43 protein-coding genes and 1 pseudogene are annotated in these 50,389 nt (G+C 73.5%); 19 read left to right on the forward strand and 25 right to left on the reverse strand.

What is annotated here, in order from left to right; genetic code table 11:
* Positions 1 to 41 precede the first annotated feature (41 nt).
* Complete coding sequence (locus PSU4_RS20255) at positions 42 to 779, forward strand: class I SAM-dependent methyltransferase (RefSeq protein ID WP_147110707.1); 738 nt, start codon at positions 42 to 44, stop codon at positions 777 to 779.
* Positions 776 to 2,347, forward strand: a complete 1,572-nt coding sequence (locus tag PSU4_RS20260; RefSeq protein WP_147110710.1) for a 1,4-alpha-glucan branching protein domain-containing protein — start codon at positions 776 to 778, stop codon at positions 2,345 to 2,347. The genes PSU4_RS20255 and PSU4_RS20260 overlap by 4 nt, the downstream gene beginning before the upstream one ends.
* On the opposite strand, the gene PSU4_RS20265 is transcribed toward PSU4_RS20260, so the two are convergent.
* The 9 genes from PSU4_RS20265 to PSU4_RS32840 form a co-directional block, all read right to left on the reverse strand.
* Complete coding sequence (locus PSU4_RS20265; RefSeq protein WP_147110713.1) at positions 2,304 to 2,759, reverse strand: cupin domain-containing protein; 456 nt, start codon at positions 2,757 to 2,759, stop codon at positions 2,304 to 2,306. The two genes, PSU4_RS20260 and PSU4_RS20265, sit on opposite strands and share 44 nt — an antisense overlap.
* Positions 2,756 to 3,514 (reverse strand): alpha/beta hydrolase, encoded by a 759-nt coding sequence (locus tag PSU4_RS20270; RefSeq protein ID WP_147110716.1) that lies wholly within the window; start codon positions 3,512 to 3,514, stop codon positions 2,756 to 2,758. Before PSU4_RS20270 ends, PSU4_RS20265 begins: the two co-directional genes overlap by 4 nt.
* Positions 3,511 to 4,341 carry an ABC transporter ATP-binding protein gene (locus PSU4_RS20275; RefSeq protein ID WP_147110719.1) on the reverse strand — a complete coding sequence of 277 codons (831 nt, stop codon included), beginning with the start codon at positions 4,339 to 4,341 and terminating at the stop codon, positions 3,511 to 3,513. Before PSU4_RS20275 ends, PSU4_RS20270 begins: the two co-directional genes overlap by 4 nt.
* Positions 4,334 to 5,167, reverse strand: a complete 834-nt coding sequence (locus PSU4_RS20280) for an ABC transporter ATP-binding protein (protein WP_147110723.1) — start codon at positions 5,165 to 5,167, stop codon at positions 4,334 to 4,336. Before PSU4_RS20280 ends, PSU4_RS20275 begins: the two co-directional genes overlap by 8 nt.
* Positions 5,157 to 5,999, reverse strand: coding sequence for an ABC transporter permease (locus PSU4_RS20285; protein WP_147110725.1), 843 nt, complete (start codon positions 5,997 to 5,999; stop codon positions 5,157 to 5,159). The genes PSU4_RS20280 and PSU4_RS20285 overlap by 11 nt, the downstream gene beginning before the upstream one ends.
* The gene (locus PSU4_RS20290; protein WP_246115238.1) at positions 5,999 to 7,036 is read right to left on the reverse strand and encodes an ABC transporter permease; all 1,038 of its coding nucleotides are present in this window, start codon (positions 7,034 to 7,036) and stop codon (positions 5,999 to 6,001) included. The genes PSU4_RS20285 and PSU4_RS20290 overlap by 1 nt, the downstream gene beginning before the upstream one ends.
* Positions 7,033 to 8,565, reverse strand: a complete 1,533-nt coding sequence (locus tag PSU4_RS20295; protein WP_147110728.1) for an ABC transporter substrate-binding protein — start codon at positions 8,563 to 8,565, stop codon at positions 7,033 to 7,035. Before PSU4_RS20295 ends, PSU4_RS20290 begins: the two co-directional genes overlap by 4 nt.
* Positions 8,566 to 8,591: 26 nt before the next feature.
* Complete coding sequence (locus PSU4_RS20300) at positions 8,592 to 9,944, reverse strand: NtaA/DmoA family FMN-dependent monooxygenase (RefSeq protein ID WP_147110731.1); 1,353 nt, start codon at positions 9,942 to 9,944, stop codon at positions 8,592 to 8,594.
* Positions 9,945 to 10,081: 137 nt separating this feature from the next.
* Entirely contained in the window at positions 10,082 to 10,207 is a 126-nt protein-coding gene (locus PSU4_RS32840) for a hypothetical protein (RefSeq protein ID WP_281290717.1), read from the reverse strand.
* A gap of 96 nt (positions 10,208 to 10,303) precedes the next feature.
* Here PSU4_RS32840 and PSU4_RS20305 point away from each other — a divergent pair, with 96 nt between their 5' ends.
* Positions 10,304 to 11,161, forward strand: coding sequence for a LysR family transcriptional regulator (locus tag PSU4_RS20305; protein ID WP_147110734.1), 858 nt, complete (start codon positions 10,304 to 10,306; stop codon positions 11,159 to 11,161).
* A 22-nt stretch (positions 11,162 to 11,183) separates the two neighbouring features.
* On the forward strand, positions 11,184 to 12,467 hold the full coding sequence (locus PSU4_RS20310) for a glycosyltransferase family 4 protein (RefSeq protein ID WP_147110737.1): 1,284 nt from the start codon (positions 11,184 to 11,186) through the stop codon (positions 12,465 to 12,467).
* Between the two features lie 22 nt (positions 12,468 to 12,489).
* Here the strand turns inward: PSU4_RS20310 and PSU4_RS20315 are convergent, their stop codons facing one another.
* From PSU4_RS20315 to PSU4_RS20345, 7 genes are all read right to left on the reverse strand, one after another.
* Positions 12,490 to 13,236, reverse strand: a complete 747-nt coding sequence (locus PSU4_RS20315; protein WP_147110740.1) for an acyltransferase — start codon at positions 13,234 to 13,236, stop codon at positions 12,490 to 12,492.
* 129 nt (positions 13,237 to 13,365) lie between these two features.
* Positions 13,366 to 13,986, reverse strand: a complete 621-nt coding sequence (locus PSU4_RS20320; RefSeq protein ID WP_186817085.1) for a response regulator transcription factor — start codon at positions 13,984 to 13,986, stop codon at positions 13,366 to 13,368.
* Positions 13,987 to 14,133: 147 nt separating this feature from the next.
* Positions 14,134 to 14,811 carry a response regulator gene (locus PSU4_RS20325; protein WP_147110746.1) on the reverse strand — a complete coding sequence of 226 codons (678 nt, stop codon included), beginning with the start codon at positions 14,809 to 14,811 and terminating at the stop codon, positions 14,134 to 14,136.
* Positions 14,784 to 15,911, reverse strand: coding sequence for a MacS family sensor histidine kinase (macS, locus tag PSU4_RS20330; RefSeq protein WP_147110749.1), 1,128 nt, complete (start codon positions 15,909 to 15,911; stop codon positions 14,784 to 14,786). The genes PSU4_RS20325 and macS overlap by 28 nt, the downstream gene beginning before the upstream one ends.
* Positions 15,912 to 15,956: 45 nt before the next feature.
* Positions 15,957 to 16,913: a class I SAM-dependent methyltransferase gene (locus tag PSU4_RS20335; protein ID WP_147110752.1), complete on the reverse strand. Its 957-nt coding sequence runs from the start codon at positions 16,911 to 16,913 to the stop codon at positions 15,957 to 15,959.
* 68 nt (positions 16,914 to 16,981) lie between these two features.
* Positions 16,982 to 17,761: an enoyl-CoA hydratase/isomerase family protein gene (locus PSU4_RS20340; protein ID WP_147110755.1), complete on the reverse strand. Its 780-nt coding sequence runs from the start codon at positions 17,759 to 17,761 to the stop codon at positions 16,982 to 16,984.
* Positions 17,762 to 17,807: 46 nt separating this feature from the next.
* Positions 17,808 to 18,665: an ABC transporter ATP-binding protein gene (locus PSU4_RS20345; protein ID WP_373866082.1), complete on the reverse strand. Its 858-nt coding sequence runs from the start codon at positions 18,663 to 18,665 to the stop codon at positions 17,808 to 17,810.
* A 19-nt stretch (positions 18,666 to 18,684) separates the two neighbouring features.
* Between PSU4_RS20345 and glgX the strand changes: the two genes are divergently transcribed.
* On the forward strand, positions 18,685 to 20,688 hold the full coding sequence (glgX, locus tag PSU4_RS20350; protein WP_147110758.1) for a glycogen debranching protein GlgX: 2,004 nt from the start codon (positions 18,685 to 18,687) through the stop codon (positions 20,686 to 20,688).
* Between the two features lie 109 nt (positions 20,689 to 20,797).
* A complete protein-coding gene (locus PSU4_RS20355) occupies positions 20,798 to 21,034 on the forward strand; it encodes an FmdB family zinc ribbon protein (RefSeq protein WP_147110761.1) in 237 nt (78 codons plus the stop codon).
* 52 nt (positions 21,035 to 21,086) lie between these two features.
* On the opposite strand, the gene glgP is transcribed toward PSU4_RS20355, so the two are convergent.
* The gene (gene glgP / locus PSU4_RS20360) at positions 21,087 to 23,627 is read right to left on the reverse strand and encodes an alpha-glucan family phosphorylase (RefSeq protein ID WP_147110764.1); all 2,541 of its coding nucleotides are present in this window, start codon (positions 23,625 to 23,627) and stop codon (positions 21,087 to 21,089) included.
* Positions 23,628 to 23,991: 364 nt separating this feature from the next.
* Between glgP and PSU4_RS20365 the strand changes: the two genes are divergently transcribed.
* From PSU4_RS20365 to glgB, 6 genes are all read left to right on the forward strand, one after another.
* The gene (locus tag PSU4_RS20365) at positions 23,992 to 25,962 is read left to right on the forward strand and encodes an alpha-1,4-glucan--maltose-1-phosphate maltosyltransferase (RefSeq protein ID WP_147110767.1); all 1,971 of its coding nucleotides are present in this window, start codon (positions 23,992 to 23,994) and stop codon (positions 25,960 to 25,962) included.
* A 215-nt stretch (positions 25,963 to 26,177) separates the two neighbouring features.
* Positions 26,178 to 27,953: a maltose alpha-D-glucosyltransferase gene (gene treS, locus PSU4_RS20370; protein ID WP_147110822.1), complete on the forward strand. Its 1,776-nt coding sequence runs from the start codon at positions 26,178 to 26,180 to the stop codon at positions 27,951 to 27,953.
* The gene (locus PSU4_RS20375; RefSeq protein WP_147110770.1) at positions 27,950 to 29,356 is read left to right on the forward strand and encodes a maltokinase N-terminal cap-like domain-containing protein; all 1,407 of its coding nucleotides are present in this window, start codon (positions 27,950 to 27,952) and stop codon (positions 29,354 to 29,356) included. Before treS ends, PSU4_RS20375 begins: the two co-directional genes overlap by 4 nt.
* A 146-nt stretch (positions 29,357 to 29,502) precedes the next feature.
* The gene (locus PSU4_RS20380; protein WP_147110772.1) at positions 29,503 to 30,156 is read left to right on the forward strand and encodes an RNA polymerase sigma factor; all 654 of its coding nucleotides are present in this window, start codon (positions 29,503 to 29,505) and stop codon (positions 30,154 to 30,156) included.
* Positions 30,149 to 31,228 (forward strand): hypothetical protein, encoded by a 1,080-nt coding sequence (locus PSU4_RS20385; protein ID WP_147110774.1) that lies wholly within the window; start codon positions 30,149 to 30,151, stop codon positions 31,226 to 31,228. Before PSU4_RS20380 ends, PSU4_RS20385 begins: the two co-directional genes overlap by 8 nt.
* A gap of 183 nt (positions 31,229 to 31,411) precedes the next feature.
* Positions 31,412 to 33,922, forward strand: a complete 2,511-nt coding sequence (glgB, locus tag PSU4_RS20390; RefSeq protein ID WP_373866083.1) for a 1,4-alpha-glucan branching protein GlgB — start codon at positions 31,412 to 31,414, stop codon at positions 33,920 to 33,922.
* Between the two features lie 218 nt (positions 33,923 to 34,140).
* Here the strand turns inward: glgB and PSU4_RS32510 are convergent.
* Positions 34,141 to 34,923: pseudogene (locus PSU4_RS32510) on the reverse strand (glycosyltransferase family 87 protein); the annotation flags it as partial.
* 340 nt (positions 34,924 to 35,263) lie between these two features.
* Here PSU4_RS32510 and PSU4_RS20400 point away from each other — a divergent pair.
* Positions 35,264 to 36,676: a neutral zinc metallopeptidase gene (locus PSU4_RS20400; protein ID WP_147110780.1), complete on the forward strand. Its 1,413-nt coding sequence runs from the start codon at positions 35,264 to 35,266 to the stop codon at positions 36,674 to 36,676.
* A gap of 89 nt (positions 36,677 to 36,765) precedes the next feature.
* Here the strand turns inward: PSU4_RS20400 and PSU4_RS20405 are convergent, their stop codons facing one another.
* Positions 36,766 to 37,734: a thioredoxin family protein gene (locus tag PSU4_RS20405; protein ID WP_246115239.1), complete on the reverse strand. Its 969-nt coding sequence runs from the start codon at positions 37,732 to 37,734 to the stop codon at positions 36,766 to 36,768.
* A 251-nt stretch (positions 37,735 to 37,985) separates the two neighbouring features.
* Here PSU4_RS20405 and PSU4_RS20410 point away from each other — a divergent pair, with 251 nt between their 5' ends.
* The gene (locus PSU4_RS20410; RefSeq protein ID WP_147110783.1) at positions 37,986 to 38,294 is read left to right on the forward strand and encodes a hypothetical protein; all 309 of its coding nucleotides are present in this window, start codon (positions 37,986 to 37,988) and stop codon (positions 38,292 to 38,294) included.
* Between the two features lie 40 nt (positions 38,295 to 38,334).
* Here PSU4_RS20410 and PSU4_RS20415 read toward each other — a convergent pair whose 3' ends face one another.
* Positions 38,335 to 38,637 (reverse strand): thiamine-binding protein, encoded by a 303-nt coding sequence (locus PSU4_RS20415; RefSeq protein WP_147110786.1) that lies wholly within the window; start codon positions 38,635 to 38,637, stop codon positions 38,335 to 38,337.
* A 140-nt stretch (positions 38,638 to 38,777) separates the two neighbouring features.
* Here PSU4_RS20415 and PSU4_RS20420 point away from each other — a divergent pair, with 140 nt between their 5' ends.
* Both PSU4_RS20420 and PSU4_RS20425 read left to right on the forward strand, forming a co-directional pair.
* Positions 38,778 to 39,281 carry a MarR family winged helix-turn-helix transcriptional regulator gene (locus tag PSU4_RS20420; RefSeq protein WP_147110789.1) on the forward strand — a complete coding sequence of 168 codons (504 nt, stop codon included), beginning with the start codon at positions 38,778 to 38,780 and terminating at the stop codon, positions 39,279 to 39,281.
* Between the two features lie 377 nt (positions 39,282 to 39,658).
* Positions 39,659 to 40,828 (forward strand): helix-turn-helix domain-containing protein, encoded by a 1,170-nt coding sequence (locus PSU4_RS20425; protein WP_147110791.1) that lies wholly within the window; start codon positions 39,659 to 39,661, stop codon positions 40,826 to 40,828.
* A gap of 28 nt (positions 40,829 to 40,856) precedes the next feature.
* Here PSU4_RS20425 and meaB read toward each other — a convergent pair whose 3' ends face one another.
* Complete coding sequence (meaB, locus tag PSU4_RS20430; RefSeq protein ID WP_246115240.1) at positions 40,857 to 41,771, reverse strand: methylmalonyl Co-A mutase-associated GTPase MeaB; 915 nt, start codon at positions 41,769 to 41,771, stop codon at positions 40,857 to 40,859.
* A gap of 118 nt (positions 41,772 to 41,889) precedes the next feature.
* Positions 41,890 to 43,080, reverse strand: coding sequence for an acetyl-CoA C-acetyltransferase (locus tag PSU4_RS20435; RefSeq protein WP_147110797.1), 1,191 nt, complete (start codon positions 43,078 to 43,080; stop codon positions 41,890 to 41,892).
* A 253-nt stretch (positions 43,081 to 43,333) separates the two neighbouring features.
* Here PSU4_RS20435 and mce point away from each other — a divergent pair, with 253 nt between their 5' ends.
* From mce to PSU4_RS20450, 3 genes are all read left to right on the forward strand, one after another.
* A complete protein-coding gene (gene mce, locus PSU4_RS20440) occupies positions 43,334 to 43,789 on the forward strand; it encodes a methylmalonyl-CoA epimerase (RefSeq protein WP_147110800.1) in 456 nt (151 codons plus the stop codon).
* A 260-nt stretch (positions 43,790 to 44,049) separates the two neighbouring features.
* On the forward strand, positions 44,050 to 45,381 hold the full coding sequence (gene ccrA, locus PSU4_RS20445) for a crotonyl-CoA carboxylase/reductase (protein WP_147110801.1): 1,332 nt from the start codon (positions 44,050 to 44,052) through the stop codon (positions 45,379 to 45,381).
* Positions 45,382 to 45,439: 58 nt separating this feature from the next.
* Positions 45,440 to 46,354: a DivIVA domain-containing protein gene (locus tag PSU4_RS20450; protein WP_147110804.1), complete on the forward strand. Its 915-nt coding sequence runs from the start codon at positions 45,440 to 45,442 to the stop codon at positions 46,352 to 46,354.
* Positions 46,355 to 46,557: 203 nt separating this feature from the next.
* Here PSU4_RS20450 and PSU4_RS20455 read toward each other — a convergent pair whose 3' ends face one another.
* The 3 genes from PSU4_RS20455 to PSU4_RS20465 form a co-directional block, all read right to left on the reverse strand.
* Entirely contained in the window at positions 46,558 to 46,875 is a 318-nt protein-coding gene (locus tag PSU4_RS20455) for an Rv1322 family protein (protein WP_147110807.1), read from the reverse strand.
* Positions 46,876 to 46,909: 34 nt separating this feature from the next.
* Positions 46,910 to 48,694, reverse strand: coding sequence for a 3-hydroxyacyl-CoA dehydrogenase family protein (locus tag PSU4_RS20460; RefSeq protein WP_147110810.1), 1,785 nt, complete (start codon positions 48,692 to 48,694; stop codon positions 46,910 to 46,912).
* Positions 48,695 to 48,797: 103 nt separating this feature from the next.
* Positions 48,798 to 50,270, reverse strand: coding sequence for an aldehyde dehydrogenase family protein (locus PSU4_RS20465; RefSeq protein WP_147110813.1), 1,473 nt, complete (start codon positions 50,268 to 50,270; stop codon positions 48,798 to 48,800).
* Between the last annotated feature and the right edge of the window lie 119 nt (positions 50,271 to 50,389).

Genomic DNA, 50,389 nt, shown 5'->3' on the forward strand with positions numbered 1-50,389 from the left:
GGGTTCTGGGGTCCACTCCGCGCGCGGGATACGGTCGGCGGATGAGCGCGCCCGGTTTGCCGTTGACCGGCGAGCGCACCGTGCCGGACGTCGCGAGCGAGAACTACTGGTTCCGCCGCCACGAGGCCGTCTATTCGGCGCTGGCGCCGCGATGCCGGGGGCTCGTCGTCGATGCGGGGTGCGGGGAGGGGTACGGCGCCGATCTACTCGCAACGACGGCCGATCGGGTGCTGGCCCTCGACTACGACGGGCCCGCGCTGCGCCACATCGCGGGCCGGTACCCGCGTATTGCTCCCGCGCGTGCGAACCTCGTTGCCCTGCCCGTCGCGTCGGGGTCGGCGGACGTGGTGGTCTCGTTGCAGGTGATCGAGCACCTGTGGGAGCAGGAGAGGTTCGTCGCCGAGTGTGCCCGGGTGCTGCGTCCGGGCGGTGCGTTCCTGGTCTCGACGCCGAACCGGCTCACCTTCTCCCCCGGTCGTGGCGTCCCGCTCAACCCGTTCCACAGTCGCGAGTTCGCCCCCGCAGAGCTCGCCGATCTGCTGCGCGGCAACGGGTTCGGCGACGTTGAGATGCTCGGTCTGCACCACGGACCGCGGCTCGCCGAGCTCGACGCCCGGCACGGGGGCTCGATCGTCGACGCCCAGGTCGCGGTGGCGGTCGCGGGCACCGAGATGCCCGATCGGCTGGCCGCGGACGTCGCGGCTGTGGAAAGCAGCGACTTCGTCCTCACCACGGACGACCTCGAGACCTGCCTCGACCTCGTCGCGATCGCGGGATGACCGAACCGGTCGGCACCTTCTGCCTGGTCCTGCACTCGCATCTGCCCTGGCTCGCTCATCACGGGCGCTGGCCGGTCGGGGAGGAGTGGCTGTACCAGTCGTGGGCGCACTCCTATCTGCCCGTGGTGGACGTGGTGGGGCGGCTGGCCGCGGAGGGCCGTCGCGACCTGCTGACGCTCGGCGTCACCCCGGTGCTCGCGGCGCAGCTCGACGACCCGCATTGTCTGCGCGGCATGCACGACTGGCTCGGGGGCTGGCTGCAGCGTGCCCACGAGGCGGCCCCGCGGCTGCCCGACCTGGCGCTGCGCGAGCACCGTGCGGCGACGGCGGCACTGAGCGGGTTCGAGGCGCGCTGGCGCCACGGCGCCTCCCCCGTGCTGCGGGACCTGGCCGGCTCGGGAGTCGTCGAGCTGCTCGGCGGTCCGGCGACGCACTCCTTCGGTCCGCTGCTCGACGACCGGGTCCGTGCCTTCGCCCTCGACGCGGGCCTCACCGACCACTCCCGGCGCCTCGGGGCGCGGCCCGCGGGGATCTGGGCGCCCGAGTGCGGCTACGCCCCCGGCATGGAGACGGGCTACGCGGCGGCGGGCGTCGAGCGGTTCGTCGTCGACGGCCCGGCGCTGCACGGCGACACCGCGCTGCTGCGGCCCGTCGGCGAGTCGGGTGTGCTCGTGGCCGGGCGCGACCTCGACGTCACCTACCGCGTGTGGTCGCCGCGCGCCGGCTACCCGGGGCACGCCGACTACCGCGACTTCCACACCTTCGACCACCCGTCGGGGCTCAAACCGTCACGGGTGACGGGCAGACACGTTGCGCCGCAGGACAAGCATCCCTACGACCCGGACCGCGCCGCCGTGGCCGTGGCACGGGATGCGGCGGACTTCGTCGCGGTCGTCCGCGAGCGGCTCACGAGTGTCCGGGCACGCCTCGGAAGGCCCGGCCTCACCGTCGCCGCGTTCGACACCGAGCTGTTCGGGCACTGGTGGCACGAGGGGCCGGCCTGGCTGGAGGCGGTGCTGCGGGCGCTGCCGGAGGCAGCTGTGCGGGTCACGACGCTCGCCGGGGCGGTCGGCGCCGGGCTCGTCGGGTCGCCGGTCGAGCTGCCGGAGTCGTCGTGGGGGCTGGGCAAGGACTGGCACGTCTGGGCGGGTGAGGCCGTCTCCGATCTCGTCACGCTGGGACAGACGGTCCAGCGCGACCTGCGGGGTGTCGCACACGCGGGCCCGACCCGCGACCGTGAGAAGGACGCGCTCGCCGAGCAGGCGCTGCTGGCGTTGTCGAGCGACTGGGCGTTCATGGTCAGCCACGACTCCGCCGCCGACTACGCGCGCGGACGCGCCCGCGGCCACGCGGAGCGGGTCGCGCTGCTGGCACGGCTGCTCGCGGCGGGCGCGCGCGACGCCGCGGCAGCAGCCGTCGCCACCTGGGAACCGGGCCCGTTCGGCCACATCGACGCCCGCCGGCTGCCACGTGCCGGGTCGCGCGACACCGTCGTGGTCACCGGGGACGGACACGACGGGTCGCTCAGGCAGGCGGCTCCTGCAGCGGCGTCAGCTCCGGGACGTTGACGACGATGCCCTCCTGGGTGCTGCGCGAGATCACGACGACGGCGGGCTCGGCGGGGTCGGGGTTCTCCTCGCGGTGCGGGACGTAGGGCGGTACGAAGATGTAGTCGCCCGGGCCGGTGCTGATCCGCACTTCGCCGTGGCCGTCGTGGAAGACGAACTCCGGGTGTCCGCTGACGACGTAGATCGAGGTCTCGGCCTCGCCGTGGTGGTGGTTGCCGGAGTTCGTGGCGGGCGCGACGTGGGTCTCGCCGGTCCAGATGCGTTCGGAGCCGACGGTCTTGCCGCTCACGGCCTCGAGCCGGGTCATGCCGCTGGTCTGCGCGGTGTCGCCGACGAGCTCACCCGCGCGGACGTGGTGGATGTGCGCCCGCGACGGCGCCGCGGTGGCCGCGAGGTCGGGGTGGAAGCTCATCGGGTCTCCCCCAGGGTCTCTCCCACGATCTCCACGCGGGCGATCGCGGGGACGTCGGCCCCGAGCCGCAGCCGTTCCAGGAACAGCACGATCGACGCGGCGGCGGTGCGGTGGGTGGCGTCGTTGAGCGCGTCGTGGCGGCCGCCGCTGATGGTGACGAGCTCGCCGCGCGCCACACCCGCGTACCAGGCGCGGGCACCGGCGACGGGGCTGACGGTGTCGGCGTCGCCGTGCAGGCCGAGGACCGGCACGCCGATGCGCGCGGCCTCGGCGGCGGCCGGCCATCCGGCGGGGACGCGGTCGGCGAGGGCACCGCGGCGGACGCCGGAGTCGTCGCCGAGCCGCGCCTGGTGGGTCGGGCAGGCGGTGCGGGCGGCGAGCTCGTCGTCCCAGGCGACGGGCGTGGCACCCCCGACAACCGGGAGCCCGGCGAGGACGAGCGCGTCGACACCACCGAGCCCGCCCGCGACGAGGCCGGCGGCGAACAGTGCTCCGGTGTCGGACCCGACGAGGACGACCGGCCCGGGTTCGGCGGGCAGCAGCGACCGGATCTGTCCCTCGGCGCGGTCGGCGTCGACGGCCGGATCGGCGACGGCCCAGACCCGGTACCCGTCGGCGCTGATGCGGCGGCCGAACCGCTCGTAGACGCCGGCGTGCTCGCCGCGCCCGGGGATCACGACGACGGTGCCGCGCGGCACGACGCCGCTCGGCTCGCGCCAGGAGGCGACGACGGGAACAGCACTGGTGACGCTCACGTGAGGACCTTTCCGTTCGGGGCGTGCGCGAGCTGCGCCCGCAGTTCGGCGCGCTCGGCGCGGCCCATCCCGCCGCCGTCGACGGTCGGGGCGGAGCCGATGAGCAGCCGGGTGTAGGGGTGGCAGGGTGCGGTGACAACCTGCTCGGTCGTGCCGGTCTCGACGACGTCGCCGTGGTGGAGCACGACGAGGCGGTCGGTGATCCCGGCGACGGACCCGAGGTCGTGGGAGATGTAGAGCAGCCCGATGCCGTGCTCGGCGCACAGGCCGGAGAGCAGGTCGAGGACCTGGACCCGGGTGGCGGCGTCGAGGGCGCTGACGGGTTCGTCGCAGATCAGCAGCCGGGGCCGCGCGATCATGGCCCGGGCGATGGCGGCGCGTTGCCGCTGCCCGCCGGAGACCTCGCCGGGGCGGCGGGCGGCGAGCGCCGGGTCGAGCCCGACGGCGAGCAGGGCGTCGGCCACCCGGTCGCCGGGGTCGGTGATCCCGAACCCGACCGAGTCGCCCAGGGTGAGGTCGGGGTCGAGGCTGCGCAGCGGGTCCTGGAACACGTACTGGACGACGCCGGAGCGCCGGAAGGCCCGCAGCCGCGCACCGCGCAGCGCGGTGACGTCGGTTCCGGCGACGCGCAGGGTGCCGCGCTCGGCGCGGTGCAGGCCGACGACGGTCCGGGCGAGCGTCGTCTTGCCCGACCCGGTCTCGCCGATGAGGCCGACGCTCTCCCCTGCGCCGACGGTGAGGTCGACGCCGTGCAGGATCGAGCGGCGTTCGCGGCCGCGGCCGAGCCGCACGACGAGGCCGGACACCTCCAGCAGCGGCTCAGCCATGGTTCGCCTCCTGCAGCCGGAAGCGCTCGATGCCGTAGCGGGCGTGGGCGTCGACGAGCGAGCGGGTGTAGGGGTGGGTGGGCGCGTTCAGCACGTCGGCGGCGGCGCCGCGTTCGACGACGGTGCCGTCGCGCATGACGACGACCTCGTCGCACACCTGCGCGACGACGGCGAGGTCGTGGGACACGAGGACGAGCGCGAGCCCGGTGCGTTCGCGCAGGTCGGCGAGCAGGTCGAGCACCTCGGCCTGGACGGTGACGTCGAGGGCGGTGGTGGCCTCGTCGGCGATGAGCAGGTCGGGTTCGGCGCTGATGGCGACGGCGATGAGGACGCGTTGCAGCATCCCGCCGGACAGCTCGAACGGGTACTGCCGGTACACGAGTGCGGGGTCGCGCAGCCCCATGTCGGCGAGCAGGGCCAGGGCCCGGTCGCGGGCGGCGCGCCTGCCCAGCCCGACCCGGACGCGCAGCACCTCGGCGAGTTGGCGGCCGACGGCGATCGACGGGTTGAGGTAGGACGCCGGGTCCTGGAACACGGCGCCGATCCGGGTGCCGCGCACGCCGAGCCAGCCGCGGTCGTCGAGGCCGCGCAGGTCGGTCCCGTCGAAGGTGATGGCGGTGTCGTCGCCGCCTCGCAGCCCGGCGGGCAGGATGCCCAGGACCGAGCGGCAGGTCAGCGACTTGCCGCTGCCGGACTCGCCGACGATGCCGAGGGCCCCGCCGCGGGCCACGGACAGGTCGACCCCGGACACGAGCGTCGTGTCCGCGGTGTGGACGGACAGGTCGCGCACGGTGAGCAGTGCGGGAACTGCGGCGTCAGCCGACATGGGCGGCCACCTTTCGCTCGGCGGAGAGGGCGGGGGCGTCGCGCAGCGCGTCGGCGATCCCGTTGCACGCCCACACCGTGGCGACGATGAGCACCGCCGGCACGAACGGGCCGAAGGGTCGCTGGAACAGGTACTGCAGGTCGGTGGCGAGCATCCCGCCCCAGGTCGGGGTGGGCGGGGTGATGCCGATGCCGAGGAACGTCAGCGACGAGACGATCACCAGGCTCGCCCCGAGCAGGCTCGCGGTGCTCACGGCGACGGCCGGGACGACCTTGGGCCACACGTGCCGGCGCAGCACCGTCCAGGGCGACGCACCGGCCAGCACGGCCGCCTCCACGTACTGGGCGGTGGCGACGGGCAGTGCCGCGGCTCGGGTGACGCGGTAGAACCCGGGGGCCACGAGGACGCCGACGGCGAGCATCGCCTGCTGCAACCCGTTGCCCAGCAACGCGGTCATCGCCACGGCGAACACGAGGAAGGGCAACGTCACCAGGGCTTCCATCAGCCGCAGCGACAGCCATTCGACGGCGCGGCCGAGGTGCACCGACAGCAGCGCGGGCACGACACCGAGCACGAGCCCGACGGCGACGGCCTCGAGCGCCGCGACGAGCGACAGGGTCGACCCGGCGAGGAGCCTGCTCGCGACGTCGCGGCCGAGGTTGTCGGTGCCGAGCCAGTGCTCCGCCGACGCCCCGGCGAGGATGGCCTGCGGGTCCTGCAGCAGCGGGTCGTGCGGGGCGAGCCAGGGCCCGGCCACGGCGAGCAGGGCGACGAAGACGAGGACGGCGACCGAGACGGTGCCCGTCCGGCTCGCGACCACCGAACGCAGCATCACGACCTCCGGCGGGCGGCGGGGCGCAGCCGCAGCAGCAGGGTGTCGACGACCAGGTTCGCCGCGAGCACGACCACGACCGCGACGACGAGCGTGCCCTGGACGACGGGGACGTCACCGCGCAGCGCACCGTCGGCGGCGAAGCGCCCGAACCCGGACATCCCGAAGATCGACTCGGTGACGACGGCACCGCCGACGAGCATCGGGATGCGCAGCCCGAGGACGCTCAGCGCGGGGCCCGCGCCGTTGCGCAGCACGTGGACCAGCAGGATCCGCCGCGGCGAGAGGCCGCGCACGACCGCGCCGAGGACGTAGTTCTCCTGGTAGGCGCTGACGAGCCCGGTCCGCAGCTGGCGGGCGATGTCGGCGACGGCGTCGAGGCTCAACGCGATGGCGGGCAGCGTGATCAGCGTGAGCCACATGCCGGGGTCCTGGGAGAAGGGCACGTACCCGGCCGACGGGACCAGCCCCAGGAGCACGCTGAACACCACGATCAACGCGACCGCGACGACGAACGGCGGCAGCGCCGACACGACCGAGCAGAACCCGGTGACCGCCCGGTCGAAGATGCTGCCGCGCCACACCGCGGCACCGATGCCGAGCAACGTCCCGGCGACGACGGCGATGAGCAGCGCGAACGCCGCGACGGACAGGCTGACGGCGAGCCGGTCCCCGATCTGGGACGTCACGCTGACCCCGTTGAGCCAGGAGCTGCCCAGGTCACCGCGCACGACGTGGGAGAGCCAGTCGACGTACTGCACGACGACGGGGCGGTCGAGGCCGAGCTCGGCGCGGACGCGGGCGACGTCGGCGGGGGTGGCGGAGTCCCCGAGCAGCAGCCCGGCGGGGCTGAGCCCGCTGACCGCGCCCAGCAGGAAGGTCAGGAACGTCGCGAACAGGAACACGGGGATGGTCAGCGCGACGGTGCGCAGCAGCCACCGGGCGGCGCCGCCGAGCGCGCCGGTCCGGCGGGGCCGCGCCGGGCGGGCCACGGCGGCGGCCGTGTCCCACCCGGTGCCGGCGACGGACACCGTCACGTCGTGCTCCCGACGGTCACGCCCTCCCAGCGGTACTGCGACAGGAAGTGCGGCAGCGGCGAGACCTTCTTGTTGCGCACGACGACGCGCGGCTGGGTGCCGAGCGAGAAGCTCGGCGACATCTCGACACCGGTGCGGACGGCGGCCTGCAGGACGCGCGGGTAGTCCGGCGAGTCGAGCGGGGTGCGGCGCACCGCGTCGAGGGCGGCGAGGAACTCCGGCGTCGACACCTTGCTGGTGTTCATGAGCCCCTCGGGCCCGTAGACGACGGTGAGGTTCTGCACCGGCGACTCCCGGCCGACGGTGCCGTCGAGGGCGAACTGGGCCTTGCGCCCCAGGTAGACCTCCTGCTGCCAGGTGGACGAGCCGGGCGGCACGACCTTGATCGTCGCGTTGACGCCGACGGCCTGCAGCTGCTGCTGCACCAGCTCCGCGGTCGACTGGGAGATGGAGTTGACGGTGACGGTCAGCGCGAGCTGCCCCGGTGCATAGCCGGCGTCGGCGAGCAGCTGCCTCGCCTTGGCCGGGTCGTAGGCGAACGCGGTGTCCAGCGACGGGTCGAAGGCGACGTAGCCCTTGGGGAACGGCTGGTAGACGACGTCACCGACGCCGGCGTTGACGACGTCGATGATCTGCTGCCGGTCGACGGCGTACTTGAGGGCGTCGACGACGCGGCGGTCGGTGAGCGGGGCGAGGCCGCTGTGCACGTCGACCTGGTTGACCTGCAGCGAGTCGATGACGTCGACCTCCAGCCCGGCGGCCTTCGCCTGCGGGATCTGGTTGCCGGGGATGTAGGAGACGTCGAGCGCGCCGGACTGGACGGCCGCGATGACGGTCGCGGCGTCGGTGGTCGGGGTCAGCTCCAACCGGTCGATCTTGACGTCGGCGGCGTCCCAGTAGCCGGGGTTCTTGACCAGGACGGCCTTCGACTCCGGCACGAAGCTCTCGAACTTGAAGGGGCCCGCCCCGACGGGCGCGGTGGGGATCGCGGCGGCGTCCTCGGTGAACGCGGTCGGGCTCACGATCGCGCCGGTCTTGCCCGCCAACAGGTTCGGCACCTGGTAGTCGGGGGCGGCCAGCACCAGGGTGACGTCGCGGTCACCGGCGACGGTGATGTCCTTGATCGTCGCGAGCTGGTCCTTGAGCAGCGAGTTCTGCTGGGTCTTGCCGCGCAGCAGGCTCTGCTTCACCGCGTCGGCGTTCAGCGGGGTGCCGTCGGTGAAGGTGAGGTTCGGCCGCAGCGTGAACGTCACGGCGGTGCCGTCGGCGTTGTACTTCCACGACTCGGCCAGGCCCGGGACGGCGGTCGCCTTCTCGTCGAGCTGGGTGAGCGAGGCGTAGACCAGGCTGATCGTGTTGATGTCGTTGCCGGTGCTCGACGTCACCGGGTCCCACGAGGTGGGCAGCGCGAAGCCCCATCTCAAGGTCGCGCCGGACGCCGAGCCGGCGCCGCCGCCGCACGCCGTGAGGGCGACGGCAGCGGCCGCGACGACCGCGGCGAGTCTGAGGAGGGTGCGGGGGCGGGACATGGAGTGGGTCCTCCGGGGACTCGGGATCAGACGTGCGCGGGGGTGGGGACGCGGGCCTCGCGGGCCGCGGTGTGGACGTTGCGCGGGATCGGCAGGCCGAGGTTGCCGCGCAGGGTCGTGGCCTCGTACTCCGAGCGCACGACGCCACGCTCGCGCAGGATCGGCAGCACCTCGTCGGTGAACCGGGCGAACTCGCTGGGCACGGTGATGTGCACGTTGAGGCCGTCGAGGCCGCGGCCGGTGAACCAGCGCTCGATCTCGGCGGCGACGGTGGTGGCCGACCCGACGAACGGCTGCGGCGTCGACGACATGAAACGTTCGACGGTCTGGCGCAGCGTGAGCCGCTCCTCGCGGGCGACCTTCTTGATCTGCTCGGCCTGGGTGCGGAACGAGTCCGCGCCGAGGTCGCCGAGATCGGGGAAGGGCGCGTCGAGGTCGTAGCCGGAGAAGTCGTGCCAGCCGAAGGGCCGGCCGAACTGGGCGAGGTTCTTCGCGAAGTCCTTGCCGAGCCGGTTGGCCCGCTCGATCTCGCGGGCCTCGTCGTCGGTGTCGGCGACGACCGGCGTCACCCCGGGCATGATCAGGACGTGCTCGGGGTCGCGGCCCTTCGCCGCGGCCCGGGCCTTGATGTCGCGGTAGAAGGCCTGCGCCTTCTCCAGCGTGGGTGAGTGGGTGAAGATCCCTTCGCCGATGCTCGCGCCCAGGTCGCGGCCCTCGTCGGAGTCGCCGGCCTGGAAGATCACCGGCTGTCCCTGCGGGGACCGGGAGATGTTGAGCGGGCCCCGGACGGAGAAGTGCTCGCCCACGTGGTCGAGGCGGTGCTGGCGGGTCGGGTCGACGAACACGCCCGTCGCGACGTCGCGCGGGAACGCGTCGTCCTCGTAGGAGTCCCACAGCCCCTGGCAGACGCGCACCGACTCCAGCGCCCGGCCGTAGCGGGAGGCGTAGTCGAAGTGCTCGTCGCGGCTGTAGTTCGCCGCGGTGCCACCGTCGCCGGTCGCGACGACGTTCCAGCCCGCCCGGCCACCGGAGATCAGATCCAGCGACGCGAGCCGACGGGCCAGGTTGAACGGCGTGTTGTACGACGTCGTCAGGGTGCCGACGAGCCCGATGTGGGTGGTCGACACCGCGAGCGCCGACAGCAGCGTCAGCGGTTCGAGGCGGTTGAGGTAGTGCGGGGGCGAATCAGGGGTGATGAACTGGCTGTCGACGATGAAGACCAGGTCGAACAGGGCGGCCTCGGCCTGCCGGGCCCGCTCGGCGTACCAGCGGATGTCGATGCTGGCGTCGCCCGGGATCTCGGGGTGGGTCCAGGTGTCGTGCTGGCCGGGACCTCCGACGCCCATCAGGACGGCACCGAGCTTCAACTGCCGGACCATGGGTGCGGCCTTTCTCGCGCAGGGGTCACCGCCCCGGGCGTGACGGCGCGCGGGCGCGGTGCAACGGATGCTGGGAACGGGGACCGGTCCGGTCGGGGCACACGTGTGCCCGACGGGCACTCAGCCGACGGGACCGGTCAGGCGGTGTGGCGACGACACGTCGCGGTGGACGTCCGGCCGAGATCGACGGCACGGCGTCGGGTGAGCAGCACGGCGCCGGCGCCGCACCCGAGGGTGCGCACGGTTGCCGGGCGGTCTGCCATGCCTCGATCGTGTCATGGCGGGTTCCGCGCGGTCCAACTCGCAGTTCCGATCACATTCGATAGGAAACGTTGATCGGTGTGTGCTTCCCTCTCGATGTGGGCGCCACCCTGGACCTGACGCAGCTGCGCAGCCTCGTCGCCGTCGCCGACTGCGGGGGCTTCCACCGGGCGGCCAACGCGCTGCACGTCAGCCAGCCCACGGTCAGCCACCACGTCCGCAGGCTGGAGGCCGTCGTCGGCCGGCCGCTGATGGTGCGCGAGGGCCGCACCTCCCGCCTCACCCCCGCCGGCGAGCTGCTGCTGGGCGAGGCCCGCCGGATGCTCGCCATCAACGACGAGACCCTGGCCCGGCTCGGCGCCACGCACGACGCCGACGAGGTGGTCGTCGGATCGACCGAGCACGCCGCCGACCAGCTCCTGCCCGAGCTGGCCTCAGCCCTGCAGGACTCCCTCGGGGTGAGCCGGGTGCGGTTCCGGCTCGACCGGGGCGCGGTTCTGCGGTCGGCACTCGACAAGGGCGACGTCGACCTCGCGCTGCTGTTCGGCGCCCCCGACGACGACCGCTCCACCGGCTCGGGCCGGCTCACGCTGCGCTGGTACTCCGCACCGACCTGGGCACCGCCCGTCGACGGCACCGACATCCCCCTCGTCGCCTTCGACGAGCCCTGCGCGATCCGCAGCCGCGCGCTCGACACCCTTGCCGCGCACCGGCTCCCGGCCGCCGTCGTGTGCGACGCCGCCTACCTCGGCGGGGTGCTCGCCGCCGCCCGGGCGGGGCTGGGTGTCGCGCTGCTCGCGACCGTCGGGCGCACCCCGGAAGGCCTCGTCCCCCGCGACGACCTGCCCGTCGTCGACCCGATCCCGCTCGCCGTGCGATCGCGGCGCGGCCTGCGGCCCGACCTCGCCACCGAGGCGGCACGCTCGATCAGGCAGGTCCTCGACGTCGACGCCTGAGCGGCCTGCCACCATGTCGCGGATGCGTGTACTGGTGCTGAGCTGGGAGTACCCGCCGGTCGTCGTCGGCGGCCTCGGGCGGCACGTGCACGCACTCGTGCGGGAGCTGGCCGCGGCCGGGCACGAGGTCGTCGTCCTCGCCCGGCGCGAGACCGGCACCGACGCCGCGACCCACCCCACCACCGACGGCCCCGATCCCGACGACCCGCGCGTGCGGGTGCTCCACGTCGCCGAGGACCCCGCCCACCTGCGGTTCTCCGACGACATGGTCGCCTGGGTGCTCGCCATGGGCCACGCCCTGCTGCGGGCGGCGCTGACGCGGCTGGCCGACTGGCGTCCCGACGTCGTCCACGCCCACGACTGGCTCGTCGCCCACCCCGCGATCGCGCTCGCCGACACCCTCGGCGTCCCCCTCGTCGCGACCATCCACGCCACCGAGGCCGGTCGCCACGGCGGTTGGCTGACGACACCGCTGAGCCGGCAGGTGCACTCGATCGAGTGGTGGCTCGCGCGCCGGGCCGACGCCGTCGTCACCTGCTCGCGGGCGATGCGGGCCGAGGTGGCCACCCTGTTCGACCTCGACCCCGACACGATCTCCGTGGTGCACAACGGGATCGCCCCCCGGCGGTGGAGCGTCCCACCTGCCGCCACCGAGGCCGCGCGTCGCCGCTGGGCACCCGGCGACGTCCCGCTGCTCGCCTACTTCGGACGCCTCGAGTACGAGAAGGGCGTCCAGGACCTGATCGCGGCCCTGCCCCGGATCCGGCGCGCGCACCCGGGGACGCGGCTCGTCGTCGCCGGGACGGGGACGCAGCAGCAGATGCTCGTCGACGAGGCGCGCCGGCACCGGGTGCGCCGGTCGGTCCGCTTCGCGGGCCACCTCACCGACGACGACCTCGCCGCCCTGCTCACCGCCGCCTCGGCGGTCGTGCTGCCCAGCCGCTACGAGCCGTTCGGCATCGTGGCCCTGGAGGCCGCGGCCGCGGGTGCACCGCTCGTGGCGTCGACGGCGGGTGGGCTCGGCGAGGTCGTCGTCGACGGCGTGAGCGGGGTGTCGTTCGCACCGGGCGACGTCGCGGGCATCGCCGGCGCCGTCCGTCGCGTGCTCGACAACCCCGATGCGGCGCACGAGCGCGCTCGCGTCGCACGGGCCCGGCTCGTCCCCGACTTCGGCTGGCCCGTCATCGCGGTGCGCATCGCGGAGATCTACGCCACCGCCCCCGCGGGCGGAGCGATCGAGGCCGGGCGGCCGAAGATTCCGACGGGGAACGTCCTGTCCGCCGGGGATCTCACGCCGCCGAGGTGACGTGCTCGTCCGGGCGCACGGGTCAGGTCCCGTCGGCGACCCGGCGACGGACCGCGGCCTCGGTCTTGCGCGCGATGTCGGCGATCGCGGCGCGGTGCGCGGCGGCGGCCTCGTAGTCGTCGACACGGTTGCGCACGACCCGCGCCGGGGTGCCGACCGCGATCGAGAACTCCGGGATGTCGCCGCGCGCCACGGCGTGCGCGCCGAGGACGGTGCCGCGGCCGATCCTGGTGCCGCGCAACACCGTCGACTTCACCCCGAGCCAGCAGTCGGGCCCGATCCGTACCGGCGCCTTGACGATGCCCTGGTCCTTGATCGGGACCGTCACGTCCTCGACGCGGTGGTCGAAGTCGGTGACGTAGACCCAGTCGGCGACGATCGTCGCCGCCCCGATCTCGACGTCGAGGTAGCAGTTGACGGTGTTGTCCTTGCCGAGGACGACCTTGTCACCGATGCGCAGCGAGCCCTCGTGGCAGCGGATCGAGTTGCCGTCGCCGATGTGCACCCAGCGGCCGATCTCGAGGCGTCCGTAGCCGGGCCGCGCGTGCAGCTCGACGCCCCGGCCCAGGAACACCATGCCGCGCAGCACGACGTGCGGGTTGGCCGCCCGCAACCGGAGCAGCCGCACGTAGCGGACCAGGTACCAGGGCGTCCAGGCCCGGTGCCGGACGACCCAGCGCAGCGACGCGAGCGTGAGGAACCGGACCTGCTCGTCGTCGCGACGGCGGGCCCAGCGGCGCCACACCGGCGCCCCCCACATGCTCGTCATGCGCCGAGCTTAGGGACCCGCCGCCCCGAACCCTGTGAGCGGCGATAGTCGCTATAGCGACTATCGCCGCTCACGACGTCTGACCTGCGGTGCGGCACGGCACGGCACGGCACGGCACGGCGCGGCGTCTCAGGCCAGTCCGTTCTCGATCGCGTACCGCACCAGCGCGGCCCGACCCGCGAGACCGAGCTTGCGCACGATCCGGTGCACGTGGTTCTCGACGGTCCGGGGTGACAGGACGAGCCGGACCGCGATCTGGCGCGCGGTGAGGCCGTCGACGACCAGCCGCACGATGTCGAGCTCCCGCTCGGTGAGCGACACGGGATCGGCGGCCGCCGTGCCGTAGGAGTCGAGCACCAGGTCGGCGACGCCGGGCCCGAACACGACCTCGCCCGCCGCGACGCGGGTGACGGCCTCGGCGAGCTCGGTCCAGCCGCAGTCGCGGCGGACGAACCCGGACGCCCCCGCCCGCAGCGCGGCCAGGACGGGCACGTGCTCGACGGACTCCCCGACCGCGAGCACCGTCGACGAGGGCGCCGCGTCGAGCAGGGTCTCGACCGGATGCACGCCCTCGGCACCGTCCGGGTCGGGACCGGCGACGGCGAGGTCGAGCACGACGACGTCGGCGTGCTCCGGTAGCTGGTGCACGTCTTCGGCGCAGCCCCGCACGTCGAGGCCCGCGGCGCGCAGCCCTGTCGCGATCGGATCGGCGACACCGGCCGCCGCGACGACCACGACCCGCGCCGACATGCCGCTCCTCCCGCGCGCCCTCATCCGGCCTGGTCGGCGCACGCCCGGCGCATCGTCGCATCCCGCTCCGCGGTGCCGGACGCGTTCGCGAGCCCACCACCCGTCCGGACGCGAACGATCACCCGCCGCGGCGCACGACCGTCACGGTCAGTCGTCGAGACCTTGTTCGATCGCGTAGCGGACCAGCTGGGCGCGGTTGTGCAGCTGGAGCTTGCGCAACGTGTTCTGGACGTGGCTCTCCACCGTCCGGTGCGACACCCCGAGCCGCTCGCCGATCACACGCGCCGTGAGGCCCTTGGCGACGAGGCGCAGCACGTCGGTCTCCCGATCGGTCAGGGCAGGGACGGCCGGGGCGCCCGAGGCGGGACGCGGGTCGTCGGCGAGGCGGCGGTACTCCCCCAGGACCAGTCCGGCGAGGCCCGGGGTGAACACCGGGAAGCCGTCGGCGGTGCGGTGCACGGCGTCGAGCAGCTCCTCCGCGCTCGCCGACTTCACGAGGTAGCCCGTCGCGCCCGCCTTCACCGCCTCGAGGACGTCGGCGTGCTCTCCCGACGCCGACAGCACCAGGATGCGGGTGTCGGGCAGGACCTCGACGATGCCGCGGATGGCGTCGACACCCGACGTCGCGCCGAGGTTGAGGTCCATCAGCACGACCTGCGGGCGCACCGCGCGGGCGATACGCACCGCGGCCTCGGCGTCCGGGGCGGTGGCGACGACGTCGAGACCGCGTTCGCCCAGGTCACGGGCCACGCCCTCACGCCAGATGGGGTGGTCGTCGACGACCATCACCGTCACGCTCACGTCCGCGCCACCCTCATCGTCCATTCCGTCCCGCGGTCGGGGCCCGTCTCGCACACCAGCGTGCCGCCGAGATCGCGCACCCGCCCCCGCATCGACGCCGCCACCCCGAGCCTGCCCTCCGCCTCGGCCTCGGCGAGCCGCCCGTCGGGGATGCCGGGCCCGTCGTCGCGGACGCTGATCTCCACCTCGCCGCCGAGGTCCTCGACGAACACCCAGGCCGGCGCGTCGATGCCGACGTGCAGCGCCGTGTTCGCGAGTGCCGCCCCGACGACGCCGAGCAGGTCGTCGACGACCTGGGCCGGCAGGTCGAGGGGGTGGGCGGGCGCGGAGACACTGACCCGGGTCGACGCGAGCGTCCGCAGCGCGGCGGCCAGGTCACGACGCCCCCCACCGTCGGCCGCCGCCGTGCCGCTGGTGAGCAGCGTGCGGAGCGCGACCTCCTGCTCCCCCGCCAACGTCCCCAGCTCGCCGGCGCCGCCGCCGAGCTCGGCGCCCCGCCGGCGCACGTGCGCCAGCACCTGCAGGACACCGTCGTGGATGCTGCGCGCCAACCGTTCCCGCTCCGTCGCGGCGGCCTGCGCGGCCACGGCGGCGCGGACCCGTTCCGCGGAGCGGCGCAGCACGCCGGAGCAGAACCCGACGGTCAGCCCGGCGAGGATCAGCAGCTGGACGTCGGCGAGGTCGACGAGCGTCATCGGCCCCGACAGCAGCGTCACCACGACCAGCGCACCCGAGGTCACGACGGCCCCGACCAGCCCGCCGCGCAGCCCGAACGCGATGGCCAGCGCGAGCGCGGCGCCGGGCGTCCAGATCGAGCCCATCACCGGGGTGTCGGCGGCGAGCTGGGCGGGGCTCTGCACGATCGGCGTCGTGAGCATCACCGCGGCGGTGACGCCGAGATCGACCATCGCGACCGTGCCCCGGCGGTCGGGGCCGTCGCGGCGCGGGAAGTAGGCGAACCCGGTGACGACCGTCCAGGCCACCATGACGGCGACGACGAGACCCGCGGCGAGCGGATGCGCGTACTCGCGCAGCGACACCAGGACGAACACCGACGTGCTGACGAGCGTCAGGACGCGGTAGACGAGCAGGCCCCGCCACAGCGGCTCCAGCGGGCGATCCATACCGCCCATACTGCCCGGGCCCCGCACGCGGCCGGATCCGTAGGGTTACGCAGGCCGCGTGCCCGTGACCAGCGCGTTGTAGAACCACCCGCGGGGCACGACGCGCGACAGGACGTTCTCGTCGAGCCACGACAGCCGCTGCCAGCCGCGATAGGCGAACATCGCCCATCCCCAGCCCAGCTTCCCGGCGGGCACCGCGGCTTCGAAGGTCCGTACCGGCCAGCCGAGCATCGCGGCGGTGAACTCCTCGGTCACGACGCGCACGTCCGCGGCCCCGGCCGCGACCGCGGTCCGCTCCAGGTCGGCGGGGTCGAAGACGTGCTGGTCGACGACGGCCTCCAGCGCCGCGGCGCGGGAGGACTCGTCGAGCTCGGCCTGCGGCCGGCGCCAGCCCTGCAGCCCCGGCAGCCGGGTGAGGGTCGTCGTCGCCTTCCAGGTGAGCATGCCGAGGCGGCGCGCGTAGAGGTCGCCGATCTTCGTCGGCTCCCCGGCGAAGACGAACCGTCCGCCCGGCCTCAGCACGCGGAGTACCTCGCGCAGCGCCGCCGCGACGTCGGGGATGTGGTGCAGCACGGCGTGTCCGACGACGACGTCGAACGTCGCGTCGTCGTAGGGGATGTGTTCGGCGTCGGCGACGCGGCCGTCGACGTCGAGGCCCAGCCCTTCCGCGTTGCGCAGCGCGGCCTCGACCATGCCGGGCGAGAGGTCGGTGACCGAGCCGCGGGTGGCGATCCCGGCCTGCATGAGGTTGAGCAGGAAGAAGCCGGTGCCGCAGCCGAGTTCGAGCGCCCGCTCGTAGGGCCGGTCGGTGTCGCCGGCCGCGTGCCGGAAGCGGCCGGCGGCGTAGTCGATGCAGCGTTCGTCGTAGGAGATCGACCACTTCTCGTCGTAGGAGCCGGCTTCCCAGTCGTGGTAGAGCACGTTCGCGAGCTTGGGGTCGCGGCGCGCGGCATCGACCTCCGCGGCCGTCGGGTGCGGGCGGGGCTCGGGGTCCGTGCTCATGGGGCTCGACCCTAACGACCCTCGTGAGTGGCAATAGTCGCTATAGCGACTATTGCCACTCACAGGCTCTACCTGCCGGTGAAGGTGGCCTTGCCGGGGCCGTTCTCGATGAACGACTGCATGCCCGCGGTCCGGTCGTCGGACGCGAAGAGCGAGGCGAACAGCTCGGACTCGATGTCGAGGCCGGTGCGCAGGTCGGTGTCGAGGCCGCCGTCGATGGCCTTCTTCGCCGCCGCGTACGCCAGCGCCGGGCCCTTCGTGAACTGCGACGCGTACTCGACCGAACGGGAGTAGACCTCGTCGGCGGGGACGACCTCGTCGACCAGCCCGATCTTCAACGCCTCCTCGGCGTCGACGAAGCGGCCCGTGTAGATCAGGTCCTTCGCGATGGACGCCCCGACCAGCCGCGCGAGCCGCTGCGTGCCGCCACCGCCGGGGAAGATGCCGAGCAGGATCTCGGGGAAGCCGAGCTTGGCGTTGTCACCGGCGATGCGCCGGTCGGCACCCAGGACGACCTCGAACCCGCCGCCCAGGGCGTAGCCGGTGACGGCCGCGACCGTCGGCTTGGGGATCGTCGAGATCGAGCCGAGCCCGGCGGAGAGCCGCCGCGCCACGGGGGCCATGTCCGAGTAGGACATCGCCGCCATCTCCTTGACGTCGGCGCCCGCGGCGAAGGTCTTCTCACCGCCGTAGACGACGACGGCGCGCACGTCGTCGCGCGTCGCGGCCTCCGTGGAGACCTGGAGGAGCTCCTCCTGGACCTGCCTGTTCAGGGCGTTCATCGGCGGCCGTGCCAGCCGGATCGTGCCCACACCGTTGTCGACCTCGAGGCTCACGAACTCCGTCACGCCCGGACCCTAACCCGCTGCGCCGATCGGGGCCGGGAGATGCCACTCACTTGAGCCAGGCCGTGTACCGGCCACGACGGCGCTGCACCGCCAGCGGCAGGCCGAACGTCTCGGTCAGGTTCTCGTCGGTCAGGACGTCGTCGAGCAGGCCCGCGGCGACGACCGTGCCCTCCCGGATCAGCAGCCCGTGGCTGTAGCCGCGGGGGATCTCCTCGACGTGGTGGGTGACGAGGATCGAGGTGGGGGCGTCGGGGTCGGCGGCCAGCGTGGCGAGCCTGCCGACGAGGTCCTCGCGCCCGCCCAGGTCGAGACCGGCCGCGGGTTCGTCGAGGAGGAGCAGTTCGGGGTCGGTCATCAACGCCCGCGCGATCAGGGTGCGCTTGCGCTCCCCCTCCGACAGGGTGCGCCACTCGCGGTCGGCGAGCTTGCCCATGCCCATGGCGTCGAGCAGCTGGTCCGCGCGTTCGGTGTCCATGGCGTCGTAGTTCTCGCGCCAGCGCCCGAACACCCCGTAGCCGGCGCTGACGACGATGTCGCGCAGCAGCTCGTCGCCGGGGATCTGCAGGCCGAGGTTGGCCGACGACAGCCCGATCCTGGTGCGCAGCTCGAAGACGTTGACGCGCCCGAGCCGCTCGCCGAGGACGTGGACCACGCCGGAGGTGGGGTGCATCTCGGCGGAGGCCAGGCGCAGCAACGTGGTCTTGCCGGCGCCGTTGGGGCCCAGCACGACCCAGCGCTCGTCGAGCTCGACGGTCCAGTCGACGTCGGAGACGAGGGTGGTTCCGTTCCGGCGCACCGTCACCCGGTCCATCGCCACGACGACGTCGGTGAGGTCGCGCTCGGGTTCACCACCCCGATCGGGGGCGGTGACGGATGACTCAGCAGAAGATCCGGACCGGTCCACGCCCCTATCCTCTCCTGTCGTGCCGGTGTTCCCGTTGGGTGCCCATGTCGACGGCGACGCCGTCCGGTTCGCGGTCGCGTCGTCGGCGGCCGACGCCGTCGAGGTGTGCCTGGTCGACGGCCCGGACGACGCGTTGACCGAGCGCCGGGTGGAGCTCACCGAGCGCACCTTCGGGGTGTGGCACGGCACGGTCGCCGGGGTGCGCCCGGGTCAGCGCTACGGCTACCGGGTGCACGGCCCGTACCGGCCGTGGGAGGGCACCCGCTCCAACCCGGCGAAGATCCTCGTCGACCCCTACGCCCGCCAGATCACCGGCCGGGTCACCGACCTCCGCGCCGCCCGTGGCTGGCTCGACGACCCCATGACCGGCCCGGCCGACACGATCGACTCCCTCGGGCACGTCCCCCTGTCGGTCGTGACCGCGACCCCCGACGGCCCCGCGCGGCCGCGGCCCGACGTGCCGTGGGCCGAGACGGTCGTCACCGAGCTGCACGTCCGCGGGTTCACCAAGCGTCACCCGGAGGTGCCGGAGGCGTTGCGCGGCACCTACCTCGGGCTCGCGCACCCGGCCGTCGTCGCGCACCTCACCCGGATCGGGACGACGGCCGTCGAGCTGCTGCCGGTCGCGTCGATCGCCGACGAGCCGCCGCTGCTCGAACGCGGCGCCCCCAACTACTGGGGCTACTCCACGCTGGGCTTCATGGCCCCCCACGCCGGCTACGCGAGCGTGCCGGGTGCGGAGGTCGCCGAGTTCGCGACGATGGTCGACGCCCTGCACGCCGCGGGCATCGAGGTCATCCTCGACATGGTCCCCAACCACACGTGCGAGGGCGGCGTCGGCGGCACCACGCTGTCCTACCGCGGTCTCGACGCCCGGGCCTACTACTCGTTGGGCGGCAACGGCTACGACGCGGACATCACCGGCACCGGCAACACGCTGGACTCGGGCTCACCGACGGTCATCCGGCTGGTGTGCGACGCGTTGCGGCACTGGGTGACCGCGTACGGCGTCGACGGTTTCCGCATCGACCTCGCGTCGGTGCTCGGGCGGCCGCGCTCGGGCGGGTTCGACCCGCACGCCTCGCTGCTCACCGCCATCGCCGTCGACCCCGTGCTGTCGACGACCAAGCTCATCGCCGAACCCTGGGACGCCACCGGCGAGGGCTACCGCGTCGGCGGGTTCGGGGTGGCGTGGTCGGAGTGGAACGGCCGTTACCGCGACGCCGTCCGCGACTTCTGGCGCGGCCACGGCCGCATCGGCGAGCTCGCCTCGCGGCTCACGGGCAGCTCCGACATCTACGCGCTGTCGGGCCGCCGGCCCTGGGCGTCGGTCAACTTCGTCACCGCCCACGACGGGTTCACCCTGCGCGACCTGGTCTCCTACGAGCGCAAGCACAACGAGGCCAACGGCGAGCAGAACCGCGACGGCACCGACGACAACCGGTCGCAGAACTTCGGCGTCGAGGGCGAGACGTCGTCGCCGGTCGTCGTGGCCCGGCGGTCGGCGACGGCCCGGGCCATGATCGCGACGACCCTGCTCTCCATCGGCACCCCGATGCTCGTGGGGGGCGACGAGCGCTGGCGCACCCAGGGCGGCAACAACAACGCCTACTGCCTCGACGACGACACGTCGTGGGTCGACTGGACGCCGAGCGCGCTCGCCGAGGACCTGACAGCGTTCACGTCCCGGGCCGCCGCGCTGCGCCGCGCCCACCCCGACCTGCGCCGCGACCGCTGGCTCGCCGACGACGAGGCCGTGTGGTGGCATCCCTTCGGCAGGCCGATGACCGAGGGCGACTGGCACTCCCACGGCGCCCGCACGATCGGCGTCCACGTCGGGGAGACCCTGCTGCTCCTGCACGCCGACGGCGGCGCCGCGGCCTGCACGCTCCCGGCCGGTGGCCCCTTCCGCACGGTGCTCGACTCCAGCCGGGCGACGGGCCGGCCGGTGTCGGACCGGCCGTTGCCGGGCGGCACGACGATCACCCTGCCGCCGCACTCGGTCCTGCTCCTGCGCACCTGACCGAGGACCGCCGAGCTCGACACAGGACTGCTTCGATCATGATCCGGACCAGCCCCACGTCGAACTCGGCGCGTTCCGGTCCGTGGCCGTCCCGCGTAGGCTGCCGTTCGTGCCTCGTTACGAGTTCCGCTGCCGGGAGTGCGACGCGACCTTCGAGGTCAACCGCCCGATGAGCGAGTCCGGCGATCCCGCGGCCTGCCCGGGCGGGCACGCCGACACGGTCAAGCTGCTGAGCACCGTCGCCCTGGCGGGCGTCGGCGGCCGAGGCGGCGCCGCCCCGCGCCCCGCCCCCGCCGGTGGCGGCGGTGGTGGTGGCGGGTGCTGCGGTGGCGGTTGCTGCGGCTGAGAACGGTCGTGAGTGGCGATAGTCGCGATAGCGACTATCGCCACTCACAGGGTCAACCGGCGAGGACGACCTTCCCCAGCTCCGCCGACGACGCGAGCAGCGGGTGGGCGGGCAGGACGCGCACGGTGTAGCCGGTCAGCCCGGCGTGCGGCAGCGGGACGACCGCCTCGAAGCGGTCGAGCCCGTCGACGTTGCCCACGTGCTTCATCACCGCGGTCATCGTCGAGTCGAGCTCGTCGGCCTCGTCGACCCGGCCCACGACGGCCTCGACGACGACGTCCTCCGGGGCGAGCCCCGCGAGCGCCACGGCCGCGCGGACCGTCATCGGGGCGCCGACGACCGGGGTGTCGGGCAGCCCGGAGGCGTCGACGCCCGCGATCTGGACCCGCGGCCACGCCGCGTTGAGCCGGGCCCGGTACCCGGCGAGCGCCTTCGCCCCGGCGAAGGAGTCGGCGGTGACCTCGCGGGCGGCGAGCGCGGCGGGGGCGTACCAGTCCTCGACGTACTCGCGCACCATCCGGCTGGCCTGCACCTGCGGGCGCAGCGTCGACAGGGTGTGGCGGACCAGCTCGACCCAGCGCTGCGGGACGCCCTCGGTGCGGTCGTAGAACGCCGGCCCGACCTGCGTGCCCAGCAGCTCGTAGAGGGCGTTGGCCTCCAGGTCGTCGCGCCTGACCGGGTCCTCGATGCCGTCGGCGGTGGGGATGGCCCAGCCGTTGGCGCCGTCGTAGAGCTCGTCCCACCAGCCGTCGCGGATCGAGAGGTTCAGCCCGCCGTTGAGCGCCGACTTCATCCCCGACGTGCCGCACGCCTCCAAGGGGCGCAACGGGTTGTTCAGCCAGACGTCGCAGCCCCAGTACAGGTAGCGGGCCATCGACATGTCGTAGTCGGGCAGGAAGACGATGCGGTGGCGCACCGCCGGGTCGTCGGCGAACCGGACGATCTGCTGGATGAGCGCCTTGCCCCCGTCGTCGGCGGGGTGGGACTTGCCGGCGACGATGAGCTGCACCGGGCGGTGCGGGTCGAGCAGCAGGTCGCGCAGCCGGTCGGGGTCGCGCAACATCAGCGTGAGCCGCTTGTAGGTGGGGACGCGGCGGGCGAAGCCGACCGTGAGCACCTCGGGGTCGAAGACGTGGTCGGTCCACCCCAGCTCGGGCGCCGACGCCCCGCGCTCCAGCCACGCGGCGCGCACCCGGCGACGGACCTCCTCGACCAGCCGCGCACGCAGCGTCGCCCGCAGGCCCCACAGGGTGGCGTCGGAGATGTCGTCGGTGCGGCCGGCCTCGCCGGTCGGTCCGGGCTCGCCGAGCAGGTCGGTGACCTCGCGGGCCTCCCACGTGTGGCCGTGGACGCCGTTGGTGACCGAGCCGATCGGCACCTCGTCGACGTCGAAGCCGCTCCAGATCGTGGAGAACATGCCGCGCGACACGATGCCGTGGAGCTTGGAGACGCCGTTGGCGCGCTGGGCCAGCCGCAGCCCCATGTGCGCCATGTTGAACATGTCCGGGTCCTCCTCCGCGCCGAGGGAGAGGATCCGGTCGAGGGCGACGCCGGGCAGGACGGACTCGGAGAAGTGCCTGCGCACCAGGTCGATCGGGAAGCGGTCGATGCCCGCGGGCACCGGGGTGTGCGTGGTGAACACGGTGCCCGCGCGGACGGCGGCGACGGCCTCGTCGAAACCCAGGCCCTCGGTGTCGAGCAGCTCCCGGATGCGCTCCAGGCCGAGGTAGCCGGCGTGGCCCTCGTTGGTGTGGAAGATCGCGGGCGCGGGGTGCCCGGTCGTCGCGCAGAAGGCGCGGACCGCGCGGACGCCGCCGACACCGATGAGCAGTTCCTGTTTGATGCGGTGGTCCTGGTCGCCGCCGTAGAGCCGGTCGGTGACGCCGCGCAGATCGGGGTCGTTGGCCTCGATCTCCGAGTCGAGCAGCAGCAGCGGCACCCTGCCGACGGCGGCCTGCCAGATCCGCACCGACAGCGTGCGGCCCTCCGGCATCCCGACCTCGACGAGCACCGGCTCCCCGGACTCGTCGGTGAGCAGCTGCAGCGGCAGGCCCTGCGGGTCGAGGACCGGGTAGTGCTCGAGCTGCCAGCCGTCGAGCGAGAGCGACTGGCGGAAGTAGCCCGACCGGTAGAGCAGCCCGACGCCGATCAGCGGCACACCCAGGTCGGACGCCGCCTTGAGGTGGTCGCCCGCGAGGACCCCGAGGCCGCCGGAGTAGTTGGGCAGCACCTCGCTGACGCCGAACTCCATCGAGAAGTAGCCGACGGCCGCGGGCAGGTCCTGACCGTCCTCGACGGCGAGCTGGTACCAGCGCGGCTCGGTGAGGTAGGCGTCGAGCTCGTCGGCGAGCTCGCGGACGGTGACGACGGTCTCCGCGTCGGCGGCCAGCTCGGCCAGCCGCGTGGTGCTGATCTCGCCGAGCAGCCGCACGGGGTCGCGCCCGGCCCGTTCCCACGCGTCGTGGTCGAGCCGCGCGAACAGGTCCTGGGTCGGCGGGTGCCAGCTCCAGCGCAGGTTCGTCGCCAGCTTCTGCAACGGGGCGAGCTGCTCGGGCAACTGGGCACGGACGGTGAAGCGACGCAGGGCTCTCACGCGGACGCAGCGTACTGATGCCGGTCGTCGGCGCACGTCCACCCGCGCGCCGGGCCCGTCCGGCGCGCTCGATCGGGTGGGTTCGTCCGGCTGTCGGACACCGCCGCGGGCGGGGCGGGACCGAACGGCCGACCGCTGGTCCCGGTCACGCGACCGACCGGCGGCGCAAGCGTCGGTGAACGTGGCGTTGACGTCGGTGAACTGCATGTGACGACCTGCGAATTCGTCAACCCCGTTACCACCGCGACTGGACGGGGTAGCTACTGTTGTGACACACGCGACGGGTGGTGACCGGGTGGGTGCGAACCGGTCCCTCGAACCCCGCGATTTCGGGGAATCTCGGCCAGACCTGGGGGTGGCACCGATGACCGGTCGTCTCGGTATCGACGACGTGAGCCCGGCGGTCGGTGACGGACGGCATCCGGCCAAAGCCGTTGTCGGCGAAGTGATCCCGGTGCGCGCCTCGGTGTGGCGCGAGGGGCACGACGCGGTGGCGGCCAACGTCGTCTGGAAGAAGCTTGGCCCCGAGGGCGAGACCACACACGTGCGGATGGTCCCCGACGGCATCGGCAACGACCGGTTCGTCGGCACCGTCGTCGCCGACGAACCGGGGCTGTGGACGTTCCGCGTCGACGCCTGGTCCGACCCGTGGGCCACGTGGCGCCACGGCGTGCAGGCCAAGCTGGCCGCCGGCCAGAGCGCCGACGAGCTGGCCAACGACCTCGAGACCGGCGCCCGGCTGCTGCAGCGCGTGGGCCGCCGCCCGTCCGAGCGCGAGCACCGCGACCTGCTCTTCGGCGCGGCCAACGCGCTGCGCGACCACGCCCTGCCCCTGGGCGCCCGCGTCGCCCCCGCCCTGTTCCCGGCCGTGCACACGATCATGACCGAGCGCCCGGTGCGCGAGCTGATCACCCGCGGCCGCGCCCAGCAGGTCTACGTCGACCGCCCCCGCGCGCTCTACGGCTCCTGGTACGAGTTCTTCCCGCGCTCCACCGGCGGGCGCGACGAGACGGGCCGGGCGGTGCACGGCTCGTTCGTCACCGCGGGCAAGGAGCTCGACCGGGTCGCGGGCATGGGCTTCGACGTCGTCTACCTGCCGCCGATCCACCCGGTCGGCACCGTGCACCGCAAGGGGCGCAACAACTCCGTCAACGCCGAGCCCGGCGACGTCGGGTCGCCGTGGGCGATCGGGTCGGCCGACGGCGGGCACGACGCGATCGACCCCGAGCTCGGCACGTTCGACGACTTCGACGCGTTCGTCGCCCGCGCCGAGGACCTCGGCATGGAGATCGCGATCGACCTGGCGCTGCAGTGCGCGCCCGACCACCCGTGGGTCGCCGAGCACCCGGAGTGGTTCACCGCGCGCCCCGACGGGACGATCGCGTACGCGGAGAACCCGCCGAAGAAGTACCAGGACATCTACCCGCTCAACTTCGACAACGACCCCGCGGGCCTCTACGCGGAGGTCCTGCGCGTCGTGCTGCTGTGGGTCGAGCACGGGGTGACGATCTTCCGGGTCGACAACCCGCACACCAAGCCGCCGAACTTCTGGCACTGGCTGATCTGGCAGGTCAAGGCCCGCCACCCCGAGGTGCTGTTCCTCGCCGAGGCCTTCACCCGCCCCGCCCGGCTGTTCGGGCTGGCGCGGCTGGGCTTCACGCAGTCCTACACCTACTTCACGTGGCGCACGACGAAGGAGGAGCTGACCGAGTTCGCGCTCATGCACGCCGAGCGCGCCGACGAGGCCCGGCCCAACCTGTTCGTCAACACCCCGGACATCCTCCACGAGTCGCTGCAGACCGGCGGCCCGGCGATGTTCGCGATCCGCGCCACCCTGGCCTCGACGATGTCGCCGACGTGGGGCGTCTACTCCGGTTTCGAGCTCTACGAGGGCGAGCCGGTGAAGCCGGGCAGCGAGGAGTACAAGGACTCGGAGAAGTACGAGCTGCGGCCGCGCGACTTCCAGGCCGCCCTCAACCGGGGCGAGTCGCTCGAGCCCTACATCACGCGGCTCAACGAGATCCGCCGCGCGCACCCGGCGTTGCAGCAGCTGCGCGACATCACGTTCCACGACGTCGACAACGACGCGATCATCGCCTACTCGCGCACCGACCCGGCCTCGGGCGACACGGTCCTGGTGGTGTGCACGCTCGACTCGCACTCCACCCAGATCGGGACGACGGCGCTGGACATGCCGGCGCTGGGTGCGGGCTGGGACGACACGTTGACCGTCGTCGACGAGGTCACCGGCGACACCTACGAGTGGGGCCAGTTCAACTACGTGCGGCTCGACCCGTGGGAGCACGTCGCGCACATCTTCCGGGTCACCCGCTGACCCTGTGAGCGGCCCTCGGTGGCCGGTGCCGACCCGCGCGGGACCGTCACCGCGATGCCGCACGTCACCGGCCGGCCCGTGACGAACCCGAGGGCGACGAAAAAGCCGCCCGGCCTGCGAGACCCGGCACCTCGCGGTACCAATGGGGCGATGCTGCCGCCGACCTCCGCCGACCGGGAGGACGCCTCGTGCCCACCGACGCCCGGACCTCCGACGTGACCGCCGACCACGACCCCGCCGAGGCCGCCGACGCCGAGCTCGGCGAGACGTCGTCGGACGACTTCGAGCACGCGCGCACGCTCGCCGTCGACCACGACTGGTACAAGCGCGCCGTCTTCTACGAGGTGCTCGTCCGGGCCTTCGCCGACTCCAACCGTGACGGCACCGGCGACCTGCGCGGGCTCACCGGGAAGCTGGACTACATCCAGTGGCTCGGCGTCGACTGCCTGTGGCTGCCACCGTTCTACGACTCGCCGCTGCGCGACGGCGGCTACGACATCCGCGAGTTCCGCACGGTCCTGCCCGAGTTCGGCACCGTCGACGACTTCGTGACCCTGCTCGACGAGGCGCACAAGCGCGGCATCCGCGTCATCACCGACCTCGTCATGAACCACACGTCCGACACCCACCCGTGGTTCGAGGAGTCCCGCCGCAACCCCGACGGCCCCTACGGGGACTTCTACATGTGGGAGGACGACGACTCGCGCTACCCGGAGGCGCGGATCATCTTCGTCGACACCGAGTCGTCGAACTGGACCTACGACCCGGTGCGCGGCCAGTTCTACTGGCACCGATTCTTCTCCCACCAGCCCGACCTCAACTACGACAACCCGGCCGTGCAGGACGCGATGCTCGACGTCCTGCGGTTCTGGCTGGACCTGGGCATCGACGGCTTCCGGCTCGACGCCGTGCCCTACCTCTACGCCCGTGACGGCACGAACTGCGAGAACCTGCCCGAGACCCACCAGTTCCTCAAGCGTGCCCGCAAGGTCATGGAGGACGAGTACCCGGGCCGGGTCATGCTCGCCGAGGCCAACCAGTGGCCGTCGGACGTCGTGGAGTACTTCGGCGACCCACAGGTCGGCGGCGACGAGTGCCACATGGCGTTCCACTTCCCGCTGATGCCGCGCATCTTCATGGCCGTCCGCCGCGAGAACCGGTTCCCGATCTCGGAGATCCTGGCGCAGACCCCGCCCATCCCGTCGAACGCGCAGTGGGGCATCTTCCTGCGCAACCACGACGAGCTGACGCTCGAGATGGTGTCCGACGAAGAGCGCGACTACATGTACTCCGAGTACGCCAAGGACCCGCGGATGAAGGCCAACATCGGCATCCGCCGACGCCTGGCCCCGCTGCTGGAGAACGACCGCAACCAGCTGGAGCTGTTCACCGCGCTGCTGCTGTCGCTGCCCGGCTCGCCCGTCCTGTACTACGGCGACGAGATCGGCATGGGCGACAACATCTGGCTGGGCGACCGCGACGCCGTCCGCAGCCCGATGCAGTGGACCCCCGACCGCAACGCCGGCTTCTCGACGGCCGACCCCGGCCGGCTGTACCTGCCGCCGATCATGGACCCGCTCTACGGGTACCAGGCCGTCAACGTCGAGGCCCAGCTGAACTCGACGACGTCGCTGCTGCACTGGAACCGCCACATGATCGAGATCCGGAAGCGGCACAGCGCGTTCGGGCTCGGCGACTACCACGAGCTCGGGGGGTCCAACCCGTCCGTGCTGGCCTACGTCCGCACCCTGCGCGGCGGGGGCCCCAGAACCGGCACCGACGGCGCCGACGACGTGGTGCTGTGCGTGAACAACATGTCCCGGTTCCCCCAGCCCGTCGAACTGGACCTGTCGACATGGCAGGGTTGTCGTCCCCACGAGCTGACCGGCGGAGTGCCGTTCCCGCGGATCGGCGAGCTGCCCTACCTGCTCACGCTCCCCGGGCACGGCTTCTTCTGGTTCTCGATCACCCCCGAGGAGGACCCCTCGTGAACTCCCCGCCGTCCCCCGACCTGGCGGCGCTGCTGGCCGACTGGATCCCCCGGCAGCGCTGGTTCGGCGCCAAGGGCCGCGCGGTCGCCTCGGTGTCGGTCGTGGCGACGACGCCGCTGCCCGTCGACGGTGTCGACGTCGAGCACGTGGTGGCGGAGGTCGCGTTCGCCGACGGGGGGCCCGCCGCCCACTTCCAGGTGCTGGCCGCGCGCCGCGCAGCCGGGGGCGACGACTTCGAGCACGCCGCGATCGGGGTCGACGGTGACCGCCTGGTCTACGACGGCCTGTGGGACCCGGCGGTCTCGGGGTGGCTGCTGCGTGCGATCCGGGAGGGCCGTGAGGTGGGCGAGCTGCGGTTCGTCCCCGAGCCGGGGATCGAGATCCCGCCCGCGCCCCCGGGACGGGTGCTGGGCGTCGAGCAGTCCAACACGTCGGTGGTGTTCGGCGAGAAGTCGATCCTGAAGCTGTTCCGCCGGGTCGCCGCGGGCGGCAACCCCGACCTGGAGCTGCATCGCGCCCTGCGCGCCGTCGGCGGCACCGAGGTGGCGACGCTGCAGGGCGCCGTCGAGGGTGTGCTGCACGGCGAGAGCGCCGTCCTGGGGATGCTGCAGGACTACGCGTCGAACTCCGCCGAGGGCTGGGCGATGGCGCTGGCGTCGGTGCGCGACCTGCTCGCCGAGGCCGACCTGCGCGCCGACGAGGTGGGCGGCGACTTCGCCGCCGAGGCCAACCGGCTGGGCCAGACCATCGCGGTGCTGCACTCCGACCTGGTCCGCGCGCTGGGCACTGCCGAGCGCGACCCGGGTGAGATCGCTGCGGCGATGCGGGCGCGGCTCGCCGTCGCCGCCACCGACGTCCCCGCCCTGGAGCCGCACTCCGCCGCGATCCGGGGGGTCTACGACGAGCTCGCGGCGCTGCCCGCTCCCCTGCCGGCGCAGCGTGTGCACGGGGACCTGCACCTCGGTCAGACCCTGCGCACCCCGCTGGGCTGGCTCGTGATCGACTTCGAGGGCGAGCCCGCGACGCCGCTGGAGCTGCGGGTGCGTCCCGACTCCCCGCTGCGCGACGTCGCCGGGATGCTGCGCTCGTTCGACTACGCCGCGAACCACCAGCTGCTCGAGACCGACGAGCCCGAGCCCGACCAGCAGCGGGTGTGGCGGTCGACGGAGTGGGCCGACCGCAACCGGTCGGCGTTCCTCGACGGGTACGCGGCGCGCACCGGGAGCGACCCGCGCGAGCACGAGCTCGTGCTGCGGGCCTACGAGCTCGACAAGGCCGTCTACGAGGTCGTCTACGAGACCCGCAACCGGCCCACGTGGGCCCCGATCCCGCTGCGCTCGATCGCACGGCTCCTCAACCCCGAACGCGGCACGGCCGGGGTACCGATCGATTCCGTTCAGTAACCAGAAGCGACACACGTCACCCTCTCGGCACTCGCTTGAGGCGATTTTCGCCGGGGGTGTAACACTGCGTGGACCTTCAGCGCTGTGAGGCCTGGATGTCCGGACGGAGCTCCCCACCGCCCGGCCGCCATGCAGTAGGAGGACGTGTGCACGCTGTTGCCGCCGAACTCGTCGGCGCCGACGTCGCGGTACCCCGTGCCCGCGAGTCGCATGCCCCCACGGGGGCCGCCGCCACGCGGACGAGGAGCCACGGCGAGCTCGACGTCGCGTTGGCGGCGGCCTGCGAGGGCGACGAGGGCGGGTTCGTGACGCTCTACCGCGACCTGCAGCCCAGGCTGCTGCGCTACGCCACCGCGCTCGTCGGCAACGACGCCGAGGACGTCACCGCGGAGACGTGGCTCCAGATCGCCCGCGACCTGCCCCGCTTCTCCGGTGACATCGACGGCTTCCGCGGCTGGGCGTCCTCGATCTGCCGCAACCGGGCCATGGACGTCGCCCGCTCCCGGTCCCGGCGCCCGGTCACCGCGACCGACATCGACGTCCTCGCCGAGCAGCCCGCCCCCGGCGACGCCGCCGGATCGGCGCTCGAGGCCATGTCGACGCGCGAGGCCATCGCGCTGATCAGCGAGCTCCCCCAGGACCAGGCCGAGGCCGTCCTGCTGCGCGCCGTCGTCGGACTCGACGCCCCGTCGGTCGCGACCGTGCTGGGCAAGCGTCCCGGAGCCGTGCGCGTCGCCGCCCACCGCGGCCTGCGCAAGCTCGCCCGGATGCTCGACGACGGGGAGGTGCGCGGTGCCTGACGGGCCCCTCCCCTCCCACGGCCGCCGCGCCCTGCGCGCCGCCGTCGCCCACCCACGCCGCCCCTCGGGCACGACGACGCTGCTGCCCGACGACCTCGCCGACCTGCTCCTCGACGGCGAGCACAGCCCGCACCCCGTCGCGACGCTGCTCGCCGCCGCGCGAGGGCCCGCCACCGCGCACGAGCTGTCCGGCGAGGCCGCGGCCCGGCAGGCGTTCGCCGACGCAGCACCCCTCGCGACCCCCGTACCGCTGCCCACCGACCGCGAGCGCCGCGGCCGGCACCGCCGGATCCGGGCCGTCCGCACCGTGGTGACGGCCAAGCTCGTCGGCGTCGCGGCCCTCACCCTCACCGCCGGCGGCGTGGCCGTCGCCGCGACCGGCCCGTCCGGGGCACCCGCCGAGGAGCGCGTCTCCGGGGGCACGGTGCCGAGCGCCGACGCCGAGCCCGGCGCCGGCCACGACACCGGCGGCCGGGCGGCGGGCTCCGGGCACACCGCCGGGACCCCGGACCGGGCCGCGACCTGCGGGCCCGTCACCGGCGCGGCGATCGCCGACCTCGCGCGCGAGTGCGGTGACGCCCGCGTGCACAGTCCCGACCCCGGGCCGGACGAACACCGCACCGGGCCCGGGCCGATGGCGTTCGGTTCGCCCTACGCCTCAGGCGACGTCCCGTCCCACTCGGGGCAGGACAGGACTCTCGTCGCCCCGCCGACGGCCCCTGTCCCGACGACGACGCCGACCGCGCCGTCCACGGCCCTCCCGCCTCCGCACGCGGGCGGCGGGTCCGACGACGGCGGCGGCTCCGGATCGCCCGGGACACAAGTGCCCGACGCCGGGTCGGGTGCCGGATCGGGCTCGGGTTCCCCGGCCACGGGTTCGCCCGGCTCGGGTTCGCCCGGCTCGGGTTCGCCGGGGTCCGGTTCCGGGTCCGTCGATGCCGGCGGACACGGCCAGGAACACGTCCACCCACGCGACGACGCGCCACGCCGCGGCGACGACACCACGAACAATGCACCCACGGGCGAGACCCGCACCCCGGTCACGGGACGGGACGCACCGCCCTCCCCCTGACCCCACGACGCACGGGTGCCACCGGCCCCCTTCCCGGTGGAACCGCCCGTGCCGGTCGCCGCCCTTCCCCGAGGACGGCGAGACGTGGCCGTACCGCAGACGCCCCCCGACTGCGGTACGGCCACCCGAAAGACGGCCCCGCCCCGCGCGGCGGGGCACGCCCGGGAGCACTACGGTTCACGGGTGGATCGCGAGGACACCAACACCCGGACGATCGGTTCCGAGACAACAGGTTCGCACGCGCCGGACCCCCGCACCGTCGACCGGCTGCTCGGCGGAGCCCACCACAACCCGCACGGCGTCCTCGGCGCGCACGCCGGCCGCGACGGCACCGTCGTCCGCACGCTGCGCCCGCACGCCGACGCCGTCAGCGTCCTGCTGCACGGCGACGCCGACCGCTCCTACCCTCTGACCAAGGTGCACGACGCCGGGCTGTTCTCCGGCGTCGTGCCGGGAGCCCCCGACGACTACCGGCTGTCGGTGACCTTCGGAGACGACACGCACGTCGTCGACGAGCCCTACCGCTGGCTGCCCACCCTCGGCGAGGTCGACCTGCACCTCATCGCCGAAGGCCGCCACGAACGCCTGTGGGACGTCCTCGGCTCCCACGTGCGCAGCTACGAGACCGCGTCCGGGCCGGTCACCGGCACGAGCTTCGCCGTGTGGGCGCCGTCCGCGCAGGGCGTGCGCGTCACCGGCGACTTCGACGGCTGGGCCGGGTGGGCCCACCCCATGCGCTCGCTGGGCAGCTCCGGCATCTGGGAGCTGTTCGTGCCCGACGTGGGCGTCGGCACCCGGTACAAGTACCGCATCCTCGGCCAGGACGGGCGGTGGCGCGACAAGGCCGACCCGATGGCGTTCGCCACCGAGATCCCGCCCGCGACCGCGTCCGTGGTCACCGAGGCCGGTCACGAGTGGGGCGACACCGACTGGATGACCGCGCGGGCCGGTCGCCGCGCGCACGCCGAGCCGATGAGCGTCTACGAGATGCACCTCGGCTCCTGGCGGTCCGGGCTGGGCTACCGCGAGCTGGCGCACGAGCTCGTCGAGTACCTCGACGAGACGTCGTTCACCCACGTGGAGCTGCTGCCCGTCGCCGAGCACCCGTTCGGCGGGTCGTGGGGCTACCAGGTCACCTCGTACTACGCGCCGACGTCGCGGTTCGGCTCGCCCGACGACTTCCGCTACTTCGTCGACACCCTCCACCAGGCCGGGTACGCCGTCATCGTCGACTGGGTGCCCGCGCACTTCCCGCGCGACGAGTGGGCCCTCGCGAAGTTCGACGGCGGCCCCCTCTACGAGCACGCCGACCCCCGCCGCGGCGAGCAGCCCGACTGGGGCACCCTCGTGTTCGACTTCGGGCGCCGCGAGGTGCGCAACTTCCTCGTCGCCAACGCGCTGTTCTGGTGCGAGGAGTTCCACATCGACGGGCTGCGCGTCGACGCCGTCGCCTCGATGCTCTACCTCGACTACTCGCGCGCCGACGGCCAGTGGCTGCCCAACATCCACGGTGGCCGCGAGAACCTCGACGCCGTCGCGTTCCTGCAGGAGATGAACGCGACCGTCTACCGCAACCACCCCGGCGTCGTCACCATCGCCGAGGAGTCGACGGCCTGGCCCGGCGTCACCCGCCCCACCCATCTCGGCGGCCTGGGTTTCGGGTTCAAATGGAACATGGGCTGGATGCACGACACGCTCGACTACACCGGGCGCGACCCCATCCACCGCAGCTTCCACCACAACCAGATGACGTTCTCGCTGATGTACGCGTTCAGCGAGAACTACGTCCTGCCCATCAGCCACGACGAGGTCGTGCACGGCAAGGGCTCGTTGTGGACGCGCATGCCCGGCGACGACTGGAACAAGGCCGCGGGCGTGCGCGCCCTGCTGGCGTTCATGTGGGCGCACCCGGGCAAGCAGCTGCTGTTCATGGGCGGCGAGTTCGGGCAGGTCCGTGAGTGGTCCGAGCAGCGCTCGCTCGACTGGGACCTGCTCGAGGACCCGTTCCACGCGGGCATCCGCTCGCTGGTCGGCGACCTCAACCGCGCCTACCGCGACCAGCCGTCCCTGTGGGCGCTCGACACCTCGCCCGCCGGGTTCTCCTGGATCGACGCCAACGACGCCTCCGGCAACGTGCTGTCGTTCCTGCGCCACAGCGCCCGGGACTCCGACGACGGCACCCCCACCGTGCTGGCGTGCATCGCCAACTTCTCCGGCGCCCCCAACGAGAACTACCGCGTCGGCCTGCCCTTCGCCGGGCGCTGGCGCGAGCTCGTCAACACCGACGCCGAGGTCTACGGCGGCTCCGGCGTCGGCAACCTGGGCGTCGTCGAGGCGGAGCGCAAGCGCTGGCACGGACGTCCCGCGTCCGCGGTGCTGCGGCTGCCCCCGTCGGGCGTGCTGTGGCTGGTGCCCGACAACACCGGTGGGCCCGTGCACCGCAGCGCCGTCACGGCCTCCGAAGCGCCTCCGCGGCCGACGCCCGTCACCGAGCCGCCGGTCGTGCCCGTCCCCGAGGGTGCCGGTCACGCCCCCGTCGCGGGATCGCCGGGCGCTCCCGCGCGCGACGACGACCCCGACGCGGTCAGCGAGGCCCGCGACATCGAGGTGCCGCCCGCCTCGGCGGCGGTGCCCTCACCGCGGTCCGACGAGGCGGCCGGCCCCGACGACGCCACCAGCAGCGACACCCAGTAGGTCAGCAGGATCGCGGCGTACAGCGATCGGCCGACGGGCGACCACGCGTCCCCGTCGGCCCACAACGCCCCCCACGACACCGGGATCACCGCCACCGCGAGCAGCACCGCCGCGACGGGGCGCGCCCAGCGCAGCTCCCGGCCCAGGGAGATCAGCACCAGCACCCCCGGCCACAGCAGCAGCAGATAGTTGTGCCAGGCGATCGGCGCCGTCAGCAGACCCGCCGCCACGACCGCCCACGGCGCCGTGCCCGCCGGGTCGGCCCCGCCGGTGCGGGCGCGCCGGCCGAGCACCACCAACGTCGCCACCAGCAGCAGCCCGCCCGCGACGGTCCCGACCGTCGAAGACAACCCGAACCGCACCGCCACCCCGGGCAGCGCGGCGTTGTCCACGACGTCGGGCACGGCCGTCGTCAGACCGATCCGCAGCCACTCCACGCCGCTCGACCAGCCCGCCGCCGCGACCCCGACCAGCGTCGCCACCGCGGCGCCCGCGACCCCCGCGACACCCGGCCGCCACCGGCCCTGCACGAAGGGCAACAACAGGACGGGCGCCAACGACGGCTTGAACGCCACCGCCACCCCGTACAGCACCGCGGCGAGCATCGGCCGTCCGCGGCGCTCTGCGATCCAGCCGGCCGCGAGCGCGACGAGCAGCAGCCCGTAGATCTGGCCCAGCAGCAGGGTGCCGTGCAGCGGTGAGGACAGCAGCAGCGCCAGCACCGCCGCCGCGGTCCAGACCTTGCCGATCCGCAGCTCGCGCGCCACCGCCCACACCGCGCCGACGACCATCAGCACCGTCAGCACCGCCCACAACCTGTACGCGGGCAACGCCTCCAGCAGCGCGAACGGCGCCAGCAGCACCGACAGCACCGGGGGGTTGAGATTGGTCAGCTTCGCCGGGGTCCGGTAGATGTCGTCGCCGTGCACCATCGCGACGGCCGAGTGCCAGAACGTGTCGAAGTCGGGGTGGAGCTCCCGCATGTCCGGCGACGGGACCATGCCCAGCAGCACGTCCCGGTGCACGACCGTCAACGCCACCGCGGTGCCGAGAGCCACGAGCACCAGCACGGCCGCGACGAGCCGCCCGGGCGTGAGGCGGGCGGCCAGGGCTGAGCCTCGGGGCGGGGAGTCCGACACGACCGTCGACGGTAGCGACGCCGGTGCGTTCCGGCGCTCCCGGGGTCCGGCGCTCCCTTCGCCGAGCTCGACCTCGGACTGGTTCCGGCCATGATCGAACCAGCCTGGTGTCGGTGAGGTTCGTCGATCCGCGGGAGGCGTCCGTTCGGTGGGATCCCGCACTCCGGCCCCACGACGGCCCGCCGACGATCACAATGGGAGCGTGCTGCGCGCGCGACGAGGAACGACGACGGTCGCGCTCGTCGTGGCGCTGGTGGTCGGCGTCCTCGCCGCGGCGTGCACCGGCCCGGCCCCGTCCCCGGCAGGTACCTCGTCGAGCACGGGCAACCCGGCGACCGCCGGAGTCGCCGCCACCGTCGCGCCCGTCGACCCCACCCTCCCCGGCCGCACCACCGACGACGTCGCCCGGCTCACCGTCGACGCCCTGCAGACCTACTGGCGTACCGCCCTGCCCGGCCGGCTCGGCACGCCCTGGCGCGACGTCACCACCATCGCGCCCGTCCACGTCGACGACCCGTCCGCGCCCCAGCCGCCCTGCGCCGCGAAGGCTGCCGACCTGCGCGGCAACGCCTTCTACTGCCCCGCCGCCGACGCCGTCGTCTGGGACGCCGACGTGCTCCTGCCGCAGCTGCGCGAACGCTTCGGTCCCGCCGGGGTCGTCGTGGTGCTCGCCCACGAGTTCGGGCACGCCGTCCAGACCCGCATCGGGGTCGACGAGGCCCAGCGCGCCGACCCCGCAGCGCACCCGACGATCCTGCTCGAGGCGATGTCGGACTGCTACGCCGGCGCGGTGATCCGCCACCTCGTCGACGCCACCGCCACCGGCGGACCCGTCGACCTGCCGATGCGCGCCGCCGAACGCGACGCCGCACTCCGGGCGCTGGTGACCTTCCGCGACCCGCTCGGCACGCTCGCCGCCGACACCACCGCCCACGGCAACGCCTTCGACCGGCTCTCCGCCGTCGAGGACGGCTACGACTCCGGCCCCACCGCCTGCGCGGGCATGACCACGGCCGGCCGGGACTTCACGCAACGCCGGTTCGGCTCGGCCGCCGACCGTGCCCGCAACGGCGACCTTCCCCTCGACCGGCTCGTCCCCGCCGTCTCCGGCGACGCGAAAGCGTGGTTCGAGGGCCTCGTCGCGGCCAGGGGCATCGCGGGGTACTCGGCGCCCGACCCGCGGCCCGCACCGCCCTGCGCCGACGCCGGGCCCCAGGGTCCCGTCGCGTACTGCGCGGCCGACGGCGGCGTCGTCACCGACCTCGCCGCGCTGGGCGCCCTGCAGCAGCGTTCCGGCGACTTCGCGGGCGCGACGCTGCTCGTCTCCCGCTACGCGCTCGCGGCGCGCGCCGGCGCGACACTGTCGGCGACGGGATACGACGCCGGCCGGTCCGCCGTGTGCCTGGCGGGCGCATGGACCGCACGCCTGGTCGACCCCACCGGAGGCTTCGGCCTCTCCCCCGGCGACCTCGACGAGGCCGTCGCCGTGCTCCTCGACGAGGACTGGGCCGAGACCGACGCCGTCGGCACCGTCGATCCCGCCGACAACGGCTTCGAACGCCTCGGCCACTACCGCCGCGGGTTCGACGGCGGCCCGGGAGCGTGCGGCATCTGAGCCCGGCCCCGGTCCCCGTCCTCTGTCCTCCCGGACGGACGAGGACACGGCGGGGGATCAGAAACGTCGGGGGTCAGACACGGCGGGGATCAGAACAGGACGCGGGCCAGCGCACGCCGCGCCGCGGCGACGCGGGCGTCGTCTGCGGGATAGAGCTCGAAGAGACCCACGAGGTGCTCGCGCACCCGGTCACGGTCCTCGCCGAACGTCGCACCCGCGGTGCGCACGAGCCGCGCGAACGCCGCCTCGACCTGGTCGGTGGCGACCTCCGCGTCGGACGCCGCCAGCTGCGCGTCGACGTCGTCGGGGGCGGCGTCGGCCGCCGCGATCGCCGCCGGGTCCGCCGCCTCGGCGCGGGCCAGGAACCGGACCTGCCCGATCGCCGCCTGCGCCTGCTCGTTGGCCGGCTCGACGTCGAGGATCTGCTGGTAGGCGGCCTCGGCGGCGGCGTAGTCGCCCGCCTCGAGCGCATCCTCCGCCGCGGTGAACCGCGGATCCTCCGGCTCCTCCTCCGGTTCCTCCCCACCCGCCGCCGCGGCGCGCTCCTCGGCCTGGCGGATCCCCGGCATCTGCGCGCGCAACGTCTCGAGCAGCCCGTCGATCCACTGCGAGACCTGGGCCTCGGGCAGGGCACCGTTGAAGCCGTCGATCGGCTGGCCGCCCGCGAGCGCGATGACCATCGGGATCGACTGGACGCCGAACGCCTGCGCGATACGGGGGTTCGCGTCGACGTCGACCTTGGCCAGGATCCAGGCGCCCTTGCCCTTCTCGGCGAGCCGCTCCAGGACAGGGCTGAGCTGCTTGCAGGGCTGACACCAGGTGGCCCACAGGTCGACGACCACGGGGACCTGCGTCGACCGGTCGAGCACCTCGGCCTGGAACGTCGCCTCGGTGACGTCGACGACCCACGACCCGCCACCACCGTCGGCATCGGGACCCGGCGCGCCGCCCGCGGGGGCGCCGGAGGCCTGCGCACGCGTGGCCGCTTCGGAACGCGCCTTCAACGCGGACAGGTCGACGGCACCGGCCATCGACGCCATCGCCGCGGACTGCGCCATCTGACGAGGATCGGGACGTGACACGCCGTTCATCCTGACACGCCCCCGCACCGGTCGGCGCGCCCGCCCCGGTAGCGGGCAGCGCGCGGCCGCGCCCGGGCGGGCGGCGCCGCCCCGGAGGAAGAGTCGTCCGCATCACTGCGGCGCGCCGTTCGTTGGACCGGGCAGGGGTGCGGAGTGCGCACACACCGGCACTGCGCGTGACCGACATCGGAGCCGTCTGGGCGGCCGACGCGACCGGAGGACGCAGCATGAACGACAAGAGGGCCGACAACGCCGTGGCCGACCGGCTGCTCAGCGAGGCCCGCAAACGGACCGCCCAGCAGCACAAGGCCCCCACCGGCCGCGGCAGGATCGCGATGATCGTCGGCATCGTCGCGCTGGTCGTGAGCCCGATCTCGATCGCGGGCTGGGTCGTCGGGCTGGTCACGCTCGGCCTCGGGCTCACCGCCGTGCGCAAGCCCGACCAGGCCAAGCTCGCCAGGATCGCCCTCGTACTGGGCGCGGCAGCGATCTTCGTCGCGACGTTCTTCTTCACGCTCAGCATCTCGCTGCGCTGAACCGCGCCCGTGGCGCGGAGCGCACCGTCGCGGTGCCCGGTCAGGCCTCGCCGAGCGCCTCGTCGATCCGCTCGACCTTCGCCGTCAGCTGATCTGTGTACCCGGGCCGGATGTCGGCCTTGAGCACCAGACTCACCCGGCTCGACCGCGCCTGCACGGCCTCGACGGCCCGCTTCACGACGTCCATCGCCTCGTCCCAGGTCTCGGCCTCGATCGTGGTGAACATCGACGTCGTCTCGTGCGGCAGGCCGGACTCCCGCACGACCCGCACCGCCTCCGCCACCACCTCGGCCACGCTGTCGGAACCCCCACCGGACGGCGCCACACTGAATGCCACGAGCATGAGCGCAGCCTGCCGCACCGGCGGCAGGCCCGCGAGGCCGGTCGGTGCGGCTCACACCGGCCGGGATCAGCGCGCACCCGACCACGCCGTAGCTGATCACTGCCCTGCACGCACCCATGACACTGCTAGCGTGCCTGGTCATGGTGTCGCGCGATCCGCTTCCGTTCGACCCGATCGAGCGCGCGGCCGAACTGTGGGAGGCGCGGATCGGGCCGTCGGGCACGATGGCCGCGGTCACGAGCGTCATGCGTGTGCAGCAGATCCTGCTCTCCGCCGTCGACGCGGCGCTGAAGCCCCACGGTCTGACCTTCGCCCGGTACGAGGCACTCGTCCTGCTCTCCTTCGCACGCAGGAGCAGCCTCCCGATGCGCGTCATGGGTGAACGGCTCCAACTGCACCCGACGAGCGTCACCAACATCGTCGACCGCCTCCAGGCCGACGGCCTCGTCCGCCGCGTGCCGCACCCCACCGACCGCCGCGCGACGCTCGTGGAGATCACCGAGGACGGCCTGAACCGGCTCGCCGACGCCACGAAGTCGGTCACCGACGACGACTTCGGCCTCCGCGGCCTCGACGCGGGCGAGAGCAAGCAGCTCACCACCCTGCTCGGCCAGGTGCGCCGCGCCGTCGGCGACTTCGACTGACCCCGGCGTGACTCGACCTTCCTGACGCCCGAGCAGCGGCGTCGGGTACGTCGTCCCGGCGCCAGGAACGGCGTCACGCCCTTCACCTGCGACCGGTCCGCCGCCGCCCGGGGCGGCCGTCCCGCGATCGACGGCGGGGCCGATCCGCGCCCGGGCCGGGGGCGTGCCTGTCGGGACCCGGCCAGGCCCGCATGGTGCGCCGGCCCGCAGCCGCGCGCCGCCCCCTGCCCTGCAGCCGGCCCGCACCGTAGCCGGCCGCGAGCCCGCTGCCGACCGAGCTCGCGATCACGTACACCGAACACGCCGTCACACCCACCGTGCCTCCGTCCCGCGACGGCCCAACCACATCGCCGTCAACTCTCATCGACTCAACAGAGTTGACAGTAGCCGCCGACCCCGACAAGATCGTCGCCGTGAAGGCCGAGGAGATCGGAAGCGCGCTGCGGGCCGAGCGCGCCGCTCGTGGGTGGTCGCTGTCGGATGCCGCCCGCGAGATCGGCGTGCTCGCGGCGCGCACGGGCCGGCGGGTGGCGTCGACCGGCAGCCTGCGCACCCAGCTGTCACGCTGGGAGAACGGCCGCGTCACCGCCGACGCCGACTCGCTCGCCCTGCTCGCGGAGCTGTACGAGACGCCGGAGCTGCGTGCCGACCGGCAGGATCCCGCCGGCGCTCCGATGGCATCGCCCGCCGAAAGACTGCGCGCGGCCCTCACGCGAGCAGCCGCGGTCGACGACGCGACACTCCACCTGTTGCGGGCGCAGCTCGCGGTCAACGCCGAGCTCGACGCCACGCTCGGCGCCGCCGGCGCGGGACAGGCGGTGGCGGCTGCGATCGAGCAGCTCGACGCGACGTCGGTCCACACGGTCGACCCGCGCCGCCGCCGTGCGGTCGCCGAGCTCCTGGCACAGGCGGCACTGCTGGGCGGCTGGCAGGCGCTCGACCAGGACGAGCCCGACGTCGCCTTCACCCGCCATCGCGTGGCGCTCGATGCCGCCCGGCTCGCCGACGCCCCGGCCCTGACCGGCCAGGCGCTGGCCGGGTGCGCATCGGCGCTGCTCGCCGTGGGCCTGCCCGCGGAGGCCGAGGCGGTTCTCGCCGAGGCGCCTGCCTCGGGTGCCGGCGCGGCCTGGGTACGGATCGCCCACGCGGAGATCCGGATGTCGTGCGGCGAGCGCGACGACGCGACCCGCCTGTACGACGACGCCGCGACGTTCGCGCCCGCAGGTGAGGCCGCCGGCGACGGGGACAGACCTGTCCCGTGGCGTCCGGGCGTCGTCCCTGCGACGGCCGCACCGCCGATCGCACGCCGGCGGGGCGCTGCTCTCGCCCCCTACGACGACGCCGCGCTGGAACAGCTCCGCGCCGGCGTCGAGGAGCCGGGGCTCCCGGCCCGCGAGCGTGCGCGGCTGCGCACCCAGCTCGTGCTGGCGCTGGTCGCACGCGGCGTGCGCGCCGAGGCGGAGGAGCAGGCCGGGCGGGCCCGCGCTCTCGCGGGCACGATCGGCTCGCACCGCGAACAACGCCTGCTCGACGAGGTGCTCGGATGAGCATCGCGTGGATCGGCGTGCGGTGGGCTCAGCCCCGTCCGTCGGCCCCGAGCGCCTCGATCAGCGCGTCGGCGGCGGCGTACGGGTCGAGCTCCCCCGATCCGACGCGAGCGGCGAGCGTCGGGAGCGCGGCCGCGCCCCCGAGGTCGCCGAGGCGGTCCTGGAGCCTGCGCAGGGCGACGGCCTGGATCTCGGCCTCGGCACGCCTGGTGCGCCTGCGGGCGCCCTCACCGCTGCGGTCGAGCCAGTCACGGTGGGCGTCGACGGCCTCGACGAGCTTGTCGATGCCCTCGGCGCGTGCGGCGACGGTGCGCACGATCGGACGCGTCCAACGTTCCTGCACGTCGCCCCCGTCAGCGGCGTCGGTGCGCGCGCCGAGCGAGACCATGTACCGCAGGTCGCGGACGGTCTGGGCGGCGCCGTCGCGGTCCGCCTTGTTCACCACGAGCACGTCGGCGATCTCGAGGATCCCGGCCTTGGCGGCCTGGATGCCGTCGCCCATGCCGGGGGCCAGCAGCACGAGCGTCGTGTCGGCGAGCCCGACGACCTCGATCTCCGACTGCCCGACGCCGACGGTCTCGACGAGCACGACGTCGCAGCCGGCAGCGTCGAGCACGCGCAACGCCTGCGGGGTCGACCAGGCGAGACCGCCGAGCTTGCCCCGCGTCGCCATGGAGCGGATGAACACGCCGTCGTCGGTGGCGTGCTCGCCCATGCGCACGCGGTCGCCGAGCAGCGCCCCGCCGGAGAACGGCGAGGACGGGTCGACGGCGAGCACCCCGACCCGGCGGTCGCGGGCACGCAGCGCCCCGACCAGGGCCGACGTGGTCGTCGACTTCCCGACGCCGGGCGAGCCCGTGATCCCGACGATCTGTGCCCGGCCGGTGTGCGGCGCGAGCGCCTCGACGGCCTCGCGCAGCTGCGGGCCGTCGTTCTCGACCATCGAGATGAGCAGCGAGACCGCCCGCGCCTCGCCGCGCCGCGCGCGGGCGACGAGGTCGCGGGGGTCGTGTCGTGGGCTCAGCGGTGCCGCCGGGTCGCGCCGGGATCGGTCGCGCGCGTCAGGACGCCGCGGGCACGCGGACGATCAGGGCGTCGCCCTGGCCGCCGCCACCGCACAGTGCGGCCGCGCCGACGCCGCCGCCCCGGCGGCGCAGCTCGAGCGCGAGGTGCAGCGCGATGCGGGCACCGGACATGCCGATCGGGTGGCCCAACGCGATGGCACCGCCGTTGACGTTGACCTTGTCCTCGGAGATGCCGAGCTTGCGGGCCGACACGACGCCGACGGCCGCGAAGGCCTCGTTGATCTCGACGAGGTCGAGGTCGGCGGGGTCGATGCCCTCCTTCGTGCAGGCCTTCGCGATGGCGTTGGCGGGCTGCTCGTGCAGGCTCGCGTCCGGGCCGGCGACGACGCCGTGGGCGCCGATCTCGGCGAGCCAGGTCAGGCCGAGCTCTTCGGCCTTGGCCTTGCTCATGACCACGACGGCGGCCGCGCCGTCGGAGATCTGCGAGGCGGAGCCGGCGGTGATGGTGCCGTCGGAGGAGAAGGCGGGCCGCAGCTTGGCCAGGCTCTCCACGGTGGTCTCGGCGCGGATGCCCTCGTCGGTGGAGAACACCACCGGGTCCCCCTTGCGCTGCGGGATCTCGACGGGCGCGATCTCCTCGGCGAAGACGCCGTCCATGGTGGCCTTGGCGGCACGCTGGTGCGAGCGCGCGGCGAACTCGTCCTGGTCGGCGCGCGAGAGCTCGTAGCGGGCGTTGTACTTCTCGGTGGACGCACCCATGGCGACCTGGTCGAAGGCGCAGAACAGGCCGTCGTAGGACATGTGGTCCTGCATGGTGACGTCGCCGAACTTGTAGCCCTCGCGCGACTTGGCGAGCAGGTGCGGGGCCTGCGTCATCGACTCCTGTCCACCCGCGACGACGATGTCGTACTCGCCGGCGCGGATGAGCTGGTCGGCCAGGGCGATCGAGTCGATGCCCGACAGACAGACCTTGTTGATCGTGAGGGCGGGGACGTCCATCGGGATGCCGGCGGCGACGGCCGCCTGACGGGCGGGGATCTGACCGGCGCCCGCGGTGAGGACCTGGCCCATGATCACGTAGTCGACCGTGTCGGGGGCGACGCCGGCGCGCTCGAGCGCCGCCTTGATCGCGATGCCTCCCAGCTGGGCCCCGGAGAAGCCCTTGAGGGAACCGAGCAAGCGCCCCATCGGGGTGCGGGCACCGGCGACGATCACGGATCCGGACACGGAAGACCTCCAGCGACTGCGGCGACGAAGCAGTGGACGATTGACGGCGTTCTACGGCCGACTGGTCGACCGGGGACGCACTGCCGCACCAGGTGCGGCCCCGTGTCCCGGCGTTGCGGCGTGGCCCGCGAGAGCCGCGCCGACGGCGGGACCTCCCACGGACCATACCTGCCGATCCGGGCTTTCGAACCTGTCGGAACGGATGAGGCGGTGAGAGCCCGAACACGCCGTCCTGCAGCTACATTGCCTGGTCATGACAGCAGACACGACCGGCATCGGCGCTCTCGTGACCTCGGTGGACCACGTCGGCATCGCCGTGGCCGATCTCGACGAGGCGATCGCCTGGTACCGGGACAACCTGGGGCTGGAGGCGGTTCACGTCGAGACGAACGAGGAGCAGGGGGTCCGCGAGGCCATGCTTTCCGCCCCTGGCGACTCCGGCACCCAGATCCAGCTCCTGGCCCCGCTGAACGAGCGGTCGACGATCGCCAAGTTCCTCGACCGCAACGGCCCCGGCCTGCAGCAGCTGGCCTACCGGGTGCGCGACATCGACGCGGCAGGGGCGGCACTGCGGGCGAAGGGCCTGCGGCTGCTCTACGACGAGCCGCGCAACGGCACGGCGGGCTCGCGGGTCAACTTCGTGCACCCCAAGGACGCGGGTGGTGTGCTGGTGGAGCTGGTCGAACCGGCCGCGGACGCCCACCACTAGGACCGGCGGCGCCGGCGTCCCGGACGCGGCCACGAGCCGCTCCGGGCGCGGCGCACGCCTGCGCACGGCTCTTCCTGCCTGCGGAGATGCGTCCGCGGGACCGCGGTCGCGCCGGAGCGGCCGGAACGTGGCGTCGGCCACCCTCGGGGGGTCGACCAGGCACGCGGCTGTTGTCGATTGACATAGTTATCGCTACCTTCGGGATACCAAGCGGCAGCGGTACGCGGTGCCGGACACGACTCAGCCACCGGAGGCAGGCCGTGAAGGAGATTCTCGAGGCGGTTCTCGCCGAGCAGTACGACGCCATCGGCTCGCTGCCGGTACCAGAGGACTACCGCGCCGTCACCGTCCACAAGGACGAGCAGACGATGTTCGAGGGCATCGCGACCAAGGACAAGGACCCGCGCAAGAGCCTGCACGTCGACCAGGTCGCCACCCCGGAGCTGGGCCCGGGCGAGGCGCTCGTCGCGGTCATGGCCAGCGCGATCAACTACAACACCGTCTGGACCTCGATCTTCGAGCCGGTGTCGACGTTCGGGTTCCTCGAGCGCTACGGCCGCATGTCGCCGCTGGCCTCGCGCCACGACCTGCCCTATCACGTGGTCGGCTCCGACCTGGCCGGCGTCGTCGTGCGCACCGGCCCCGGCGTCAACGCGTGGAAGCCGGGCGACCGCGTCGTGGCGCACTGTCTGTCGGTCGAGCTCGAGAGCCCCGACGGGCACGGCGACACGATGATGGACCCCGAGCAGCGCATCTGGGGTTTCGAGACCAACTTCGGCGGCCTCGCCGACCTGGCGCTGGTGAAGTCCAACCAGCTCATGCCGATGCCCGAGCACCTGAGCTGGGAGGAGGCCGCCAGCCCCGGCCTGGTCAACTCGACCGCCTACCGGCAGCTGGTGTCGCGCAACGGTGCTGACATGAAGCAGGGCGACACCGTGCTGATCTGGGGGGCGTCGGGCGGGCTCGGCTCGTACGCGACGCAGTTCGCCCTCAACGGCGGCGCGACCCCGGTGTGCGTCGTCTCGTCGCCGGAGAAGGCCGAGATCTGCCGCAAGATGGGCGCGGAGCTGGTCATCGACCGCAACGCCGAGGGCTACCGGTTCTGGAAGGACGAGCACACCCAGGACCAGAAGGAGTGGCGGCGCTTCGGCAAGAAGATCCGCGAGCTCACCGGCGGCGACGACCCGGACATCGTGTTCGAGCACCCGGGCCGCGAGACCTTCGGCGCGAGCGTGTACGTGGCGCGCAAGGGCGGCACGATCGTGACGTGCGCGTCCACGTCGGGCTACGAGCACCAGTACGACAACCGCTACCTGTGGATGAACCTCAAGCGGATCGTCGGCTCGCACTTCGCCAACTACCGCGAGGCGTGGGAGGCCAACCGGCTGGTCGCGAAGGGACTGGTGCACCCCACCCTGTCTCGGGTCTACCCGCTCACCGAGACCGGGCAGGCGGCGCTCGACGTCCACCACAACCGCCACCAGGGCAAGGTCGGCGTTCTGTGCCTGTCCCCCGAGGAGGGCCTCGGCGTGGTCGACCACGACAAGCGCGCTCAGCACATCGACGCGATCAACCGGTTCCGCGGGGTCTGACACCCGGCCCCGGGCGCGACGGCCACCGGACGGCCCGTCGCCCGGTACGGTGACGCGCATGGTGGGTGCCCCCGACCCTCGACGTTCCCCGGCCGGCTTCCGCGTCGCACGTCGCGGATACGACCAGCAGGAGGTCGACACACACCTGCAGCGTGTCGACGCCGACCTGCGCATGGTCGTCGCCGACCGTGACGCGGCCGCGGCCGGCATCACCGAGATCACCCGTGAGCTCGACGTGGTGCGCTCGGAGAACGAGGCGCTGCGGTTGCAGGTGCGCAAGCTCTCCGCGCCGCCGCAGGACGTTCAGGGAATGAGCGAGCGGTTACGGTCGATGCTGCGGCTGGCGCAGGAGGAGGTCGCGGAGATCCGCGCCCGCGCCGACGCCGAGGTCGCGCAGGCCCGCGCCGACACGGAACGCGACGCCGGGAGGTTGCTCGCCGACGCTCGCGCGGAAGCGGCGCGGATCGTCGGCGAGGCCCGTGAGGCGGAGGCCGCCGTCGAGGCGCACCGCGTGGCCACGGAGGACGACCTGGCGCGTCGCCGAGCGGTCGCCGAGGCCGAGATCCAGGCGGCCGACGACCAGGCCCGCGCCCAGCGCGAGGCCTTGCTGGCCGAGTCGGAGGAGCGTCGTCGCGCGGTCGACGAGGACTTCACGATCGCGATGAACCAGCGCCGGTCCGAGGCGTTGGCGGCGTTGACGACGGAACGGACCGCGGCGCAGCGGGAGATCGCGCAACGGCGGGCCGACTCGCAGGACGAGGCGGCGGCGACGCTGTCGCAGGCCCGTCGGCAGGCGCAGGAGATCGTCGCCGACGCCGAGGCGCACCTGATCGAGCTCACCGCGCTGCGGGGCCGGATCGCCGAGCAGCTCAGCGGGTCGAGGTCCCGTATCGACCAGCTGCTCGAGGTCATCTCGCCGCTGCACGGGGAGACGGAGCTGCTCGACCGCCGCACGCCGGGTCCGCTCCTCTGACCGACGGACCCCGGCTCGCGCCAGGCCCGCTTCACGAGCGACCGCGGAGCCCGAGCGCGGAGCCCGACACCCGGCCGCCGAGCCCGATACCCGGCCGCCGAGCCGACACCGGACTGGTCCCGGCACCGCGGCAACCAGTCCGCTGTCGAACTCGGCGCTGAACCACCGACGGCCATCGGCGCGGCATGCGGGCCGGAGCGCGGTCAGCGGCGGCGGCCCGGGCGCCTGCGGTCGCGGGCGTTCCAGCAGGGCAGGTGCCAGTGCCGGCGCTCGCCGACGGAGCCGTACTCCCCCGCCGGCCAGGTCACGACGTGTGGCGTGCCCGACGGCAGGGTCTGGTCGCAGCCGGGGCAGCGGTAGTCCTTGACCGACGCGCCGCCGGGGATGTGCCGGACGTGCCAGTCCCCGTCGGTTCCCGACTCGGTGCGGCTCAACGCCGCGGACCCCAACGGCCGGTGCGGTGCCGCCCACTTCGAGGAGGCCGACGACGCGGCCCGGCGGGGGCGGTTCGCGCGCGGCACACCCCGAGTTTACGGGGCGTGCCGCGCGGGACGGTCAGCGTCCGGCGTAGTCGCGGAAGCCGTGCCCGGTCTTGCGGCCCAGCCGCCCGGCGGTGACGAGGTGCTCGAGCAGCGGCGCCGGGGCGAACCCGCTCTGGCGGAACTCCAGGAACAGCGACTTCTCGATCGCGAGCGACACGTCGAGACCGACGACGTCGAGCAGTTCGAAGGGGCCCATCGGCAGGGCGCAGCCCGTCTTCATGGCGGCGTCGATGTCGTCGGCGGTCGCGTAGTGCGCCTCGAGCATCTTGACGGCGTCGTTGAGGTACGGGAACAGCAGCGCGTTGACGATGAACCCGGCCCGGTCGCCACAGGAGACGGCGACCTTGCCGAGCTTCTCGCAGAGCGCGACGGCGGTGGCGGAGACGTCGGCCGAGGTGGTGATGGTCGAGACGACCTCGACCAGCTTCATGACGGGCGCCGGGTTGAAGAAGTGCAGGCCGACGACGTCGGAGGGCCGCGAGGTGGCGGCGGCGCACTCGACGACGGGCAGCGACGACGTCGTGGTCGCGAGGATGGCGCCGGGCTTGCAGATCTCGTCGAGGGCACCGAAGACTGCGCGCTTGACGTCGAGCTCCTCGGCGACGGCCTCGACGACGAGGTCGACGTCGGCCATGTCCTCGAGGCGTGTGGTCGCGGTGATGCGGGCGAGGGCGGCGTCGCGGTCGGCCTCGGAGAGCTTGCCGCGCACGACGCCCTTGTCGAGCGACTTGCGGACGGCGGCGAGGGCGGCTTCGGCCTTGGAGTCGCTGCGGCCGCGGACGACGACGTCGTATCCGGCCTTGGCGAAGACCTCGACGATCCCGGTGGCCATCGTCCCGGTGCCGACGACCCCGACGCGGGCGATCTCGCGCAACGTGACGTCGGCGGGGATGGCGCCGGTGGGGGTGTCGGTGTCGGGGACGACCTTGGAGCTGTGCGGCTTGGCGTAGGTGTAGAAGCCGCGGCCGCTCTTGCGGCCCAGCAGGCCGGCGGTGATCATCTGCTTGAGGACGGGCGCGGGGGCGTGCATCAGGTTCCGCGACTCGTGGTACATCGTGTCGAGGATCTCGTAGGCCGTGTCGAGGCCGATGAGGTCGAGCAGCGCGAGGGGGCCCATCGGGTAGCCGCAGCCGTGGCGCATGGCGGCGTCGAGGTCCTCGCGGCTGGCGTAGCGCGACTCGTACATGCGCGCGGCGTGGTTGAGGTAGCCGAACAGCAGCGCGTTGGCGATGAAGCCGGCGCGGTCGCCGATGACGACGGGCACCTTGTCGAGCGTGGCGGCGAAGGCGCGCAGGTCGTCGATGACGTCGGGCTCGGTGACGACGGAGCGGACGAGCTCGACGAGTTTCTGCACGGGCGCCGGGTTGAAGAAGTGCATCCCGACGACCTTGCCGGGGCGGCCGGTGCGGACGGCGAGCTCGGTGACCGACAGCGACGAGGTGTTGGACGCGAGGATCGTCGAGGGGCCGACGACCTTGTCGAGCTCGGCGAGGATCGACGCCTTGAGGTCGAGGTGCTCGGGGACGGCCTCGACGACGAGGTCGCAGTCGGCGAGGTCGGCCAGCGAGGTCGTGGTCCGGATGCGGCCGAGGAGCTCGTCGGCGTCGGCCTCGGTGAGTTTTCCGCGCTCGATGGCGCGGGTCGTCGACGTCTCGAGGTGGTTGCGGCCGCGGGCGACGGCGTCGTCGTCGGTCTCTGCCGCCACCACCTGCAGACCGTTGCGCGCGAAGACCTCCACGATGCCGGCGCCCATCGTGCCCAGCCCGACGACCCCGACCGTCCGGAACTCCCGTGTCACGCCAACGACCTCCCGCATCTCGAGACGACTCACCTGTTCGGCGCCGATACTCCCATCCCGAGTGCTCGGGATACCACGCATGTCGTGCGGAACACCCCGGCGATCAGCGTCCCAGGCGTAGCCGCGTCATCCTGACCAGGCCTTTCATGGCCGACGCGGGGCGTCGGAAACTGGTCAGGGGCACCGGGAGGGCGAAGCGCTGGCGGGCCACGGCGCGGGGCCGGGCGAACTCGCGCAGGCCGTCGTCGCCGTGGATGCGGCCGAACCCGGAGTCGCCGACGCCGCCGAACGGCAGCGCGGGGATGCCGGCGAAGGAGATGACGCCGTTGACCGCGACCATGCCGCAGCGCAGCCGGTCGGCGATCTCCTCGCCGCGGGCCTTGGCGAACACCGACGCGCCCAGCCCGTAGGCGGTGCCGTTGGCGCGGCGGACCGCCTCGTCGACGTCCGGGACCCGGTTGACGACGAGCAGCGGCCCGAACGTCTCCTCCGTGACCGCGACGCTGTCCTCGGGCACGTCGGCCACCACGACGGGGTCGACGAACCTGTCGCGCACGGAGTCGGGCCCACCGACGAGCGCCGTTCCGCCGGCGGCGATGGCGTCGCGGACGTGCCGTTCGACGATCGCGGTCTGCGCGGGCAGGGTCATCGGCCCGAAGGAGTCGCCCGCCCGCAGGGCCCCGGCACGCTTGGCGACCTCGGTGGTGAAGGCGTCGGCGACCTCGTCGACGACGTAGATCCGTTCGACGCCCACGCAGGTCTGCCCGGCGTTGGACATCCCGCCCCAGACGGCGGCGTCGGCGGCGGCGACGAGGTCGGCGTCGGTGTCGACGATCATCGCGTCCTTGCCGCCGCACTCGATGAGGACGGGGACGAGGTTCTCCGCGCACGCGGCCATCACACGCTTGCCGGTGGCGGTGGACCCGGTGAACGCGATCTTGCCGACGCCGCGCGCCCGGCACAGCGCCGCCCCCGTCCCCCCGAAACCGGTGACGACCTGCAGCAACGGCGCGTCGGGGAGCACCTCGGCGAGGGTGTCGGCCAGCGCGCGCCCGACACCGGGGGTGAGCTCGCTGGGCTTGAACACGACCGTGTTGCCGGCCGCGAGCGCGTAGGCGATCGAGCCCATCGGCGTGAAGACGGGGTAGTTCCAGGGCCCGATGACGCCGACGACGCCGACCGGTGGGTAGGACACCGTCGCCGCCTGGTTGGCGCCGAGCAGCCCGGGCCGCACCGTGCGCTTGCCCAGGACGCGCTTGGCGTTGCGGGCCGCCCAGTCGAGGTGGTCGACGGCGAGGATCAGTTCGAGGCGCGCGTCGTCGAGGGGTTTGCCGGTCTCGGTGACGATGACGCCCGCGAGGTCGTCGATGCGTTTGGCCAGCAGCGACCGCCACGCGGCGAGCTTGGGCAGCCGGCCGTCGAACCCGAGGCCCGCCCACCAGGCGGCGGCGTCGGTGGCCCTGTCGACGGCGGCCTGCACCGCCGCGGCGTCGTGCACGGGATGGGTGCCCACGACCTCACCGGTGCGCGGGTCCTGCGACTCGAACGTCCGCGCGGCGGCGTCGGTGGCGGTCATTACTCAAGAGTAACCGGATCGCCGGGGGTCGCGCGGGCCGATCGCGGCCCACGCGACCAGCGACGGATCAGAACGTGATCAGCGGTTTGATGATCCCGTCCTCCTTCGTCGTCATCATC

The sequence above is a fragment of the Pseudonocardia sulfidoxydans NBRC 16205 genome (assembly GCF_007989085.1).
Taxonomy (GTDB): domain Bacteria; phylum Actinomycetota; class Actinomycetes; order Mycobacteriales; family Pseudonocardiaceae; genus Pseudonocardia; species Pseudonocardia sulfidoxydans.

Bases quoted from the DNA above. Each gene is read 5' to 3' on its own strand.
- PSU4_RS20255 (WP_147110707.1), top strand. From the start codon at position 42: ATGAGCGCGCCCGGTTTGCCGTTGACCGGCGAGCGCACCGTGCCGGAC.
- PSU4_RS20260 (WP_147110710.1), top strand. From the start codon at position 776: ATGACCGAACCGGTCGGCACCTTCTGCCTGGTCCTGCACTCGCATCTG.
- PSU4_RS20265 (WP_147110713.1), bottom strand. From the start codon at position 2,759: ATGAGCTTCCACCCCGACCTCGCGGCCACCGCGGCGCCGTCGCGGGCG.
- PSU4_RS20275 (WP_147110719.1), bottom strand. From the start codon at position 4,341: ATGGCTGAGCCGCTGCTGGAGGTGTCCGGCCTCGTCGTGCGGCTCGGC.
- PSU4_RS20280 (WP_147110723.1), bottom strand. From the start codon at position 5,167: ATGTCGGCTGACGCCGCAGTTCCCGCACTGCTCACCGTGCGCGACCTG.
- PSU4_RS20285 (WP_147110725.1), bottom strand. From the start codon at position 5,999: ATGCTGCGTTCGGTGGTCGCGAGCCGGACGGGCACCGTCTCGGTCGCC.
- PSU4_RS20295 (WP_147110728.1), bottom strand. From the start codon at position 8,565: ATGTCCCGCCCCCGCACCCTCCTCAGACTCGCCGCGGTCGTCGCGGCC.
- PSU4_RS20300 (WP_147110731.1), bottom strand. From the start codon at position 9,944: ATGGTCCGGCAGTTGAAGCTCGGTGCCGTCCTGATGGGCGTCGGAGGT.
- PSU4_RS32840 (WP_281290717.1), bottom strand. From the start codon at position 10,207: ATGGCAGACCGCCCGGCAACCGTGCGCACCCTCGGGTGCGGCGCCGGC.
- PSU4_RS20310 (WP_147110737.1), top strand. From the start codon at position 11,184: ATGCGTGTACTGGTGCTGAGCTGGGAGTACCCGCCGGTCGTCGTCGGC.
- PSU4_RS20315 (WP_147110740.1), bottom strand. From the start codon at position 13,236: ATGACGAGCATGTGGGGGGCGCCGGTGTGGCGCCGCTGGGCCCGCCGT.
- PSU4_RS20320 (WP_186817085.1), bottom strand. From the start codon at position 13,986: ATGTCGGCGCGGGTCGTGGTCGTCGCGGCGGCCGGTGTCGCCGATCCG.
- PSU4_RS20325 (WP_147110746.1), bottom strand. From the start codon at position 14,811: ATGGACGATGAGGGTGGCGCGGACGTGAGCGTGACGGTGATGGTCGTC.
- macS (WP_147110749.1), bottom strand. From the start codon at position 15,911: ATGGATCGCCCGCTGGAGCCGCTGTGGCGGGGCCTGCTCGTCTACCGC.
- PSU4_RS20335 (WP_147110752.1), bottom strand. From the start codon at position 16,913: ATGAGCACGGACCCCGAGCCCCGCCCGCACCCGACGGCCGCGGAGGTC.
- PSU4_RS20365 (WP_147110767.1), top strand. From the start codon at position 23,992: ATGACCGGTCGTCTCGGTATCGACGACGTGAGCCCGGCGGTCGGTGAC.
- PSU4_RS20405 (WP_246115239.1), bottom strand. From the start codon at position 37,734: ATGGCGCAGTCCGCGGCGATGGCGTCGATGGCCGGTGCCGTCGACCTG.
- PSU4_RS20410 (WP_147110783.1), top strand. From the start codon at position 37,986: ATGAACGACAAGAGGGCCGACAACGCCGTGGCCGACCGGCTGCTCAGC.
- PSU4_RS20415 (WP_147110786.1), bottom strand. From the start codon at position 38,637: ATGCTCGTGGCATTCAGTGTGGCGCCGTCCGGTGGGGGTTCCGACAGC.
- PSU4_RS20420 (WP_147110789.1), top strand. From the start codon at position 38,778: ATGGTGTCGCGCGATCCGCTTCCGTTCGACCCGATCGAGCGCGCGGCC.
- meaB (WP_246115240.1), bottom strand. From the start codon at position 41,771: ATGGTCGAGAACGACGGCCCGCAGCTGCGCGAGGCCGTCGAGGCGCTC.
- mce (WP_147110800.1), top strand. From the start codon at position 43,334: ATGACAGCAGACACGACCGGCATCGGCGCTCTCGTGACCTCGGTGGAC.
- PSU4_RS20450 (WP_147110804.1), top strand. From the start codon at position 45,440: ATGGTGGGTGCCCCCGACCCTCGACGTTCCCCGGCCGGCTTCCGCGTC.
- PSU4_RS20465 (WP_147110813.1), bottom strand. From the start codon at position 50,270: ATGACCGCCACCGACGCCGCCGCGCGGACGTTCGAGTCGCAGGACCCG.